General features: G+C 37.5%; 49 protein-coding genes and 1 pseudogene (1 of these 50 cut by a window edge). 30 read left to right on the top strand and 20 right to left on the bottom strand.

Features of this window, described 5'->3' with window-relative positions; all coding sequences use genetic code 11:
- Nucleotides 1-258: the 3' portion of a 50S ribosomal protein L9 gene (gene rplI, locus CYTFE_RS0109785; RefSeq protein WP_027471638.1), read on the top strand. The gene continues 189 nt to the left of window position 1, outside the view; the window shows 258 of its 447 coding nt (coding positions 190-447); its start codon lies off the left edge, out of view; its stop codon occupies nucleotides 256-258.
- A 795-nt stretch (nucleotides 259-1053) separates the two neighbouring features.
- Here the strand turns inward: rplI and CYTFE_RS0109780 are convergent.
- Entirely contained in the window at nucleotides 1054-1455 is a 402-nt protein-coding gene (locus CYTFE_RS0109780) for a response regulator (protein ID WP_044214126.1), read from the bottom strand.
- 199 nt (nucleotides 1456-1654) lie between these two features.
- On the opposite strand from CYTFE_RS0109780, the gene CYTFE_RS28685 reads away from it, so the two are divergent.
- The gene (locus CYTFE_RS28685) at nucleotides 1655-3214 is read left to right on the top strand and encodes a hypothetical protein (RefSeq protein WP_027471636.1); all 1560 of its coding nucleotides are present in this window, start codon (nucleotides 1655-1657) and stop codon (nucleotides 3212-3214) included.
- Nucleotides 3177-4337, top strand: coding sequence for a serine hydrolase domain-containing protein (locus CYTFE_RS26000; protein WP_052522342.1), 1161 nt, complete (start codon nucleotides 3177-3179; stop codon nucleotides 4335-4337). Before CYTFE_RS28685 ends, CYTFE_RS26000 begins: the two co-directional genes overlap by 38 nt.
- 162 nt (nucleotides 4338-4499) lie before the next feature.
- Here CYTFE_RS26000 and CYTFE_RS0109765 read toward each other — a convergent pair whose 3' ends face one another.
- A complete protein-coding gene (locus tag CYTFE_RS0109765; RefSeq protein WP_027471634.1) occupies nucleotides 4500-5807 on the bottom strand; it encodes a M18 family aminopeptidase in 1308 nt (435 codons plus the stop codon).
- Between the two features lie 360 nt (nucleotides 5808-6167).
- On the opposite strand from CYTFE_RS0109765, the gene CYTFE_RS0109755 reads away from it, so the two are divergent.
- Together CYTFE_RS0109755 and CYTFE_RS0109750 are read left to right on the top strand one after the other, a co-directional pair.
- On the top strand, nucleotides 6168-6569 hold the full coding sequence (locus CYTFE_RS0109755) for a hypothetical protein (RefSeq protein ID WP_027471633.1): 402 nt from the start codon (nucleotides 6168-6170) through the stop codon (nucleotides 6567-6569).
- 117 nt (nucleotides 6570-6686) lie between these two features.
- Nucleotides 6687-9056, top strand: coding sequence for a type IA DNA topoisomerase (locus CYTFE_RS0109750; protein WP_027471632.1), 2370 nt, complete (start codon nucleotides 6687-6689; stop codon nucleotides 9054-9056).
- A 311-nt stretch (nucleotides 9057-9367) separates the two neighbouring features.
- Here CYTFE_RS0109750 and CYTFE_RS0109745 read toward each other — a convergent pair whose 3' ends face one another.
- Nucleotides 9368-12274: a PD-(D/E)XK nuclease family protein gene (locus CYTFE_RS0109745; protein WP_081735962.1), complete on the bottom strand. Its 2907-nt coding sequence runs from the start codon at nucleotides 12272-12274 to the stop codon at nucleotides 9368-9370.
- Nucleotides 12275-12655: 381 nt separating this feature from the next.
- On the opposite strand from CYTFE_RS0109745, the gene CYTFE_RS0109740 reads away from it, so the two are divergent.
- The 3 genes from CYTFE_RS0109740 (at nucleotide 12656) to CYTFE_RS0109730 (ending at nucleotide 20475) form a co-directional block, all read left to right on the top strand.
- Entirely contained in the window at nucleotides 12656-15478 is a 2823-nt protein-coding gene (locus CYTFE_RS0109740; protein WP_027471630.1) for a 2-oxoglutarate dehydrogenase E1 component, read from the top strand.
- Nucleotides 15479-15567: 89 nt separating this feature from the next.
- Nucleotides 15568-16827, top strand: coding sequence for a 2-oxoglutarate dehydrogenase complex dihydrolipoyllysine-residue succinyltransferase (gene odhB / locus CYTFE_RS0109735; protein ID WP_027471629.1), 1260 nt, complete (start codon nucleotides 15568-15570; stop codon nucleotides 16825-16827).
- Nucleotides 16828-17166: 339 nt separating this feature from the next.
- Nucleotides 17167-20475: a S41 family peptidase gene (locus CYTFE_RS0109730; RefSeq protein ID WP_027471628.1), complete on the top strand. Its 3309-nt coding sequence runs from the start codon at nucleotides 17167-17169 to the stop codon at nucleotides 20473-20475.
- Nucleotides 20476-20540: 65 nt separating this feature from the next.
- On the opposite strand, the gene CYTFE_RS25995 is transcribed toward CYTFE_RS0109730, so the two are convergent.
- Entirely contained in the window at nucleotides 20541-21080 is a 540-nt protein-coding gene (locus tag CYTFE_RS25995) for a DUF4395 domain-containing protein (protein ID WP_052343127.1), read from the bottom strand.
- Nucleotides 21081-21190: 110 nt separating this feature from the next.
- Nucleotides 21191-21460, bottom strand: a complete 270-nt coding sequence (locus CYTFE_RS0109720) for a CPCC family cysteine-rich protein (protein ID WP_027471627.1) — start codon at nucleotides 21458-21460, stop codon at nucleotides 21191-21193.
- Between the two features lie 156 nt (nucleotides 21461-21616).
- Between CYTFE_RS0109720 and CYTFE_RS0109715 the strand changes: the two genes are divergently transcribed.
- A complete protein-coding gene (locus tag CYTFE_RS0109715; protein WP_052343126.1) occupies nucleotides 21617-23095 on the top strand; it encodes a sulfatase family protein in 1479 nt (492 codons plus the stop codon).
- A gap of 282 nt (nucleotides 23096-23377) precedes the next feature.
- Here CYTFE_RS0109715 and CYTFE_RS0109705 read toward each other — a convergent pair whose 3' ends face one another.
- The gene (locus CYTFE_RS0109705; protein ID WP_052343125.1) at nucleotides 23378-24523 is read right to left on the bottom strand and encodes a hypothetical protein; all 1146 of its coding nucleotides are present in this window, start codon (nucleotides 24521-24523) and stop codon (nucleotides 23378-23380) included.
- Between the two features lie 191 nt (nucleotides 24524-24714).
- Between CYTFE_RS0109705 and CYTFE_RS28680 the strand changes: the two genes are divergently transcribed.
- The 4 genes from CYTFE_RS28680 (at nucleotide 24715) to CYTFE_RS0109685 (ending at nucleotide 30879) form a co-directional block, all read left to right on the top strand.
- On the top strand, nucleotides 24715-27135 hold the full coding sequence (locus CYTFE_RS28680; RefSeq protein ID WP_081735961.1) for a glycoside hydrolase family 88 protein: 2421 nt from the start codon (nucleotides 24715-24717) through the stop codon (nucleotides 27133-27135).
- 413 nt (nucleotides 27136-27548) lie between these two features.
- Nucleotides 27549-28988, top strand: coding sequence for an arylsulfatase (locus CYTFE_RS25980; protein WP_044214074.1), 1440 nt, complete (start codon nucleotides 27549-27551; stop codon nucleotides 28986-28988).
- A 113-nt stretch (nucleotides 28989-29101) separates the two neighbouring features.
- Nucleotides 29102-30067: an SGNH/GDSL hydrolase family protein gene (locus CYTFE_RS0109690; RefSeq protein ID WP_044262722.1), complete on the top strand. Its 966-nt coding sequence runs from the start codon at nucleotides 29102-29104 to the stop codon at nucleotides 30065-30067.
- 83 nt (nucleotides 30068-30150) lie between these two features.
- On the top strand, nucleotides 30151-30879 hold the full coding sequence (locus CYTFE_RS0109685; protein ID WP_027471622.1) for an NYN domain-containing protein: 729 nt from the start codon (nucleotides 30151-30153) through the stop codon (nucleotides 30877-30879).
- A 260-nt stretch (nucleotides 30880-31139) separates the two neighbouring features.
- Here CYTFE_RS0109685 and arfB read toward each other — a convergent pair whose 3' ends face one another.
- The 3 genes from arfB to CYTFE_RS0109670 all read right to left on the bottom strand — a co-directional run bounded on the left by arfB (nucleotide 31140) and on the right by CYTFE_RS0109670 (nucleotide 34292).
- Entirely contained in the window at nucleotides 31140-31532 is a 393-nt protein-coding gene (gene arfB / locus CYTFE_RS0109680) for an alternative ribosome rescue aminoacyl-tRNA hydrolase ArfB (RefSeq protein WP_044214076.1), read from the bottom strand.
- Nucleotides 31533-31542: 10 nt separating this feature from the next.
- Entirely contained in the window at nucleotides 31543-32217 is a 675-nt protein-coding gene (locus CYTFE_RS0109675; protein WP_027471620.1) for a PrsW family glutamic-type intramembrane protease, read from the bottom strand.
- A gap of 191 nt (nucleotides 32218-32408) precedes the next feature.
- Nucleotides 32409-34292, bottom strand: a complete 1884-nt coding sequence (locus CYTFE_RS0109670; protein WP_027471619.1) for a methyl-accepting chemotaxis protein — start codon at nucleotides 34290-34292, stop codon at nucleotides 32409-32411.
- A 120-nt stretch (nucleotides 34293-34412) separates the two neighbouring features.
- Between CYTFE_RS0109670 and CYTFE_RS0109665 the strand changes: the two genes are divergently transcribed.
- Nucleotides 34413-35138: an SIR2 family NAD-dependent protein deacylase gene (locus tag CYTFE_RS0109665; protein WP_027471618.1), complete on the top strand. Its 726-nt coding sequence runs from the start codon at nucleotides 34413-34415 to the stop codon at nucleotides 35136-35138.
- Between the two features lie 126 nt (nucleotides 35139-35264).
- The gene (gene fabG / locus CYTFE_RS0109660) at nucleotides 35265-36011 is read left to right on the top strand and encodes a 3-oxoacyl-[acyl-carrier-protein] reductase (RefSeq protein WP_027471617.1); all 747 of its coding nucleotides are present in this window, start codon (nucleotides 35265-35267) and stop codon (nucleotides 36009-36011) included.
- A 118-nt stretch (nucleotides 36012-36129) separates the two neighbouring features.
- On the opposite strand, the gene CYTFE_RS0109655 is transcribed toward fabG, so the two are convergent.
- The 10 genes and pseudogenes from CYTFE_RS0109655 to CYTFE_RS31915 all read right to left on the bottom strand — a co-directional run.
- Nucleotides 36130-37704: an OstA-like protein gene (locus CYTFE_RS0109655; protein WP_027471616.1), complete on the bottom strand. Its 1575-nt coding sequence runs from the start codon at nucleotides 37702-37704 to the stop codon at nucleotides 36130-36132.
- A 105-nt stretch (nucleotides 37705-37809) separates the two neighbouring features.
- Nucleotides 37810-38223: a hypothetical protein gene (locus CYTFE_RS0109650; RefSeq protein ID WP_027471615.1), complete on the bottom strand. Its 414-nt coding sequence runs from the start codon at nucleotides 38221-38223 to the stop codon at nucleotides 37810-37812.
- 41 nt (nucleotides 38224-38264) lie between these two features.
- Nucleotides 38265-39623, bottom strand: coding sequence for a peptidylprolyl isomerase (locus CYTFE_RS0109645; protein ID WP_152541859.1), 1359 nt, complete (start codon nucleotides 39621-39623; stop codon nucleotides 38265-38267).
- A gap of 186 nt (nucleotides 39624-39809) precedes the next feature.
- Nucleotides 39810-40661 (bottom strand): hypothetical protein, encoded by an 852-nt coding sequence (locus CYTFE_RS0109640; protein WP_027471613.1) that lies wholly within the window; start codon nucleotides 40659-40661, stop codon nucleotides 39810-39812.
- Between the two features lie 89 nt (nucleotides 40662-40750).
- Nucleotides 40751-42688: a peptidylprolyl isomerase gene (locus CYTFE_RS25975; protein ID WP_052343122.1), complete on the bottom strand. Its 1938-nt coding sequence runs from the start codon at nucleotides 42686-42688 to the stop codon at nucleotides 40751-40753.
- 357 nt (nucleotides 42689-43045) lie between these two features.
- On the bottom strand, nucleotides 43046-45343 hold the full coding sequence (locus CYTFE_RS25970; RefSeq protein WP_044214077.1) for a multiheme c-type cytochrome: 2298 nt from the start codon (nucleotides 45341-45343) through the stop codon (nucleotides 43046-43048).
- Nucleotides 45343-45765 carry a QcrA and Rieske domain-containing protein gene (locus CYTFE_RS25965; protein WP_161636314.1) on the bottom strand — a complete coding sequence of 141 codons (423 nt, stop codon included), beginning with the start codon at nucleotides 45763-45765 and terminating at the stop codon, nucleotides 45343-45345. Before CYTFE_RS25965 ends, CYTFE_RS25970 begins: the two co-directional genes overlap by 1 nt.
- A 55-nt stretch (nucleotides 45766-45820) precedes the next feature.
- Nucleotides 45821-47107, bottom strand: a complete 1287-nt coding sequence (locus CYTFE_RS28675; RefSeq protein ID WP_052343121.1) for a cytochrome b N-terminal domain-containing protein — start codon at nucleotides 47105-47107, stop codon at nucleotides 45821-45823.
- Between the two features lie 103 nt (nucleotides 47108-47210).
- Complete coding sequence (locus CYTFE_RS28670) at nucleotides 47211-48467, bottom strand: PAS domain-containing sensor histidine kinase (RefSeq protein WP_162150085.1); 1257 nt, start codon at nucleotides 48465-48467, stop codon at nucleotides 47211-47213.
- Between the two features lie 6 nt (nucleotides 48468-48473).
- Nucleotides 48474-48668 (bottom strand): annotated as a pseudogene (locus tag CYTFE_RS31915) (LytS/YhcK type 5TM receptor domain-containing protein); the annotation flags it as partial.
- A gap of 301 nt (nucleotides 48669-48969) precedes the next feature.
- Here CYTFE_RS31915 and CYTFE_RS0109605 point away from each other — a divergent pair.
- Entirely contained in the window at nucleotides 48970-49203 is a 234-nt protein-coding gene (locus tag CYTFE_RS0109605; RefSeq protein WP_027471611.1) for a hypothetical protein, read from the top strand.
- A gap of 11 nt (nucleotides 49204-49214) precedes the next feature.
- Here the strand turns inward: CYTFE_RS0109605 and CYTFE_RS0109600 are convergent, their stop codons facing one another.
- Nucleotides 49215-49907 (bottom strand): S24 family peptidase, encoded by a 693-nt coding sequence (locus CYTFE_RS0109600; RefSeq protein ID WP_027471610.1) that lies wholly within the window; start codon nucleotides 49905-49907, stop codon nucleotides 49215-49217.
- 94 nt (nucleotides 49908-50001) lie between these two features.
- Here CYTFE_RS0109600 and CYTFE_RS0109595 point away from each other — a divergent pair, with 94 nt between their 5' ends.
- The 14 genes from CYTFE_RS0109595 to CYTFE_RS30365 all read left to right on the top strand — a co-directional run.
- Nucleotides 50002-50217 (top strand): hypothetical protein, encoded by a 216-nt coding sequence (locus tag CYTFE_RS0109595; RefSeq protein WP_027471609.1) that lies wholly within the window; start codon nucleotides 50002-50004, stop codon nucleotides 50215-50217.
- A gap of 12 nt (nucleotides 50218-50229) precedes the next feature.
- On the top strand, nucleotides 50230-52275 hold the full coding sequence (locus tag CYTFE_RS25950; RefSeq protein ID WP_052343119.1) for a hypothetical protein: 2046 nt from the start codon (nucleotides 50230-50232) through the stop codon (nucleotides 52273-52275).
- A gap of 6 nt (nucleotides 52276-52281) precedes the next feature.
- Nucleotides 52282-53157: an ATP-binding protein gene (locus CYTFE_RS0109585; RefSeq protein WP_027471608.1), complete on the top strand. Its 876-nt coding sequence runs from the start codon at nucleotides 52282-52284 to the stop codon at nucleotides 53155-53157.
- 4 nt (nucleotides 53158-53161) lie between these two features.
- Entirely contained in the window at nucleotides 53162-53842 is a 681-nt protein-coding gene (locus tag CYTFE_RS0109580) for a hypothetical protein (protein ID WP_027471607.1), read from the top strand.
- Nucleotides 53799-54098, top strand: a complete 300-nt coding sequence (locus CYTFE_RS0109575; RefSeq protein ID WP_027471606.1) for a hypothetical protein — start codon at nucleotides 53799-53801, stop codon at nucleotides 54096-54098. Before CYTFE_RS0109580 ends, CYTFE_RS0109575 begins: the two co-directional genes overlap by 44 nt.
- Entirely contained in the window at nucleotides 54095-54544 is a 450-nt protein-coding gene (locus CYTFE_RS0109570; protein ID WP_027471605.1) for a hypothetical protein, read from the top strand. Before CYTFE_RS0109575 ends, CYTFE_RS0109570 begins: the two co-directional genes overlap by 4 nt.
- A 4-nt stretch (nucleotides 54545-54548) precedes the next feature.
- Nucleotides 54549-54776: a hypothetical protein gene (locus CYTFE_RS0109565; RefSeq protein ID WP_027471604.1), complete on the top strand. Its 228-nt coding sequence runs from the start codon at nucleotides 54549-54551 to the stop codon at nucleotides 54774-54776.
- Between the two features lie 12 nt (nucleotides 54777-54788).
- Nucleotides 54789-55472, top strand: coding sequence for a DUF3164 family protein (locus CYTFE_RS0109560; RefSeq protein ID WP_052343118.1), 684 nt, complete (start codon nucleotides 54789-54791; stop codon nucleotides 55470-55472).
- A gap of 152 nt (nucleotides 55473-55624) precedes the next feature.
- Nucleotides 55625-55969 carry a DUF4494 domain-containing protein gene (locus CYTFE_RS25945; protein ID WP_244880318.1) on the top strand — a complete coding sequence of 115 codons (345 nt, stop codon included), beginning with the start codon at nucleotides 55625-55627 and terminating at the stop codon, nucleotides 55967-55969.
- Between the two features lie 152 nt (nucleotides 55970-56121).
- Nucleotides 56122-56286, top strand: a complete 165-nt coding sequence (locus CYTFE_RS29935) for a hypothetical protein (RefSeq protein ID WP_154665594.1) — start codon at nucleotides 56122-56124, stop codon at nucleotides 56284-56286.
- The gene (locus CYTFE_RS30370; protein ID WP_027471602.1) at nucleotides 56287-56478 is read left to right on the top strand and encodes a hypothetical protein; all 192 of its coding nucleotides are present in this window, start codon (nucleotides 56287-56289) and stop codon (nucleotides 56476-56478) included.
- The gene (locus tag CYTFE_RS0109540) at nucleotides 56468-56851 is read left to right on the top strand and encodes a hypothetical protein (protein ID WP_027471601.1); all 384 of its coding nucleotides are present in this window, start codon (nucleotides 56468-56470) and stop codon (nucleotides 56849-56851) included. The genes CYTFE_RS30370 and CYTFE_RS0109540 overlap by 11 nt, the downstream gene beginning before the upstream one ends.
- 5 nt (nucleotides 56852-56856) lie before the next feature.
- The gene (locus tag CYTFE_RS28665; RefSeq protein ID WP_052343117.1) at nucleotides 56857-57375 is read left to right on the top strand and encodes a hypothetical protein; all 519 of its coding nucleotides are present in this window, start codon (nucleotides 56857-56859) and stop codon (nucleotides 57373-57375) included.
- Nucleotides 57308-57671 (top strand): hypothetical protein (locus tag CYTFE_RS30365; RefSeq protein WP_162150084.1); only part of this gene is annotated, 364 nt, incomplete at its 3' end. The genes CYTFE_RS28665 and CYTFE_RS30365, both read left to right, overlap by 68 nt.

The raw sequence follows: 57671 nt of genomic DNA, 5'->3' as shown, positions 1-57671 counted from the left end.
GATGCGCTTGAGGTAGCCAAAAAAATGGAAGGTCTTTCATTGACTCTTGGTGCCAAAACAAGTACAACCGGAAAAATATTTGGTTCTGTAAATACTATTCAAATTGCAGAGGCATTAGAGAAAGAAGGTTATACTGTTGAGCGTAAGAATATTTCTATTAAAGAAGACCAAGTGAAAGAAATTGGTAAATATGTGGCGACTATCAAACTTCATCGTGAGGTGAAAGTTGAGGTTAACTTCGATGTAGTTGCCGAATAATATAGTATAAACTTATACGAGATACATTTTCAAACAAACAGGGAAAGCCATTTTGCATTGCAGAATGGCTTTTTTCATTTTTGTTATTGAGAATTATGAAATATGGTTATGGAAAAATTGCAACCCTCTATGTTTTTACTTGAATATGTTTTCAAGATTAGAAAGGTCTAAGGCAGCGGTAACGAGAGGATGCACAACTGATACAGAAATAGTACAATACCTCATCCCCTTCAGCTAGCCAACTTTACGACTACAACAACTCTTCCACTTAATATCCCTTCTGGTAAAAATAGAGCCGCCGGTAGCTCCGATGATAGTACTTCTTTCACAATTTATTTTATCCGTTTCTATTTAGTGGCTGCAAGAAAACGACTGTTTTTTCTGTCTTTGATAAGAAACGAACATGAATTTTAGCATTCTAAAATACACACAGAAGAATGATTAAAATTCATCGGGAGTTCCATATGACCATTGAAAGACAAATTATAATCATATGAAAGCTTCAAAGACAAGGCTTTCGATATTTTTGAAACCAAGGAGTTTGCTGATTGTAAATGACTGTTTAATACCTAAATAAATACTTATTTTTCAACAGATCCAACATTTGTGCGTGATCCCTTTGTGGGGCATTGGGGATGGGTGAGTACCGGACGAAATAAGAGTAGATTTTGATTATATACCGGAAGTGATTTTATTCATGATCCAGAAAGTTTCGGTCAAAGGATAATAGCAATGATTTTTTGCAAAAAAAAAGGCCTCAACAAAAATAGAGGCCTCTGAATCTTTTTTTCGAATTTACTTGTTTAAGTATTTCGATAATGTTTCCATTAAAATTTGTAGTCTGATTGGTTTAGCCAGATAATCGTCGCAACCAGCTTCCAGGCATTTTTCTCTTTCGCCCGACATCACGTGTGCAGTTTGTGCAATGATAGGTACATTTTCATCTACTTTTTTGATTTCTCTAGTAGCTGTGTATCCATCCATGATGGGGAGTTGAAGATCCATTAGAACTAAGTCAATGTCGTTTTCTTTGTACATATCAACGGCTTCTTGGCCGTCTTTTGCCCAAAGTATTTTGGCATTTGTTTTTCTAAGGGCGGCATCAAAAAAGATTTTATTGGTATCCACGTCTTCAACCACAAGGATTACTTTATCTCCCCAATTTTGATTAAGGGAACTGCTTATATTTTCACTCATAATGCGTCAGAAATCTAGCAAATGAAATTTTTCGTACGGCTAAAATAATCTTTGTTACGGGAATAACCAAATAAAACAAAAATAAAAGGTTACAATTTTATTGCATTTTTTTTAAAATCTGTATGAATATTATCACATAAATTGATTCATTACATTAATTTTGGTACCTATTAAATCATTGTACAAAAGGCGCGATCAGGTGACTAAATATATATATATCATTTTATTGGTGGGTGTTTGTAGTTTAAGACTTGATGCTCAGCATCCTATAGGAGAGGCGAAGATTGATTCCATATACCATACTTTATCTTTAGAAGAGAAGGTGCGTTCATTGTTGGTTCGGCCTATGATTGAGCCATGGACCGAAGAACCTGACTCTATACCTAAGTGGGTGAATATGGAAAAACTTTTGATTTCGGAGGGGAAAAGACCTCTCATGTTGTCTGATATGATGATAAGGTCGGCTCTTTTGCGTGGAAACAATAGAGATGTGCGTGATCGCTTTATTAATTTGTTGTTACGTAAGAGACTGGACGGTGCATATTTTCCCATGCAATCACCCTATACCTTGTTGTTTCAGGATGTGGATTCTCAACCCATTGATTTATTCTTGAATCCCATTGGTCGATTAGTGGTACCTTATGTGGATGAAGGTGCGGGAAACAGGGTGTTTATGACCAATCTCTATAAATTACCTAAGGATATACTGTCGCAGCAGCAACTGTTGTTAAAAGAGAGAAGTCTGTCGTCTTCGACGCAGCATTTTATAAAAGGTGCTGGCTGGAGAGGTGTTGCAGATGTAAAAGGACTATCGGAAGAGCCTACGTTGGATATGCTTTTAAAACACGGAGGTTTGATTTATTCAGATGATGCAGAAAAGGATTTTAAGATTTTATTGCGGGTATTCGAGAATCGTGTTTTGCCGCAGCAATTGTTGGAACAAAGCTGTAAGAAGCGTTTGTTATTGGAGAGCTTGCTGAGCCATAAACCCAAGCCTATGGTCTATGGTGCGTTAAATGAAGAAATAGACAACCTTGTGCGACAGCTTTACGAGAAGGGGGCTGTATTACTGGAAAATAAAGGTGTGTTGCCTCTTCGGGAGTTAGAGAAGCGTTCGGTTGTGTCTATTCATATTGGAACTGATAAGGAATCTGTGTTTCAGCAGACATTAAGTAAGTATTGTTCTGTGAATCATTATGATATTGAAGGAGTTCCAGATGTGGCGCACGTTGCCAAATTGCGAAAAAGTATTGCTGGGTTTAATACTGTGATTGTGGGCGTTAATGGAGATTGGTTTGAGGATGCTATGAATGCGTCTTTATATTCTTTTCTTCATCAGATTTCGTCATCGGCCGAGTTGATACTGGTTCATTTTGGTTCGGGTAATCGACTGAAAGACTTGCCTGTTGGTCACCCTTTTAAGGCCATATTACTGTCTTATGATATGAATAGTACAGCACAAGAGATTGCTGCTCAAATAATATTTGGAGGAGTGGGAGCCCAGGGGATATTGGCCCGTAATATTGATAAGCGTTTTGCCTTTGGATGTGGGGAATTGACCCATAAAAGTCGTCTTGGGTTTGCACCAAGTTATAGTGTGGCAATGTCGGATACGCTAAAGCTAATTGACCAGGAGGTGTATAAAGCAATTCGGGAAAGAGCTATTCCAGGATGTCAGGTTTTGGTGGCTAAAGACGGGGATGTGATCTATAATAAGGCCTTTGGTTATCATACTTATAACAAAAAAACGTCATGTTGAAACAAGTGACCTTTACGATATTGCCTCTGTAACTAAAATAGTTTCCTCGATACCGGCTATTATGAAGATGTACGACGAAGGCCGGATAGAGTTGGATGATTCCTTGTCGCATCTGATACCTCGTTTGAAAGGGAGTAATAAAGCAGGGTTGAAATTAGATGATATAATGATTCACCAAGCAGGACTGCAGTCGTGGATTCCCTTTTATCTGCGCGCCATCGATAAGGAAAGACTCAAGGGGGATATATACAGTCGCCGATACTCGAGCTTATATAATATTAAGGTGGATAAGAGTTTGTATATGAATAGAACAGTGCGGTATAGAACAGATGTTTTTAGGCATTCATCCAATGATGACTTTAATATTCAGGTTAGTGCCGGGTTGTATATGAATAAGGGCTATTTGGATTCCATGCGAATGGGTATTGATACTTCGCAAGTACAAGCTAATCCTACTTATAGATATAGCGATCTGGGTTATTATTATTTAAAGGAGATTATTGAAAATAAATATAATAAGAGCCAGGATGTGGTTGTGGAAAATACCTTTTATAAGCCTTTGGGTGCGGAGAGACTGATGTATTTACCCTTGAGGAAATTTAATAAGAGAGAAATAGTTCCCACCGAAAATGATGTTTCTTTTCGCAAAGAATTGATTCATGGATATGTTCATGATCCTGGAGCTGCTATGTTAGGAGGTGTTGGTGGTCATGCAGGCGTATTTGCATCGGCAGAAGATTTGGCTAAGATGTTACAGATGTATTTGAATAATGGTTATTATGGCGGTGAGCGATATATCGATTCGAGCACCATAAATATTTTTACCTCTGTTGTTAAAGAAGGCAATAGGAGAGGATTGGGTTTTGATAAACCGATTCTTGATCCTAAAGTGTCTGGTCCTACTTGTCGTGAGGTATCTCCTTCTTCTTATGGACATTCTGGTTTTACTGGTACATTGGTTTGGATGGATCCTGAATATGATTTAATGTATATCTTTTTGTCCAATAGAATTCATCCCAATCAATATAATAAAAAGTTGATTAGTGGTGATGTACGAACCAATATCCAATCGGCTATTTATCGTTCCTTGCCTGAATATTGGGAGAAAACCAAAAGAAAGTAATCTGTCTGTTTTGGGGTGTTTGGAATCCTTGTGTTCAATCCTTCCCTATTGATGGTGAACAGGGAAGGATGATCTTGGTCTGAATGCTCAGTATAGTGTTTTGAAGCCGGTTTGTTGAAGCGAGAAGGGCTTGTACAACATATACTAAATTTTTCTTAAATGCTAAGTGAGTTTATAAAAGGTGGAGAAAGCTTTTACTGCATATGTTTGATCCAGTACTCCGCCAAGCTCGCGCACTGAGTGCATTGCCAACATCGGATTTCCCATATCAACGGTACGAATATCCAGCTGTCCAGTGGAAACATTACCTAAGGTTGAACCGCCAGCCATATCGGAGCGGTTGGCAAACTTTTGATAGGGTACGCCCGCTTTTTTACAAATAGTTTCAAATACGGCTCCAGAATCTCCATCGGTGGTGTATTTTTGATTGGCGTGAATCTTAATGACAGGTCCGCCATTGATCACCGGGTGTAAAACGGGGTCATGTTTTTCTACCAGATTAGGATGAATAGAATGAGCCATATCGGCCGATATCATAAATGAATGATAAATGGTGCGGTAGAAGTCGTCCTGCTCATATCCTAATGCGGTGTTGATGCGATGTAGTATATTGTTGAGTACAGGAGAACCTGCTCCTTGTTTGGTCACACTGCCCACTTCTTCGTTGTCGAAAATGCAAAGCATTTGAGTGGTTTCTGTGTTGTTAGCGTCCAGTAATGCTTTGAGACCTGCGTGAGCCATGGCTAGGTCGTCCAGTTTAGGTGAGCTGATCATTTCGTTATTCATACCCACGAGGCACCCTTTTTCAAATTCGTAAAGGCTTAAATCAAAATCAATAATATCGTCCTGATTTACATCAAGTTCTTGGGCTAGTAGGCCCAGTAAATAATTGTCTTTTTCGAAGGTGTCATTTACAATGCCCATCAAAGGGAGCATGTCTTTTTGCCTGTTTAATATGATTCCTTTTTCATTGATTTCGCGATTTAGATGGATTGCCAGGTTGGGAATGATCAATAGAGGTTTATTAAAGTGAACAAAGGCTGATTGGGGAAAGAGAGGGTGGTCACCCTTAAGGCTAACTCTGCCAGAAATGGAGAGTGGGCGATCGAGCCAGGTCATTAGAATAGGACCTCCATATACCTCAGTATTTAATTTGAGTAGCTTTTTTTCTACCAATATCTCCGGTTGTGGCTTTATTTTAAATCCAGGGGAGTCACTGTGGGCACATATCATTTTGATTCCTGTATCCGGAAGTTCTTTTTTTCCGATGGAAAAAGCAAAGATGGCTGAATCATTTTTGGTTGTGAAATATTTTTTTTCTTTTTTCAATTTCCAAGAGTCTGTCATAAGAAGCTCTTGGTAACCATTTTCCAATAACTCTTTTTTTATGTTAGAAACCGCGTGATAGGGAGACGGACTTTGGTAAATAAAATCAATCAGTTCTTGTGCCAATGTTATTTCGTTGCTCATATTCTTATTTTTTTTATCGCAATTTATAAATTCAATCGATATTTGTACTAACATTAAAGTATGAGTTTTGTTATGTACCGAAATATCATATTGCTTTTTTATCATTCCTTGTCCCCTTATAGTGTGACGGAAAAAATAGCAAGCTTTCATTCATGTGAGAAGTGATTTGATGAAGATTTGTTAGATCCTGAAAATGTAGAACTGTAAATGATGTGCATTTGCTAAATAATGTTTCTGAATTTTATATACTGAAAAATAATTTGAATATTCGCAGGTTTGTTATGGGTGTTATGGAGTATGCTAGATTAAGAGAGGGAAATGATTGCCATAACAAGAACTCAATAAAAATAATATTTGAATATGAATGATTCAAGACAAACGTTCTCTAAGCAATGGATGTGGATTAGCTTTGGGGTCTTTATTGTAACCGAATTAGTTCTGGGAGCTCTAGTTGGAGGTTTGGTAGTGGGTAAATTTATGTCGCTAAGTCTGCGATTTATGCTGCAAGGGTTGTTGAATTTGTTGGCTTATCTTATTGGAGGGTTCATCATTGGGTTAATATCGCCCGGAATTAGAATTTACGAACCGGCAGCCGGTGCTTTTCTTTCGGTTTTGGTGATGTTGGTGTTGACCCTGTTTACGCCTTTCTCATTTATTCATTTTAGTCTTACTAAGGTGCTGATAGGTGGAGGGATCGCTTTTTTCTTGGCGTTGACTGGTGCTAAGATAGGCGAGCGAATGGCCGGTAATAAGGTAGGTTAAACGACAAGTTGTTACATGGGGCAGCAGTAATAGCAATGCATAAGCCTACGGTTAAAAGCTAAATATTGAGCGCTATTTTTACTATATTCGTGCTTCCATAAAAATGTACAGTTAAGAATGCGTGTTTGTATTGCAGAGAAACCTAGTGTGGCAGGAGAAATAGCCAAAGTAGTAGGTGCCACCAATAGAAAGGATGGCTATTATGAAGGTAATAACTATCAGGTAACATGGACTTTTGGTCATTTGTGTACACTTAAAGAACCGCATGATTATTTGCCTGAATGGAAACGATGGAGCCTGGGCACCCTACCGGTAATTCCTTCTCAATTTGGAATTAAGTTAATCGGAAATAAAGGTGTTGAGAAGCAATTTGAGGTGATTAAAAAATTGGTTCAGTCGGCAACGGAGGTCATTAACTGTGGTGATGCCGGACAGGAGGGAGAAGTGATTCAACGATGGGTACTTCAAAAAGCAGGGTGTAATGTTCCGCTTAAGCGTTTGTGGATTTCATCATTGACAGAGGAAGCTATTCGAGAAGGGTTCGAAAAACTATATGATAACGATAAGTTTAATCTTTTGTATGCCGCCGGTAGTTCCAGAGCTATTGGGGATTGGCTGTTAGGTATCAATGCCACCCGTTTGTACACTATCAAATACAGTCAGCCGGGCACAGTTCTTTCCATTGGTCGGGTTCAAACACCTACTCTTGCTTTAATTGTAAACCGCTACCTCGAAATTGAAAATTTTGTTCCACAGCCTTATTGGGAGTTGAAGACTGTTTATAAGGATGTTACCTTTAATTCAACGCAGGGGAAATTTTCGAGTAAAGAGGAGGGAAGTACTGCCTTGGAAAAAATAAAAGACAAACCTTTTGAAATTACTGATTTTAGTCGTAAGCCGGGGAAAGAAGCTCCACCTCGCCTATTTGATTTAACTTCGTTACAGGTAGAATGCAATAAAAAGTTTGGTCTTTCGGCCGATGAAACCTTAAAAGGTATTCAGTCTTTGTATGAAAAAAAACTGACTACTTATCCTCGTGTGGATACCACCTATTTGAGTAATGATATTTACCCGAAAATAGAAGGTACTTTAAAGGGGTTAAAACAGTACAGTGAACTTATAGCGCCCTTGTTGGGGAAGAAAATTAGGAAATCAAAGAAGGTATTTGACGATAAAAAGGTGACTGATCACCATGCCATTATTCCAACTGGAATGACAGCGCCCGAAAGTCTTTCGAGGGATGAGAAGATTATTTATGATACCGTTACGCGCAGGTTTATTGCCAATTTTTATCCCGATTGTGAGATATCTACGACTACCATCCTGGGAAAAGTAGAAGATGTGAATTTTAAGACATCGGGGAAACAAGTATTAAAGGATAATTGGCGGGTTGTTTATAAAACGGTGGCAGGTAAAAAGGATACAGAGGATAAGATTTTGCCTGAATTTGTGAAAGGGGAGAGTGGTCCGCATGAGCCTGATTTTCAAGAAAAAGAAACCCAGCCACCTAAATATTATACAGAAGCTACTTTATTGCGTGCCATGGAGATGGCAGGAAAACAGGTGGATGATGAAGAACTGCGCGAATTAATGAAGGAGAATGGTATCGGGCGCCCTTCTACACGTGCTAATATCATTGAAACACTTTTTAAACGTAAGTATATTTATAAGGTGCGTAAAAACGTGTTGCCTACTGCTATGGGGGTAAAACTGATGGAATTTATTTCCAACGATCTATTAAAATCAGCTGAACTTACTGGAATGTGGGAACAAAAATTGAGGCAGATAGAGACTGGTGAATATCAGGTGGCAGATTTTATGGCGGAGTTGAAACAGATGGTATCAGATATTGTTTTTCAAGTGAAGAATGATTATTCCAAAGGAAAAATTATTATTGAAGAGAATGACGATAAGGAGATTACATCTAAACCTAAAGCTAAGACCGCCGCAAAAAAAGAATTGAAATGTCCAAGATGTAAAAGCGGAACCATGCTCAAAGGTAAGTCGGCTTGGGGCTGTTCGGATTATGCATCGGGGTGTAAGACTTTGATTCCCTTCGAATTTATGGGTAAGAAGTTCACCGATAGGCAGGTGGAAGCTTTGATACGAAAAGGGAGAACTCCCACTATCAAAGGGTTTACACAAGAAGGTAAGAAGATAAATGGACAGGTGTGTTTTGATGATAATTATGGACTGCGATTGGAAGGGGAAGCGCCTAAGGAATTGCTTTGCCCGAAGTGTAAAACAGGACACATGCTGGAGGGTAAATCAGCCTGGGGATGCTCTAATTATACAAATGGCTGTCGGGTGTTGATACCCTTTGAGTTCTTGAAAAAGAAATTGAGCAAAGCCAATATGGAGGCACTTGTTTTTAAAGGAAAAACAGGGAAGTTGAAAGGTTTTAGCCTCTCAGAAGAAGAGAAGAATGTGGCTGGTTTTATTGATTGGGATGAAAATTATCACCTTAGATTTAATAAGTCGGAGTAGCTTAGATTCACCATTCTTATGCGACAGGTGAATCCTATTTCTCACTAAGGAGATAATATCATATCGATAGAAGGATTTCTCTCGACTCGTAAACCATCTTTTTAAGCTTGAGAACGTTTTCAACGTAAATCAAAAGAAGTTACATTTTAGTAAATATAGCATTTGGCATCTCTTGGTAATGTGATGATTTACATGGGGATGCCCAATTGTAAGCAAGCAAAAAAACGCCACAAAGGTATGAGAATGTCACTGTGTATTCTGGTAGTGCATTCAATAAGCCGTGTAGGTTTGTGTACAGGCTTAGGTGTTATTTATTTACCACATATACCTCTGTAACTACACGCAATGCAGCTGTCGGTATGATTGGTCTGTGAAAAGGCAATGTCTTTGTTAAACAGATCGTCCAGATGTTGCTTCAGGAGTTCAATAAACTCTTTTTCAACAGCCTGTAAAGTGAGTTTTTCGTTACGGGTTTGTGTTCCTATCTTCAAGGAATAGTCCGGTGACGTGAAAATCTTCTTAATCCACACTACACCTGGTAAATAAGCAGGAAGTTGCGAATCGCTTTTTTGAAGGATATAACTGTACAGTAAAGTTTGAAAAATCGCTTTTTTGGATTTGTGTTTAGATTGTAAAAATAGCTCTTCCACTTTGTTAAAATATTCATCACCGGCTCCGGTTTTATAATCTATGACCCTAACTGCACCATCTTTTTCATCTAAACGGTCAATAGTACCTCCCAGGCAAATATTTTTTTCATGAACAGAAATTTCGGTGTGTACCACTTTTTCAAGCCCTTTCAGAAAGAAAGGTGCATGTTGTTTTTCAACTTTTAAAAATTGAAAGATATATTTTTTAATGATGTCGAACACTAAAATATTTTTGCCTTGAATATCCTTAAAATCATTTTGATTTAAATCTTGATTAAAATATTTATTGAAGCTTGCTTGCAATGCCCGGTTGATGGTTGCTTTATCCTTTTCTAGGGCCTCAATGTCCTGTGCCTGCACCTCTTTACCAACCAAATGTTTGTATATCTCCTCTACTGTTTCGTGAAATAGGGTTCCAAAAATACGGGGGTCAATTTCTTCTGTAATTTCATCTGGTTCTGAGGCCTTCAGTATGTATTTATAGTAAAAGCGGATAGGGCATTCGAAGTAGGTGCTCAATGCGCTGGGTGAGAGCTTCCTGGTTCCGCCCTGAAGAAATTGGTTTAGTATGGTCATTGTTTGGGCATCCTTATTCACATAAAAATCTCTGGAAGGAGAAATGGTGATATTGTCCACGGCGGTTGAAAAACTCAGTTTTTCGGGTGGGTATTCATATTTTAATTGAAAGAGAAAGCGGCTCATCTCGCCAGTCTGCATCCCTTGTGCGGAAGAGTTGTATAACAGCTGAACTTTCTTTGCCCGATGGATCAAACGATAAAAATAATAGGCAAATATGGCATCCTGATGCTCAATGGTTGGTAAGTTAAAAGCTTTGCGCAGACTGTATGGAATAAGAGAGTTAGTGGCTCCTGTTTGCGGAAATATGCCTTCATTCATATTCAGAATAATCAGATTCTCAAAATCCAATGCTCGGGTTTCTAATATTCCCATTACTTGTAGTCCTTTGAGTGGCTCTCCACTGAATGGAATACTCTTAAGGTCGGCAGTTCTTTTAAAAAGCTTGATCCATGTGTCTGGGCTTATTTCTACCTGTAGCTTTTTTATCAAATCAGCCAATTGTGTTATCGTCAGGTGTAGTTGATATATAAACTCCTTTTCTATTCCTTGACTGTGATTGCTGTTTTGAAGTCCGGCATAAACCTGTTGAAGTAGGTCAATCAGGTAGGAGGAAAAGTTCTCGCTCTTTTCAACCACTCTGAAGATAGAAGCCAGTAATTTGTTTTTATTTAATTCATTACCTTCTATGTAAATTTTGTTTTGGCGTGTGAAGGAATAAGCCATTTCTTTGTGTAATTCAGGATTTAAAGGCTCAATATATTGGTGGGTAAGTATCGGAATCACATTTCTATAATAAAACCATGTTTTTCCAGCCTTTGTTTTCCGACCATTTTTTTGTAAGTCAAACACCAATTCCAGTAAGCCATAAGCGGGTGTGTTTTTGATGGGATAACCCATGGTAATATTTACCTTTTCAATTTCATCGGGTATACTGTGTAAAATTGGTAATAGTATGGTTTCGTCCGTTAAAATAACAGCAGTTTGCAAGGCTGAGTCCAACCCTGTGTTTTTTTCGTTATTAGGATGAGCTTGTAAAAATTGGTGTACCACCTGAGTTTGAGCTGTATCTGTAGCTACTGAGGTGATTTTTATGTCGGGCATTTCTTTAGCACAAGGAAAATGCCAATCAGAAGGGGCTGGATAATCAAGAAGGTTAAGCTCAATAAAACGGATGGCTTCATGCGCTTTTATTTTTTCATGTGGATGGGTAGGAGCCATCTTATCCGGCAAGAGCCATGGGGTGTAGTCCCAAATAAAGTCCGCTTTATTTCCTATTTGTAAATGATGAAATAGCTTTTTCTCGCAGCTGTTCAGTGCATTGAAAGCTACAAATATCACTTTGGGATATTGAATTCCCAGGGGTTCTTTTTGGTCAATTTTATCTGCTATGGTGCGGTACACAGCACCTTCGTAGGTCATGTTTTTATCGTGTAAGCGCTGATTGAAACGCTCGTACACTTCGTATAGTTTCTCCCATATTCTAATAAACTCGGTTTGGTGTTCTGAGAGTTTGTGAGGATTAAATGTATGCCAAAAACTGGTGATTGTTTCGATTTGTGCTTCGGTCAAAAAACTATAATCAGCCTCAATCTCTTTAATGGACATTAGATTTGAGAATACCTGTTGTGGATTGGCTCTGTATTTATCTATATCATCAAAATCGTTAAGTATGATTTCTCCCCAAGGTAAAAATTCATCAAAACTAGTGCCTGTGTGGTAAATTTCTTCATATACTTGATATAATTCAAAAACCAAGGTAATTTTGTCAGCTATTTGATAAGACGTAAATTCCTGAATAAACTCGTTAATGGTAATTGTTTTGGGAGACCAGAGTGGTTTCGATATCAACAGACTTAAGTGTTGTTGAAAAAAAAGTCCAGCTCTTCGTCCCGGAAAAACAAAACAAAAGTCCGATATATTGGTTTGATACTTATTAAAATAGTATTCGGCAAGGTGTTTTATAAAATTGGTCATGACTAATGATTTCATTTTTAGTGGATGCAAAATGAATAAAAATAATCAGTTTTTAAATATATTTTTAAAAGATTTCACCCCTTAATGCGAATAATGAATATTTAAAATACATATCTTGCATTTTATATTGATTTTGTTTTCTTGATTAAAGATATGTTAAACATGAAACAGACATGGCTGGTGCAAATTATTAGGTACACACGATCATGATCATAATTTGTATAGGTTATTCTGGTTTGGCTAATATAAACATGGAATTATTCATGATTTAGCTAGTAAAGTTAGGAATAACTCCGCAAGGAGAAATATAACGAACGACTTGATGAAGTCTGTTCGCCAATTAAAAGATTTGATTAATCCACAGGGATTAATATTACTCGGATAAGGAACTATTCTATGGAAGAATTTTCATTTGTGGGAAACAGCGAGATAGAGACAATAGAAGAGCTGTACCAAAATTATTTAAGCAACCCGGAGTCTGTGGACAAAAGTTTCAGGCTATTTTTTAAGGGCTTTGAATTTGCCCGAAAAAATTATGACTCACCATCTTCCGGAGGAATGGTTAGTAAAGAATTTAATGTGGCCAACCTCATTCATGGGTATAGGCAAAGAGGACATTTATTTACAAAAACAAATCCGGTTCGCGCACGGCGGCAGTATTTTCCTTCTCTGGATATCGAGAATTTTGGTTTGGAAAAAGCTGATCTGGAAAAGGAATTTGAGGCAGGTTCTAAATTGGGAATAGGGAAAGCAAAACTGAAGACCATTATTGAACACTTGCAAGCAACCTATTGCGAATCGATTGGTGTGGAGTATTTGTATATTCGTCATCCTGAGGTGATAGAGTGGTTGATGCATAAAATGGAATCAACCCGCAATACACCTCATTACTCCGTTGAAAAGAAAAAGAGTATTTATGACCAACTAAATGTTGCAGCTGGTTTTGAAGGTTTTATCCATAAAAAGTTTGTGGGGCAAAAAAGGTTTTCCATTGAAGGGAGTGAGGTGATTATTCCGGGATTACATGCCTTGATACGTAAAGGTGCTGAGCTGGGAGTGAAAGAAGTCATGATAGGTATGGCACATCGCGGACGACTCAGTGTCTTGGCGAATATCCTTAAAAAACCTTACGAAAATATTTTTAAAGAATTTGTGGGGGATGAATATGCCGAGGGAATCTCTTTGGGAGATGTGAAGTATCATTTGGGCTACCAAAATGATATTGTTACAGAGGATGGTAAAAAGGTAAGGGTGAATCTAGCTCCTAACCCTTCTCACCTGGAGGCAGTTGGTCCTGTTATTGAGGGTATTACACGTTCCATTATTAATAACAAATATAATAAGGACTTTAATAAAGCAATCCCAATTCTTATTCATGGTGATGCCGCCATTGCAGGTCAGGGTGTTGTTTATGAGGTGGTTCAGATGAGTCAGCTCAAAGGTTATAAAACCGGTGGAACCATTCACATTGTCATTAATAATCAGGTGGGATTTACCACCAATTATCTGGATGCACGTTCAAGTACCTATTGTACTGATGTGGGCAAGGTAACACGCAGTCCTGTTTTCCATGTAAATGGTGATGATGCCGAGGCCATGGTGTATGCGTTGGAGCTGGCTGTTGAATTTCGTCAGAAATTTAACGCAGATGTGTTTATTGATGTGTTGTCGTATCGTAAATACGGTCATAACGAGGGAGATGAACCTCGATTTACGCAGCCTACCTTGTATAAAGCTATCGCCAAACACCCTAACCCCAGAGATGTGTATGGAGAGAAATTGTTGAATCAGAAGGTGTATTCCACGAAGGAGTTAAAAGCTTTGCAAGATGGTTTTAATGTATATCTGGAAAAACAATTAGAGGACTCGCAACATATTGATAAGGTGGTTATACAGAGGTTTCTGGAGGACTATTGGAAGGGCTTTAGGTATGCTGAACCCAAGGACTTCGTTACAGCTATAGAAACGGGTGTTGAGAAAAGTAAATTATTGGAATTGAGTGAAAAATTAACCGATCTTCCTGATGATCTACCTTTTTTCAGGAAAGTGCGTAAGATTATGGACGACCGCAAAAAAATGGTGAAAGAAGATCGGTTGGATTGGGCCATGGGAGAACAGCTGGCTTATGCCACACTGGTTACCGAAGGGCATCAGGTGCGTTTAAGTGGCCAAGATTCTATTAGAGGTACTTTTGCACATAGACATGCCGGATTAACTGTTGAGGATTCAGAAAAGCTATATTTTCCATTAAAACACTTGTCTGAGAATCAGGCTCGTTTTAATGTGTATAACTCTCACCTTTCAGAGTATGGTGTGATGGGATTTGACTATGGTTATGCCTTGGCAACTCCCAATGGATTAACAATTTGGGAAGCTCAATTTGGAGATTTCTACAATGTGGCACAGGTTATTATAGATCAGTATATCAGCTCGGCAGAAGAGAAGTGGGGCTTGATGAATGGACTCGTCTTGTATCTACCTCATGGCTTTGAAGGACAAGGTCCAGAGCATTCCAGTGCCCGTATTGAACGTTTTTTATCTTTGGCTGCCAATAATAATATGCAGGTGGTTAACTGTACGACACCAGCTAACTTTTTTCATGTTTTACGACGTCAGGTTCTGAGGGATATTCGTTTGCCCTTGATTGTTTTTACACCGAAGAGTCTTTTGCGTCATTCAAAATGTGTTTCGAAGATGGACGAACTGGCTACGGGAAAATTTGAAGAGGTTATTGATGATCACAATGTTGATACGGAAAACGTTCGTAGGGTTGTTTTTTGTACTGGAAAAATTTATTACGATTTATTAGCACGTAAAGAAGAACTTGATGCAACTGATGTTGCGATCGTTCGGATTGAACAAATGCACCCCTTCCCGGCTGATCAACTGCAAATTGTTTTGGACAGGTATCAGAATGCGCTCTTGCACCTCTGGGTGCAGGAAGAACCTGAAAATATGGGCGCATGGAAGTATATCCGAGGTATGTTTAAGGGGGTTAGTCTGGTGCCGGTTGCTCGTTTGGCAAGTGGTAGTCCTGCTACCGGACTGAATGGCTTACATATGGTTGGACAGAAGGAAATAATTGATAAGATATTTAAAAAGTGCCACTGCGATCTTAAAAATAAATACTGCGGATTACAGTGTGTAGAAGGTAAAGACCGGAAAGAAATATTGAAACAGCATAAGTATTTTTCTGAAAAACCTAGATTTTCAATTTAAAAAGATAGGAGTTGTAAGTATCAGAGGTTGATGATGTTTTTGTATTGTCGGCTGTTTGATACAGTGCGCTTCGTATAAAAACAATAGTTATGATTATCGAAATAAAAGTCCCTTCTCCGGGGGAATCTATTACCGAAGTAGAAATAGCCAGTTGGTTGGTGAGTGATGGCGATGTGGTAAGTAAAGACCAGGAATTGGCAGAAATAGAATCAGATAAAGCTACACTTACTTTAAATGCAGATAAGGGTGGTAAAATTAAAATATTGGTAGACGCTGAGCAAACAGTGGCTGTAGGAGAGATTGCTTGTACCATAGACACCTCCGTTGCTCCTGTTGAAAGCGCCGAAACCTCGGCAGCTTCAGCTGAGCCAGTGCCTGCTGTAGAAGCAAAGGCTCCAGAATCGAAAATAGAGGAGAAGAAAGCTGTCTCAGAAGCGTATTCAAAAGTTAAAATAAGCCCTGTGGCACAAAAGCTCATGGAAGAAGAAGGGTGGACAGTGGAGGATGTGATCAAGGGATTACATCGTATATCTAAAAAGGAAATAGGAGTACTAAAAGAGCACGGGTTGGCTGAGGACTCGTCTTCTGTGCCCCAAGGGTTGGCTATGCAGCCCAAGGAGCGAGAGCTGGATCGTAAAAAGATGAGTTCCTTACGTAAAAAACTGAGTGCTCGTTTGGTAGCTGTTAAGCAAGATACAGCTATGCTTACTACTTTTAATGAGGTGGATATGAGCCATATTATGGCTATACGTAAAAAGTATCAGAGCCTGTTTGTGGAGAAGCATGGGGTGAAACTTGGGTTTATGTCGTTTTTTATTAAAGCTTCTGCCTTGGCCATGCAAAAGCATCCTATGGTGAATGCCATGATTGATGGAGATGAGATTGTAACGCCTAACTATGTGGATGTTTCCGTAGCAGTGCAAACACCCAAAGGGTTGATGGTGCCAGTTATCAGAAACACAGAATCTTTGAGCCTGGCGCAAATAGAAGAAACATTAAAGCAGCTGGCAGTTAAGGCTAGAACGGGAAAAATAAGTTTGGGAGAAATGACCGGAGGTACCTTTACAGTGACCAACGGAGGAGTGTTTGGCTCTATGCTTTCTACTCCTTTGATTAACCCGCCACAATCGGCCATATTGGGAATGCATAATATTGTTGAACGTCCTATGGCAGTGAATGGAAAGGTAGAAATAAGACCCATCATGTATACTGCCCTGTCCTATGATCATCGTATTATTGATGGTAAAGATTCCGTAGGATTTTTAGTGACTTTAAAGAAAATGCTTGAGAATCCTGAACTCATGTTGTCAGGAGGTAATGAGTTGGAAAAGATGGTGTTAGACTTGTGATCGTAACTTGTTTAGTGTAATCATATATAGTTCTTAGTATCTTAAGAGATACCATGTGCTATGACAATATACAGATAATCCCGTAGATATTCCCCTTGGAATGTTCTATGGGATTTTTTTTTGTAAATGCTTCGGGATGAAGTATATTCCTTTTATTGACCCATAAACATGGGATAGGTTGAAAATATTTGCTTAACTTAAGGAAGTGTTGAACCCAGATGATGCATTTGAACTTTATAATAGATTTTTAATGCATCATCCGGGTTGAATAGAATTTTATTCTTTGTCTTGTCTTTTTATGTTTATAATCAAATCATTTTTTCACTAATTTTTAATCGAATGAAAAATATTGTATTGTTAGGTGTGTTGTTATTTTTTACAGTAGCAGCAACAGGCCAGATTAATGCTAAGCTGATGCGTTATATGGATGTGTCAGATACGCAGATTGTTTTTGTTTATGGAGGTGATATTTGGATTGTGGATAAAGAAGGCGGCACGGCCAATCAGATTACCCATTCTCCCGGGGAAGAATCCTGGCCAAAATTTTCTCCCAATGGACAAGAAATTGCGTATACGGCGATGTATAATGGTAATGCTGATGTTTTTGTAGTATCCGTAAAAGGAGGTATTCCTACCAGAGTAACCTATAACTCTTTTTCTGATAGACTGGTGGATTGGCATCCCAATGGAAGAGAACTGCTGTTTGCCTCGGGCAGACATTCGGGTATTGGAAGACTTCATAAGTTTTTTTTGGTTGGTAAAAATGGAGGAATGGCCAAAGAGTTAAAAATACCTTACGGAGAACTGGCGACTTTTTCGGCGGATGGGAAGAAGCTGGCTTATATTACTAAAATAACAGAAAATTATCCTTTCAAACGATATCGGGGGGGACTCACTTCTGACATTATTGTTTATGATTTTAATACTAATCAAACACAACGAGTTACTACTGATGAGGCCAATGATGGTAAACCCGCTTGGGTGGGGGATAAAATCTACTTTTTGTCAGATAGGGGAGCGCATATGCGTTTGAATATTTGGGAATATAATCCCATCACAAAAACAAAGACGCAGGTGACCGATTACCAGGATTTTGATATCTCCTTTTTGTCAGGTAATACAACAGAATTAGTATATGAAATGGGAGGTGATCTTTTTGTAATGAATACAAATAGCAAAAAAACTACAAAAGTAGATGTGAATGTGGTGAGCGATTTGTCTGTTGAAATTCCTAAGATAAAAAATGTGGGAGGTAGTATAAGCGACGCATCTCCATCGCCTCAGGGTAATAGAGTTGTGTTTGAAGCCAGAGGTGAACTATTTAATGTTCCCGTAAAAGAAGGATTTACCCTTAACTTAACCCAGTCCAGTGGAGCTTTCGATCAAAGTCCGTCGTGGTCACCTGATGGAACTACTATTGCTTATTGGAGTGATAAGTCTGGCGAATATGAAATTTGGCTGCAGGACAGCCAAAGTCAAAAGCAAGCCACAAAACTTAGCAAAAGAGGAAAGGGGTTTGGGTATCAGCTAAATTGGTCCCCAGATAGTAAAAAGATCGCCTTTATGGATGAGACGAATACTATTTATTTAGTTGAGGTTGCCACTGGTGAAATAAAAACCCTGACTAAGTCTTTGTGGAATATAGGACATGGATCACGGTTTTATTATCCAATATCATGGTCGCCAGATTCTCAATGGCTTACTTATAGTATAGATCAGGAGAATGCCAATGGTGCGATCATGGTTTATAATGTAAACACACAGATGCAGTATCAGCTAACAGGAGGTTTTTACAACGATGGTTATCCTGTTTTTAGTGATGATGGAAAATATATTTTTTATCTGACTAATCGACATATGAGTGCGGCTTACTCTTCTTTGGGAGATGGGACTTGGATTTATCCCAATTCAACACAAATAGCAGCGATTGCTTTAACAGCGGATACACCGGTGTTGTTTGAAACAAAGAATGATACCATCGTAGTGAAAAAGGAAGCAGGAGATCAAAAGAAGGATGCAAAGGCTCAGAAAGCAGGAGATAAACAAAAGAAGAAAGCAGATAAGAAAACCACCAAAGATAAAGTTGTAAAGGTAGATATTGACTTTACTTATATTGAGTCGCGTGCTCAGATTCTTTCGCCAAAAGCTGGTAATATTGTAGGTTTAATACCGTTGAAGGATCAGCTGGTTTATATGCGAAGACCCAATACCGGGTCGGGAGATAAGGGTAACTCGCTTTATGTGCTGGACTTGAAAAAAGACGAAGAGAAAAAGATAATGGATAATGTGAGTTTTGTGGAGCCAACAACGGATGGTAAATCTTTATTGGTAAAAGTGAAGGGTAAGTATGGTTTGATAAAGCCTGCAGCCGGGCAAAAATTAGAAAAGCCGATACCTACTGCTGATATGACCATGAATTGGGTTCCTAAGGAGGAATGGAAACAAATATTTATGGATACATGGCGTCGGCACAGAGACTTTTTTTATGATCCTAATATGCAAGGTGTAAATTGGAATGCCATGCGCGACCGTTATTTTAAGATGGTTGAAGATGCTCGTACTCGCTGGGATATCAATAATATACAGTCTAGCTTGGTGTCTGAGCTTAGCGCTGGTCATACCTATTCCAGTGGTGGAGAAATGGAGAGAGCTCCTTCTTTAGGAGGCGGTTTTTTAGGTATCGATTGGGAGCAGGAAGGAAAACTATTTAAGATAAAACGGATTGTGAAACCCGCAGATTGGGATACTCAGGTTCGTTCTCCCTTCGATAAGCCTGGTGTTGAGGTGAAAAGTGGTGATTATATTCATGCTGTTAATGGTATAACCTTACAGCCTGTGCTAGATCCCTATGCAGCCTTTGAAGGTTTGAGTGGAAAAACGGTCTTGTTGAAGATCTTATCCAATGGTAAAATGGATGAGGCAAAGGATGTGGTTGTTAAATGTTTGTCCGCGGCACAGGAGCGTACTTTGCGTTATTTAGAGTGGATAGAGAATAATCGAAAAATGGTAGATAAGTTATCCGATGGACAATTGGGCTATATTTATATGTCTAATACCTCAAGTCAGGGACAGATGGAATTGGTGCGTATGTATTATGGTCAGCTCGATAAAAAAGGATTTATCATTGATGAGCGTTTTAATGGAGGAGGCCAGTTGGCAGATCGTTTTCTGGAGCTATTACAACGTCCTGTTAATTGCCACCTTCATTGGCGACATGGTAAAGATCACCGAAGCCCTGTTAAAACCAATACAGGCCCTATGGGAATGTTAATTAATGGATGGGCTGGGTCTGGAGGAGATGGACTTCCTTGGGCTTTTCAAGAGTTAAAGGCTGGGCCTATCGTTGGAGAACGTACTTTGGGTATATTGGTAGGACCAGCCACCGGACATCGATTAATAGATGGTGGTTCAATTACCGTTCCGGGTGCCAGACTTTATGATAATGATGGGCATTGGTTTTGGGAAGGGGAAGGCGTAAGGCCCGACTTTAAAATATGGGATGACCCAAACATTTTGATGCAAGGGCGTGATCCACAGATGGAAAAGGTCGTGGAAGAGGTGCTGAAAGAGGTGAAACAAAATAAACATCTGATTACGCCAGCTCCTCCATTAGAGGACAGAAGTGCTAAAGGTTTGCAGTATCAATAATGATTAGGCAGGAGGCAGAGTTGGCCTGTGGTGCATGGCACAGCAGGCCAATTGTCGCCGGCCGATTACTCACCAATGCTGCAGGAATCACCTATGCAGTTAGGTTTTTCTTCCGGAGTTTTTAATAAACCCGTTTTAAGAGTGAGATAGTATAATTTACAACCAATACAAATACCAAATGCCGTTTCTAAAAACATAAGTGCCAAACAAATCAAGCACATGATACAAATGGGTTGAAAGTATTGTACGTCGTGTAGTAAGTAAAAAGAAAGGATAAATATAGCACCAGATAAGGCACTTCCTAAACTCCAGGCAAAACGCTTTTGTACAGCTCCAATATATAGGGGGCTTTGTTTACGGACTAAAAGCCATGATATAAATACAGTAGGTGCAAATTTAGGGTTAATCAATATGGCTACTAAAAAATTAAATAGTAAGAAACCTGATATATAGGGAAGAACAGTATAGTTTTTAATCACGAAAGCGTTAACGAATGCAAAAAATCCTAGCAAAAGCATGATGCCGGAGTTGCCTCGTACTACTCTTTCATTTAATACTTTAAAACTTCTTCCTTCAATATATTCCCCAAAACTAAATATAGACATAGTTGTGATTTATTAATTTTATTTGAGTAATTATATACTGAAAAAAGGGATATAGGTTACAATAAATATGATTTGTGATGGATGGAATAGCTTCAATAAATGATATGAGTTTACCACGCTGGATTTCTTTTATCTTCCTTTGTGATTTTTCGACAATACATTTTCATATCATGAAAGCTAACACCAATTTCGTCAAAATTTTTTTGAGCTTGCTCCAGTGACACTAAATTGCAACTGTATTCTAGTTTTGGATCGTTAAATTGCAAGGGATCATCTTCCCAGTAGCATATTTGACATATCTCTAATTCTAGTCTTTTTTCCGGATCAAAAGAATTATATCCGCAGCATGGGCAATATTCGTTGAGTGCTATCTTTTTCATTGAATGCAAATATAGTAAAGGCGCGCCGAAAAAACATATATTGTCTGAGATACTATACAATAATTACGCATAAATCATCCAGATATATGCATAAATACATTGGGCTTCTATAGATGGATTATATTTGGTATCAAAAATATTTCAAAACTTAGATTTATGAGTAAAGTAATAATTCTACTATCCATTGTTGGCTTACTAATACCAGATTTATTTTTATCTTCTTGTATACATGTCGATAAAAAGCAGGGAAAAGATATTCAATTAAAGGCAAAACCCAATGTGATACTGTTTGTATCTGATGATCACGGAAAGGATGCTTTAGGGTGTTATGGAAATTCTGTGATCCAAACACCCAATCTTGACCAGTTGGCTTCTGAGGGTATGTTGTTTAATAATGCTTATTGTACGAGTGCTAGTTGTGCTGCCAGTCGTTCTGTTATATTAACAGGGAAATATGGGCATGCGACGGGTTCGTATGGTCATGTGCATGATTATCATCATTTTAGTACTTTTGGTGACGTAAAGTCGTTGCCTGTATTAATGGAAAATGAGGGCTACCATACAGCCAGGATAGGAAAGTATCATGTGGCGCCGGAATCGGTCTATCATTTTCAGGAGGTATTAGAAGCAGATCCTCGTAATACAGTTCAAATGGCTGAGCAATGTGAGAAGGTTTTAAATGCAGATAGTCCCTTCTTTCTATATTTTTGTACGGATGATCCACATCGAGGATATCCCTTTAAGCCGGAAAGATGGGACTTACCGAATAGTTTTGGAAATAAAGAAGAAGGTTATGCTGGTGTTGAAACGAAAGTATACGATCCTAAAGATGTAATTGTACCTGAATTCTTGCCGGATACAAAACAGAGTAGAGAAGAGATAGCACAGTATTACCAAAGTATTTCCCGTATTGACCAGGGCTTTGGTAAGTTGATGTCTATGTTGAAAGAAGCCGGTAAGTGGGATAATACGATTGTAATTTATATTTCAGATAACGGCATGGCCTTTCCCGGAGCTAAAACAACCGTATATGAGCCAGGTATTCAGTTGCCATGCATTATAAAGGATCCATTTAGCAAGTTAGTAGGAGGGGAGAATGATGCAATGATATCATGGGTAGATTTAGCGCCTTCTATTTTAGATATGGTAGGAATCACCTATAATATAGAGGATTTTCATGGGAAATCATTTAAAAATGTAGTTGAAAAGGGTGAAACCGAAGGATGGAACCAAATTTTTGCTTCTCATACTTTTCATGAAATTACGATGTATTACCCAATGCGTGTGGTTAGATTCAATAATTATAAATTGATCTGGAATATAGCAAGCCGCATAGAGTATCCCTTTGCTTCAGATCTCTGGGCTTCTTCAACATGGCAAGGGGTTTATCGAAGTAAAAGTGAATATTATGGAAATAGAAAGATGAAAGATTATTTGTATCGCCCGGAATTTGAACTCTATGATTTGTCGGTAGATCCTTGGGAAGTTGATAATTTAGCTACAAAAAGAAAATGCCATGATATATTGGCGTCGATGAAGTATAAGTTAAAGGCCTTTCAGCGAGAGACCAATGATCCTTGGATAATTATGTGGGATCACGACAGCTCTATGCAAGGAACTGGTGTTAATCTGTAAAACGTTTTTTACTGATAAATCTTAGTTAGTGGCTGCAAGAAAAGGACTGTTTTTTCTGTCTTTGATAAGAAACGAGCATGAATTTTAGCATTCTAAAATACACACAGAAGAATGATTAAAATTCATCGGGAGTTCCATATGACCATTGAAAGACAAATTGATAATCATATGAAAGCTTCAAAGACAAGGCTTTCGATATTTTTGAAACCAAGGAGTTTACTGATTGTAAATGACTGTTTCAAAAATGAGAATAACGCAGTATTTGGAGTTTTCTTGCAAAGACTAGTTAAATGGAAAGACCCAAAGTAGTTGTAAATTTAAACTTGTTCTTTCTCTGCCATGTGCTTTAAACAAAGCGGTAAAGTATTTGTGATGATTGAGATGTTGCTTGGAGAAATTTTTAAGTGAATCTTTTTGTGTGAAGTACTCAATAGTGGCAGAGACTCCCATGTCATGATTAGAGAAAAAGACAAAATGTTCAGTGCCCATAGGACCCGGGTATTTCGATACAATAGCGTAGTCTGTTTCTTTTCCTGCCGTAGAAATATCAATGGATGTGTCTTTTATCCCTGGAATGTTTCTTATTTCAAGCATGTATTTGCTTACTTTAAAGTGGTTGTTGGCATCGTTAAATAATGAAATAAACTTAGGGTTGGTTAGCAGTGGGCCTGCGTATATTGCATTTCCACTTTTAATATCGTCTAGTGAGGTATTGGAGTCAAATTTCACATCGAACCGTCGATTGTAGGGTGATAGCAATAAGGCGATGTCGCGTGCGGCATAGGCACCCATTCCTGTAAAATATTGATAATAGGCCGGATGTAAATGTTCCTTTAATTCGGGCTTTGTTTCTATTAACTGATAGTATTCTTCAATGCTGTTAATATTATAATCTCGTGTAAATCCAGTCTGGCCTGTTATGGTTTTTCCTTGCATTCCGAAAGCATCACCAATAAATAATGTAGTTTCTTCATTGATAAATCTTTTCCATATCTGTGGTTTGGATGGTGGTAATTGCATGATGATTAGAGAGGATGAGATTGCTATTAGGAGGCTGTACCCAACTATATGCTTATTAAATAACTTAATTTTATTTTTGAATTTTTTTTGTCTTTTTTCAAATCTAAGCTCATATTGACCTTTATCTATCCATACTCTCCAGTTCTCTTCTTTACCTTCGTTGTCATAAAAAATATCTAGTTTTTTTCTTAGGTTATACATGCTAACCCTAACTCTAGTGGTTGATTTATCTGTTTTAGCTTTTGTTCCAAAAAATTCCAGATCAATAATGTCTTCTTTTAGATAAGAGCCATTGAGGTGTGCCTTTAAAAGATATTTAAGTAGAGCTGAACTTGTGCTCGCTTTCCTAAAAGATTTACTATTGATTATTTGTTGAATCAGACGCGTTTTGTCGTTTATAGAAAGCACTGTTATGGGTTTTCGTTGTGCAGATTTTAAATTAGTGTGGCTATAGTTGTTGTGTTGTAAATGACATGTTTCTAGAATGTAATGCCATGTTGTAACGGTTACAAGTACCGTTACAACATGGTTAAAGATAGGATATTTTAGCAAAAATTGCGAGGTTTAACCAACTTCAAATCAGTAATTAATTTATTTAAATGAAAGTTCTAAACATGAAAAAGTTGATTCCTCTTTTACTAATGATGGTATGGGTGTCGTGCACCCAAAAACAACCGATACCAAATGCTTCTGATGTATTTGAGATTACACAACGAGTGGCCGATTGGCAGTTAAACACCTGGGATGAGCAGGGTAAGTATCGCGCGTTGCCTCCAGATGAAAATCGTAAAAAGTGGCATCACCGAAAGCCTTACCATGATTTAGAATGGTTGCCAGCTACATTTTATACAGGTCTGTTCCAGTTTTCTGAAATAGCAGGTGACAATAAATATGAAGATTGGTTAATTGAGATGGGAAACAAGCACCAATGGAAGTTGCATAAGCGTATGTATCATGCTGATGATCAAGCGGTGGGACAGTTTTACTTGAATATGTATCGTTTAACTGCCAAAGAGTATATGCTCCAACCTACGATGAAACAGTTTAATGCAATGATGGAGAGTGAGAGGCGTGATGAATGGCATTGGCACTGGTGTGATGCTTTGTTTATGGCTCCTCCTGTATGGGCTCGTTTATCTAAGGTGACCAGTTTGAAAAAGTATTTGGACTATATGGATCAACAATACCATATGACCTACGATATACTCTGGGATGAGGAGGTGCAATTATTTTTCCGCGATAAGAGTTTTTTGGATAAAAAAGAAAAAAATGGACATAAGGTTTTTTGGTCGCGTGGAAATGGTTGGGTTTATGGGGGATTGGCCCTAATGATTCCTGACTTGCCAGCCAGCTGGGATGGTCGCCATTTTTACATTGACCTTTTTAAAAAGATGTCGGAAACAATAAAAAAGACACAGCGCAATGATGGCACTTGGTCGTCTGGTTTATTGGGAGATGAGAATGACTATCCTAATATAGAAACTAGTGGAACTTCTTTTTTTGTGTTTGGTTTGGCTTGGGGCATTGAAAATGGAATATTGGATAAGGACGTTTATGAACCTGTTTTATTGAGTGCATGGAGTGCATTGAAAAATGCAGTAACTGACCAAGGTATGGTGGGGTACGTGCAGCCGGTAGGAGCTGCTCCTGGATGTAGCTATCCTGAATATACAGAATTGTATGGTAGTGGAGCTTTTTTGGCGGCAGGAACCGAAATGTATAAATATGTGCGTAAATTTTATCCTTTGCCCAATGATGAAAAAAAGAAATCACAATTTACAACCTTTATGTATAATGGAGGTTGGTGCTGGTATCAGGGTCCCAGAGCTGTTATTAATGATGGAAAACTGGTTATTGGTGGTGTGGATGGACAGCAAGGAGATGTGAATGTAGGGGTTTATGATTTGGATGTTGATTCTATTTGGGGTAAGGTGACGCTTCATGAAAAGATGCAAGCTGACGACCATGATGTCCCAGCATTGTATGTTCGTCCGGATGGACGTATATTAGCAGTATGGGCAAAGCATGGCAATGAAAAGGTTCATTATTATAATATTTCCGCACCTAATAATTATATGAATTGGGGTGAAAGGATGGAATATAAGCATGTATATGATGATAAAAGAGGAGTTACTTATATGAATCTTTATTATTTAAAAAATGAAGAACGCTTGTATAATCTGTATCGTGATGGAGAAACCTTTAATCCCGCTTTTATCGTTTCGAATGATCACGGTCAAACATGGAGCAATAGAACCCATTTTATCGCTAATGATGTAAAAGGTCGGCAACGACCTTACTGTTGTTATGTGCAGTTAGATGAAAATACGATTGGTATCGCTTACACGGATGCGCATCCCCGCATGTATGGGAACAGCGTTTATTATGCACAGTATAAAGAAGGAGCTTTTTATAGAGTAGATGGGACAAAAATTAAAGATTTAAAAGAAGGTCCTTTGTATACTTCTGAAGGAGAAAAGATTTATACGGGTAGCGAATCGAAGGAAAAACCTATAGGTTATGAGAGTGTGCCTAATAGTGGTTGGACGTGTGCGATGGGGCAAGATGAAAATGGTTATCCTTATATCGGGTATTCTCTGTATTTAAGCAATTCGGATCATAGGTATCGTATGGCATCTTGGGATGGTAAGCAATGGAATGATCGTGAAATAGCGTATGCCGGTAAATGTTTGTATTATGTTGAAAGTTCTTATACTGGTTTGATGACGTTTGATCCTACTAACCCCAAGAAAGTATATATTTCAACCGATGTTAACCCTAGTACTGGTGAGGATTTAGGGGGGAGACATGAGATTTATGAGGCTACGATTGGTTCTAAAGATGATGTGTCTACAATAAAATGGAAAGCAATTACCTCGGATTCTAACTATCGAAATATACGCCCGATAGTTGTGGCGAACCAAGGGTATAAAGTTCTACTTTGGCTTCACGGGGCATGGAATACTTATGTGAATTACGATGTTTGTGTGAAGGGAATGATTTTGGAAAGGCCGGAGTAACTTTATGTATTCAAATACCATTAGACGACAATGGTAGATAAAGGCTCTTAGTTGATAATATTTATTGGTGCCGCTGGATTGTATTTGTTTTATAGTTGTTTTTTACTTAGCTTATTTTGAGCAAGCAAGAAGACGGGGGTATTGACCCGCAGCTACATTATTTTGACAGAGAAGTACAACTATAATTGTTATAAAGGGCAACTTTGTTAGGATACAAATATATGATGATAATTAACTTGTTATCTTGTTTTTTGCCGATCTATCATGCTTGTTAGTGGGGGTTATTTGAATTAGTCCGTATTTTTCAGATAGGATGAGATTCTGTAATTTACGCATGAGTTTTATTATGTATTATTTGTACATCGCATTTTACCAACAATTGATCCGATCGGGTCAAGTAACTTCTTTTATTTATGATACACATAAAAATACAAATTGTTTTTGTTCTATTGATGACTTTAGGTGCGATAAGTTGTACAAGTGCCAAAGAAAAATCAAAACCTAAACCTAATATCATTTATATTCTCGCTGATGACCTGGGATATGGTGAATTAGGATGTTATGGACAGGAGAAGATTCAAACACCTTGTCTGGATAAAATGGCTTCCGAAGGAATCCGGTTTACGAATCATTATTCGGGTCAAACAGTATGTTCGCCATCTCGTTGCTCACTAATGACAGGGATGCATATGGGACATGCTTCTGTAAAGAAAAATGGTGTCTTATTGGATGCATCGGATGTTACTGTTTCTGAATTGCTTAAGTCGGAAGGATACGCAACTTGTGCTATCGGTAAATGGGGCCTGGCTGAAGGTCCTTTAGCAGCTAATAGCCCAAATCAAAAAGGATTTGATCATTGGTTTGGTTTTGATAACCAAGGTTTTGCTCATTTTTATTATCCGGAGTTTATGTGGCGTAATCATGATAAAGTTTTTTATAACGAAAACTTAAATATTCGCGACGAAAATGGATATTATATTCCGGGTAAAGGAACCTATAATCATGATGAATTTACCAAGGAGGCCCTGGGTTTTATTCAAGAAAATAAGAATAAGCCTTTCTTTTTATATCTGCCTTATGCTATACCACATGCTGAGTTAACAGTTCCTGAAGATTCTAAAGAACCATATCGTAAATATCAATGGCCTGAAACACCTAAAACAAAACCTGGATATGTTAATAGTAATGTTAAGGATCAAGGTTATGGCAGTCAGTATGTTGAGGGATATTGTTGTCAGGATGAACCAAATATTACATATGCTGCAATGGTTTCGAGAATGGATCGTGATATTGGCAGAATAATGGATTTGCTAAAAAAATTGGATATTGATGAGAATACTATTATTATGTTTGGGAGTGATAATGGGCCTAGTAATGAAGGAGGACAGAGTATGGAATTTTTCAATAGTTCAGGTGGTTTAAGAGGGGCTAAGCGAGATCTTTATGAAGGAGGTATTCGTGTTCCTTTTATTGCCCGTTGGCCAGGGAAAATAAAGGCAGGTGTTACAACTAATCACATAAGTGCCTTCTGGGATTTTCTTCCAACGGTTTGTGAGCTAGTAGGTATTTCTATACCAGATCATGTTGATGGAATGAGTCTGTTACCCACACTGTTAGGGAATGATGCCCAACAAAAACAACATAAATATTTGTATTGGGAATGGAGGAATATGCAGGTGCTACGTGTGGGTAAGTGGAAGTTTTTTTATATGAATTCCAACAAACCCGATCAAGACCCTATTTATGCACTGTATGATTTAGAGCGCGATATTAGGGAGCAAAACAATGTGGCTCAACAGTACCCAGAATTAATTAAAACATTTTTACCATACCTTCAGGCTGCCAGAAAGTAAATTTTTTGGTATAAGTTGATATATTGACCATATCCCCATATTAATAATTGAAAACTTATTATTAATATTGGGGATCAATAGTGATTAACCAACTTAAAAATGCCTTATTTCAAATGAAATTTATATCCTTCGCTTTTTCAATATTCTTGATTGTTTCATGTACGCCTTCTCTCAAAGAGCTTAAAGTTCTGCATAATAAAAGAGTACTCGTTTTAGGTAACAGTATTACTCAAAATGGAGCTTACGTTACTTATATAGAATATTATTTGCGAAAAAGTTTCCCCAATGAAAAGTTGGATATCATCAGTATTGGATTATCTAGTGAAACAGTAAATGGAGCATCAGAAGCTGAGCATCCTTTTCCAAGACCATGCATACATCAACGCTTAGATAGTGCTTTGTCCATGGTAAAGCCCGACTTGGTAATGACTTGCTATGGAATGAATGATGGAATATTCTCAAACCCGGATGAGGAACGTTTAGAAGCATATAAAAAGGGTATCTACCGACTAAGTGAAAAAGTGAAAGGTGTAGGGGCGGAGCTTATTTTGATGACACCTACTTTGTTTGATCCGGATCCTAAAAAGGAGGACTTAACTAAGGAAGGCGAAGCCCATTCTTTCCGTCATCCATATTATAAATATAATGAGGTGTTGGATACTTATGCAGATTGGATATTGTCACTAAGAGAGGAAGGCTTTCTGGTGATAGATTGGCATAATTATTTAAAGTCCATCTTGGCAAAGGCAAAAACACTTCAAGGAGATTCTACTTTTATGCCAGATGGTGTACACCCCAATTATGCAGGCCATTTTCTGATGGCGAAGAAGGTGTTGTTAGATTTATATCCTCAAATAGAAATGGGAGAACCTTATCCTACAGTCGATGAATTGCAAGATGACTCGTTGTTTGTGTGGATTCAAAAAAGAAGAAGGCTTAGGTCAAATGCTTGGCTTAAATATGTAGGGTATGTGCGTAAAGATACAGTGAAAGTAGATGGTATGGTCGAAATGGAATTAAAGGTGAAAGAGTTGGATCAGAAGATTGCTCTATCCATTGGAGCTAAAAAAGATATCTAAATAAAATTGAGACATCTTTTACTCTTGTTTTCTATGTTACATATGAATAAGCCAGTAATGAATAATTATAATATTATAATAAAATGAATATCAATTTAGCAGTACTGATAGACGGAGATAATATTCCATCGGCATACATAAAAGAAATGATGGAAGAAATTGCCAAATACGGAAATCCTACTATTAAAAGGATTTATGGAGATTGGACAAAACCAAATTTGTCGAAATGGAAAAACCTGCTGCTTGAAAATGCGATTACACCTATTCAGCAATATGGTTATACAACAGGTAAGAATGCCACTGATTCAGCCATGATTATTGATGCGATGGATATTTTATATTCGGAAAAAGTAAATGGTTTTTGCTTGGTATCCAGTGATAGTGATTTTACCCGACTAGCTACTCGATTGCGTGAAGCTGGGATGCAGGTGATTGGTATTGGTGAGAAGAAAACACCTAATCCTTTCATTGTGGCCTGTGATAAGTTTATTTATCTTGAGATATTAAAGAATGAAACCAAGCCTAAGGAATCAGAGAATGAGAAGGATGGAGAAAAGGTTACGGTGGATAAAATTACGGCAAAGGAAATTAAATTGATTGCCACCACGATAACTGATCTGTCTGATGATGATGGTTGGGCATTTTTGGGTGATGTGGGTAGTTTATTGCAGAAAAAGCAAACGAATTTTGACCCTAGAAATTATGGTTTCCAAAAATTGACACCTTTAATAAAATCAACAGGTAAATTTGAAATAGAACAAAGGGAAAAAATGAAGAGTCGTTCTAAATTAATTTTTGTGAGGAACAAATAGAAAGATAAGGTTCATATTTAGTGGCTGCAAGAAAACTATTGTTTTCCTTCGCAAGGTAGAATAGATATCACCTTAGCTCGCTTTTTTATGGAGCATATGGAACTCGCAGAACAGACAGTTAACCGGCAAGTATAAATTCTGGAGGTATTTTACGCCTCATTTATTAGGTGTAATGGATTTTTTAATGTAAAGTGTGAAAAACACTATATCATGGCTTTATTTATCTTTTTTGTAAAGATGTTGGGGTGCTGTGTGGTTAATTAATAATCGGGTTTTCGACGGTTTACCTTTTTGTTGGCGTGGTTCTTTTTGTCTTTAAGTCTTTTTAATTTCGAAGAATGCGTTGGCTTGGTGGCTTTTCGTTTGATAATCGGCTTTAATGCCTGGTTAATTAACTGGTGGAGTAATTCAATGGCAAGTTCTTTGTTTCGTAATTGCGATCGGGTCTCTTCACATGCAATAACCAATTGGCCTTCTTTATTAATTCTATTTTGTAGTTTATCTAATATAACTTGTTTTTGGTGTGAGTTCAGAATCAAAGAATTCATTACGTCAAAGTGAAGGGTAATACGTGTATTTACCTTGTTTACATTCTGACCTCCCGGCCCTGAACTTCTGGAAGCAGTATATGATAATTCAGTTTCTAAATTCATTGTGGATGTATTATTGATATTTAAATATTGAATTTTGTTCGTGTTCTTTCATTCTTTTTTGGGTTCTTAATAACAAAAAAATCAGGTACGGAAAAAACAAGAATAGGAGCCATTGAATTTTCACCATTAAGATAAAGTCATAGAAACCATGAAATAAGAAAGGTGTGAAAAAGGCCAATGTAAAATATTTGATTCTTTGGGCGGGTATGAATTTGGCTAATCCTAGGTAATATCCCATTATAATACCGAACATGGCATGTGCAGGAACCGCAGTTAGTGCCCTTGAGATGCCAACGTGAAATCCGTTGGAAAATACATACATAATGTTCTCTATCAGGGCAAATCCAAGGGAAACAAATACTGCATAAACAATGCCGTCGAAACGTTCGTTAAAGTTTGGATTTTTCCAAATAAGTATATAAACAGCTATTAATTTAAATGTTTCTTCGCATAGGCCAGCTACTAGAAAAGCGTTTCCAAAAGCCATTCCTATATTTTCTGAAAAAAGAACGGGTAATAATGAAGAAACTATTTGTTCGGTCAAAATAACGGGGAATACACATAGAATCCCTGCTAGCAATCCTTTCATTAAAAGGGCAATCGGTTCTTTCTCATATTTGTCGCGATAATAAATATATACCAGAATGATGAATACTGGAGCAACAGAAATTAAGAGTAGGTTCATGATAAAATCGTTTTGTTTGCCTCGAAGATAAAAAAAAGATCTTTAATCGATATCTCACCTATGGTACTTATGTTGGATTGTCAATAAAGGTTGAACCAGTGAAAAGCATGTGTTCTTTTTACGGTCAAAAGGAAATAGCCCCATCAATTATATGATTAGAGGCTGTAAAGAAGCGATTGTTTATACTATTTTTATACTTGAAAGTAATCCACAGTATTTTTCATTTTTTTCGATTCTTGGGTTAGTTTTTCAATATACTGTTGCATAATTTCTGCTTGAGTAGCATTTTGCGAAGTGATTTGGTTTAATTGCGAAAGTGCCGAATTAATCTGGTTAACGGCGATGCTTTGATTTTCTGAATCTTCGGAGATGAGTTGGACTAATTCGGCTGTTTTAATGATCTCAGGTGCTATAGCTTCTAATTTTTCAGTGGCTTCATTGGAGTTGTTTTTACCTACCTCGGTTAATACTTCAATTTCTTCGGTTAGTGTTTTTATGCGTTCAGCTAATTTTCTTACTTCACTGGCTACGACTGCAAATCCTTTTCCGCTTTCGCCAGCGCGAGCCGCTTCTACGGCTGCGTTTAGGGCTAAAATATTGGTTTGAGCGGCAATATCTTTTACTTCGTTTACCTTGTTTGTTACTTCCAGCATCGATTGGTTTGCTTTTTTTACTGTCCCCAGACTGTTGGTAATTTCTTTTGCAGCTTCGTTTGATATTTGACCGGTTCTAACAGCATTATCAGTGTTGGCATGAACGCTATCCATAACTTCGGCCATGGATGATGTAATTTCTTCCATGCCAGAAGCCTGCTCCGAGGCCCCTTCTGCTAATTTCGTTGTTTCAGTATCAATATGTTTTGAAGTGCGATCAATGGTTTCTGAAATACGATCGATGTTGTGGATGACTTCATTAAACCGTTGTCCCATTGATTGTAGTGATCGAACCATTTTCCCTATTTCATCTTCCTTTTGATAGTGCATCGTGGTATTTAAGTTGCCTGATTCTATTTGTGCGGCAAAGCTAGATGCTGCATTGATGGGAGTAAGGATGCTATTTATTAATCTTCGTAATAAAAATATGATCATTACTATTGAAATAAGTAATACTATCAATAGTATATACTTTAAGCGGTTGGCCTGTTGCATCACAACTTTTGTAGGAGTGCTGTAAGCCAGTCCCCATGAGGTGGGGCTATTGCCTAAAGTAATTTTTGAATAGGAGAAGTATTCTTTTCCATGCATACTATCGTACTCCTGTGTAAATGATGCTGTATCCTCCATTCTTTTGAAAAGTTCCTGAGGGGTGGCAAAACCATGTTTTAGATCTATGATGTTTTTGCCTAACCATTCGTTGTTTTTTGATGCGATGATATCTCCGTTGTTTGAGAATAAAATCGCATTTCCTCCTTCATGAGTTTCTAATTCCTGAAATAGCTTTTGATAACTTGTTAATTCTAGATCAAAGCCTGCTAAACCTACGAAAATACCATTGTGTTTCATAGGTATGCAAACACTTGTTTCCATAATTGGCTCTTTTAATTTACCTTCGTAGTCTTCGTAATATGGATTAGTGACATATTCCGTATTGAGCATGTGTATGGTATGATAAAGCCCTTGAGGATCTTCTCCTTTCATATCCAGAGTATCCATTTGTTGGGATATGATACCATTATGGTTAAAGTAAGTATTTCTCAGTCTACCATATTGCGCTGTTCTGCCTTTGTCCATGGTAAATAATTGCCAGTTATACCAAGTGCCTTTATAACTGGGATTATTGCTTGTCAGGGAATGAATAATCTTATTGGATGTTTTGATTCTTTCTTCTGGAGCAAGTTGATGTAAGGATTGTAAGGATTGTGCCAAAGATCGAGCCATAAATAAATCTTTATTTAAGCTTTCTGATACACGAGAAGAGTAGAGCTGCGCCATCTTTTGGGTGTTATTGATGGCATTTTCTTGGGTGTATTCATTAAACTGGATACCCATAAAAAAGAAAGCCGATAATAATATGACTAAAAGAGGCAAGATAACATTCAGAATGATTCTGAACTTTAGGTTGGTTTTGTTTGACATAAATTACATATTTGAACGTGTTGGAATTCAAAAACAAATATGGGACTCTGTGTGCTTTATACGGAAACATAGAGGAAAAGATTCAAAAAGTAGAATTAAATTTTTTAGTTTTGTTATGTTATGATTGAAAAAGTTGTAGATTTATTAAAAGGGGCTTCTTATGCCATTGCATTCACAGGAGCCGGTATTTCTGTAGAAAGCGGGATACCTCCCTTTAGGGGGGAGTCTGGTATATGGAATAGATATAACCCCCAATTATTGGAGCTGGATTATTTTTTAAGTAATCCTACGTCATCGTGGAATGCGATACGAGAAATATTTTACGATTTTTTTACCGATGCAAAACCTAATCAGGCGCATATTGTGTTGGCTCAGTTGGAGGCTTTGGGGGTTATAAAATGTGTTGTTACACAGAATATTGATGATCTGCATTTTAAGGCAGGGAGTCAAGAGGTGTATGAGTTTCATGGTAATTCACAGCAGTTAAAATGTACTCAATGTGGATACACGGAGACTGCTTCTGCAGCGAATCTTAAAGAAAACCCTCCTGCTTGTAAAAAGTGTGGTGGACTTTTAAAGCCTGATTTTGTTTTCTTTGGTGAAGGAATACCAACTGTTGCTTATGAAAAAAGTTTTGAGGCAGCTCGCAAGGCAGATGTGGTTTTGGTAATTGGTTCAACCGGTGAGGTAATGCCGGCCTGTAATGTACCATACGAAGCCAAAAGGAATGGGGCAACAATTATTGAAATTAATCCTACAGAATCTAATTTCACCCAACAAATTACAGATATTCATGTGAAGATGAAAGCTGGGGAGGCAATGGATTTAATTGGTAAAAAGTTCTAATGCATCTCTAATTGGCGTGTTTATTACTTCCATGGCTTTCATGGCTGTAAATTCTACGATAAATTATTACATTTGTCCGTCATTTATTAATAATGAGAACTAATTTCTAATATAAAAACTTTAATAATGAAATTATTAGAAGGAAAAACTGCCATTATTACCGGTGCAGCTAGAGGTATCGGTAAAGCCATTGCAATAGCTTATGCTAAAAATGGTTGTAATGTAGCTTTTACTGATTTAGCAATTAATGAAGCTGCCGAAGAAACCGAGAAAGAGCTGAATGCCATGGGTGTTAAAGCAAAAGGATATGCTTCGGATGCGAGCAATTATGAAGATACACAACGTGTGGTTAAAGAGATTCATGCGGATTTTGGGCGTATTGATATTTTAGTTAATAATGCAGGTATTACCAAAGATGGTGCATTAAAAAGGATGACGGAAGCGCAGTGGGATATGGTGATTAATGTGAACTTAAAGTCTGTTTTTAACTTTACCAAAGCGGTTCAGCCTATTATGTGGAAACAAGCTGGAGGTAGTGTGATTAATATGAGCTCTGTGGTTGGTGTTTCGGGTAATGCGAATCAATGTAATTACTCTGCTTCAAAGGCGGGTATTATTGGTTTTACTAAATCTGCTGCCAAGGAAATGGGTGCCAGGGGTATTCGACATAATGCAATTGCTCCAGGTTTTATTATCACCGAGATGACAGGTGTGTTACCTGAAGATGTGAAAAAATCATGGGAAGCACGTATTCCGCTTAAAAGAGGAGGTACACCTGAAGATGTGGCGAATACTTGTGTTTACTTAGGTTCGGATCTTTCTTCTTATGTAAGTGGACAAACAATACATGTTTGTGGTGGTATGAATATGTAAGCAATAGCGACTAAGTCGAATAAAATAATTAGAAAAAGGTTTGTACGTGGTACAGACCTTTTTTTTTGGAGCTGATTATATTGCGCACTTAGTGACGTTTGTTACTATAGGCTTCACGCTATTCCTCATAGGTGTCGTCCAGATTGTATTCTGATCTATTTTCGCCCCGGTCAAAAGTGGGCAACTCTTCCCAGATGAAAATTTCCTCTTTGCTTTTGGGTCTAAATGCATCTAGCCAATAGAATCCCTCTAGTCTTAAATTTTCATCGGGTACAAGAAATGGAGGATTCATGCTTCCGTTGGGAGAAACACGCATGGTAATTTGATCTACCATGCGCTGGTTCAAATACAAAGTCATATTACTGCATTCTGCCTTGTTTACTCCAATAACATGCTCCCTGTCTTTGGGGAAGTAAATGGACTGTGCATTCCCATTTACATCTATTTTATAGATTTCATTATTTCTGATGTAACCAGTCATTAGTTTACCTTTTACCTGGTTGAATCGTCCTGTATCTTCCTCTGAAATAATAAAAGACCTGTCGATCAAATCCACCTTATCTAATACTTCGTTTTTGGTATACATTTTAATGACGTCAGCTGTTAGCTGATTGCCCATGGACCACATGATAGGGTCGTAATAAAAAGTATTGGTGGTGTCTCTGGAGTCAAATACCATAGAATCGCAACGTCCCTGCATATCTTTTCTAAAATACTTTACCTTACGGTAAGCCTTAATCAGTTTTTCTTCACCATTATTTAATGGCACCGCCTGTAGCGTGTCGGCATGTAAATATAGTGTGTCTTTGCTGTAAATTTGCAAGAGTTGAGCATCTAAGGTTGCCAGGGCATCCTGTGTTATCTCGTTGTAAAAGCCATAATTTCCCTTGATGATCACATTATTAGTGGTATCGTGCAGCTCCATGCTGTTGAAAATCTCTCCGTATCCACTTGCTCTATTGTAATAGATGGTATCTCCCTTTAATAGCTGTTCTCCATCTATATAGGCATTTTCTTTTAAAAGCGCAATGTCATGTAGCATGTCGTAATATCCTGCTTCGGCATAGATGGTGTTACTGTCGCTAATGATAAAAGTAGGTCCCTCAATGTTAGAAACTTTTGTTTCTGTATGATAAATGAGGGTGTCAGAATAAATGGTGTATTTGGGATTGTTAACTACTACACTGTCTTTGTAAAAAACTTGATTGGTATTGGGGTAATAATATCCTTTTTTACTGGTAAGTATATTTTCTTTGTTAACAATTTTTCCAAAATTAAAATAGTAGGCAAAATTATTGGCTCTATCATAATCTAGGTAGTCTGTGGTTAACACCACATCTTTATTGACCAGTTTAACATCTTTACGCACCTGGGCTAAACCCGTATTTCCATCGTAATTTAATTTTTTGCCATAAAGGTGTAGGGTATCGTTTTGGATGATATGGATATTGCCACTTGCTTTTATTTTATTATCTACGATATATCGATATGCGGTGTCGCAATACATGACGGCTGTTTCGTGGGTAAACTTTACGTTACCAATTAACACTTGAACGTCTTTGCCATAAACAGCCTCGTTGTGATTTAAACTATCTGCATTGTTGACAATCACCATTCTTTGCGCAGTGGTGGTCACTGAGCAGAATAAGGTAGCTAAAAATAAGGCTGTAAAAATGCTCTTTGATATTTGCATCAGAATTATGGAGGTATAAAATTTATTAATGGGTCAAAAGTAGTAGTAATACCCAAAATAAGAAAATATTACGATCTCTAAATTATTCGTTAGCCTAAGAAATACCTACTCTGGACTGGCTTCGTCTACCCTTATGGGAGCAGTTGAAGTTTGATACACATGTTTCCGTTTTAAATAAATGGTATCCGGTTTCTGGCTGTTGTAGGGTTTGAATTGCAGAAATTTATTCTCATAATCGCTGGCTTCGACTGTCATACTAACACGATATCCCTTGTCGAACTTAATATGAAACTGCCCCAAACTATCGGAAAGAGTACTTACTTTTTGACTCGCTGATTCATCTATGTTTTGTTGATATAAACAAAATGACTGTATGGAAGAAAGAGGTACGGGGCAATTGGTTTCTTCGTCCACAATTACCCCGTTAAATGATATATTATATGCCTCTCTGGCGCAGGAAGCACATATAATAAGCGATAAAATTAGAAGTTTTATTTTTCTTTCCCCAAGTATTCTCATCTACCTTCTTTTAAATCTGCAAAACAAAGTAGGAAAAATTTTTATTTTATCCAATTTTTAAACTCAAAATCACAATCTCTCCAATCGTCATGGATAGTAATATAGGTGTCTTGTTGCTTTTCTCGAATCCATTCATTAACGGCATCTTGACGTCTTTTTTCTGTCATGATGTTCTGTACCAACTGATAATCGTCCTTTAAATTGGCACGGTGTGGATCAATTTTTCTTTTTTGCTTGATGATGACATATACGTTGTGTCCTTTGTCATCTTTAATGCCAAATGGTTTAGAAATTTCGCCTTCTTTAAGTTTTTGAAGTTCCTTTGCCAGTTGAGGTTGTTGTATGGACGAGAGTTCAAAGTTAGAGGATTGGGTGCGCATATTGACCATGAGTCCACCGTTGTTACGCGTATCTTTATCCATGGAGTAATATAAGGCAGCCTCTTCAAAACTCAGTTCTTCCTTGTGGATTAAATCAGATATTGAATCGAGTTTAGAGATGGCGTTTTTGTTTGCATCGGCCGATACCTTTGGTTTAAGCAGGATGTGTCTCACGTGTATTCGTTCACCTTTTCTATCCAACATTTGAATGATATGATAGCCAAATTCTGTTTGTACAATTTTAGATACCTTATTTTTTTCCTGCATGTTAAATGCTACATTGGCAAACTCAGGTACAAAGGTACCTCTGGTACTCCATCCCAAGTCACCACCACTTGTTGCACTACCGGGGTCTTCGGAGTACAATACCGCAAGGGTTGCAAAGTCTCTTCCTTCGGCTACTTGCTTTTGGAAGTCTCTTAACTTGCTTTTTACACGGTCAATTTCTTTTTGCTCAATTTTAGGGTATATGGCAATTTTTTGAATTTCATATTGTACGGGAATCATCGGTAAACTATCCTGAGGTGTTTTTCGGTAGTATGCTCTCACCTGTGAAGGTGTAGGTTCAATATTTTCTGTGATGGTGCGTTGCATGCTTTCTGTAAGCATCTGATCTCTAACAACAGTCATCTGCTCCTTTTTTATCTGTAGCACTGATTTGTTGAACCACTCTTCTAATTTTTCACGTCCCCCGGCTCTATTGATAAACTCGTTCATTCTTCGGTCAACCTCATTGATTACGTTGTTTTCGCTGATCTCAACACTGTCAAGTATTGCTTGGTTCAACATTAGTTTTTGAATGAGTTGCTGTTCAAAAAGCTTGCATTTTAAATTACCTTTGGCCGAAATCCCTTGCATCACTGCTTGTTGGTATTGGTATTCAACGTCGGATTTTAAAATGGCGTTGTCGCCCACAACTGCAATTACTTCATCAATTACATTTTTCTGACTTAGCAGGGGAGTACTAAAGGATAATATGGTAGATATGGTGGTAATAAGTAAGATAGTTGTCTTGTGCATTATTTCTTTTTTAATCTCCAATTTTTATGAATTTTAAGTAAATAAAAGGTTATTGCCCAAGGCTCAATAATTTTATTCTAACAAAAAAATTATTGCTCTTTAAACAGCACCTGCAAATATATATTATTCAACGCTAAGTATGATGGTTTAAGTTAAAGATTTTGAAAAAAGCATTTATTATCTTTTTTAATAAAACTTTACTACTTTTTGTTCAAGACCCTCATTATATAGTTCCTCCTCGAGGTTTTGAATAAATTCTATTCTTTTTTTATTGAGGAGTATGGCCTTGATTTTATCTTCCACAAAAGTGACGGGCGCAATTTCATCTACTTTATGAAAGTCTCTGATCGATAACAAATAATGTGATGTGCTGTCGCTTGTTTCGTAGAATTTGTTATAGTCCAAAAACATGGGGTGCTTGGGTAGTGGTTTGGGAAGTAACTTATTGATTTCATCCAAAGTAACCCAGCGATCCATGAAGTTATCGAACTTTTGGGCATTCTGAAAGCAATATTCTTCTAGTTTGATGTAATCTTCAGGCTCATCGGATCGATACCACTTTTTGAGCTTTTTTAAATTGGGCGCATTGAGCGGAACCTGTATGAATATACCTACTATAATATCTTTGTCGAGTTTAAAGTTCTCGCTCATTTGATTGTAATATTCTTCAATCTCGTTTGAGGTTATTAAGGGTACATACTTTTGAAGTAAAAGTTTTTGCTGATAGCGATGAATCAATAAAGATGCTCTATAATCATCTAGCAATTGAGTAACATCTTTTTCTTTAGGTGTTAAATTTAGCTCTGCCTTACGCAGCAGCAGGCTAGATTTAACCCAGCGGTTGATATAGTTTTGTGAAAATGCAACACTATCGTTTTCGCTCAGATTATCAGGTATTGCTTTTTGCAGGTCTTTCACCGTTAATACCTGACGATCTACTTTGGCTAAAGGAACCGAATCTTCCTCTAATGATACATTTTTGCAAGAATGCAAAAACAATGCAAAAACTAAAGTATATAGGATAATGGAGTTTTTCATATGTTTAAATTTATCTTTCAAAGGCCATATGGAACTCGCCAGAATTAATCATTCCCCTGTGTGTGAATTCATTCCTATGGCTCGTTTCATTATTTCTTTGCTGCTTTTTTGCTGAATTTTAATGCTTTCTTATTCACCGTAGGCGCAAATTTGTTTCTTAGTCTGCTTAACCATTCTTTTTCAATTTGGTTTTGGTAGTCAGCAATCACCTGACCCCTGGTTTCTTCCAATTCTTTAGGTATACGAGCTGTTTTTTTTCCTGCTCCCCAAAGATATTTGTAATGGGGATCTACTTTTCCTGTTGATTTTTTCTCGTTCCACAGTTGTTTGTCCAGTGCTTTGTATTCTCCTTTTGCGAAGCTTCCTTCTATTATCTTAGCATGCGGATACAGTTGCTTTAATGAATCTGCGGAAATAGAATGGGAGGCCATGCTTTTTTTTGCGGCTTTCCATATTTTTTTATCATTTGTTAAGAGGAGGATGCCTTTCATTGTTTCTGGATGAAAGTAGTTGGATTTGTGGGCTGCATAGTAGGCTTCTATTCCTGTGCTATCCCTGATTGCTTTGTTCCAGATTTCCCTTTGACTGATTTCAAAAATCAGGAGGCCATCATGGTATTCGTTTACTAAATACCTATACGCTGGATATTTATCTTCGAGTCTCGATTTTTCAAAGCTAATAATCTCATCCTCTATAATTGATTGGGATAGTTTATCGAAGAGTCGATTTCTTTGGCTTTGTGTAAATTGTTTGTTTTCTTTTAGTTTTTCTATCAGATCTGAGGCCTTGAATGTCCAACCTTTCATGGATGCAATATTATTGTTGGAATTTTCAAATTCATAGAAGAAGTCATCATTGCTCAGTTGTTGGTTGCTTGCCTTTTGTTTAATCTGACGCAATAGGGCATCGTTTTGTTGATAATTGTACTCCTTTTTTAAACGGTTTATAACGGCCTTTTTACCTTGGTATGCTCTTTCGTCTTTTGCTATTTTTTGGCGTATTTTCTCTTCTTCCTTTTCAAAAGGTTGCAGGCCTCTTTTTTCTAAGAGCTTGATGATATGAAAGCCATAGGGAGATTGAATCACCTTTGAAATACTGCCGATGGAATCGAGTTGAAAAGCCGGTTCGCTAAATTCGGGTATCATCCTGCCGGTACCAAACCAAGGAAGCTCACCATTATTATTGGCACTGTTTTTATCTTCGGAGAACTGCCTGGCCAAAGTCCCAAAATCAGCTCCTTTTTGTAGTAGTTGGTAGATGGAATCAATTTTTGCTTTTTTTTCTGCTATCACATCCTGTGGGGCGTTGGAAGGAAAAATCTGCATGATGTGTGCGGTTCTTAGTTCTCCTCGGTTTGCCCTTTTATCATGAACTTTTATAATGTGATAGCCAAATGCTGTTCTGACGATGGGAGATATTTCTCCAACGGCGGTATTGTACGCTGCCGATTCAAAAGGGTATACCATCATAAAGCCATTGAAATAGCCTAGCTTACCTTCATTTTGATAGGCAGAAGGATCTTCGGAATATTGCCTGGCTAATTGGTTAAAGTCTTCTCCTGCCTTGTATTTTTTGACGATGGAGCTTATCTTTTGATAGGCTTTTAAAGTGTCTTCCGGTGAAGGCGAAGATGGTAGTTTAACTAAAATGTGACTGGCATTTACCTCTGTTTTTAATCGCTGGTAGGCCTCTTTAACGAGTTGGTCTGTAATGTTTTTGTCGGTTAAATATGGCTTGGCCAGTTCATCTTTATAGTAATTAAATTCTTTGGTGAATGAAGGTAATGTATCAAGGCCTTGATCGCAGGCTTCTAGTACTTTAAGTTTATAGTTGACAAAGAGATCGAGATATTCCTTTGGGGATATAGGCTTATGGGAAAAGCTGTTATTTTTGTTATAGATAAAGTCAAACTCCTCAATGGAATAATGATGATCACCAATATTTACCAAAGGATGGGTAGATTGTGCAAAAGTATTTGCGGATATAAGTATGCTGCTTATAAGCAATATCAGATTGGTTCGTATCATAGTTGTTTTTATTGTATTACTTTAACTAAACCCTTAGGACTAAAAAATATTGCGCTCATTTCCTTCAATTTAATTGATCTGTGTTTTTTATTGGTATTTATACTAAAAATCAGTTATGGAGAAAGTCTCTCTTCTAACTGGAAATGAATTTACTGGCTCGTTTATGAAGGTGTTTTAATTTTCTTTAAAAACATATGAACTAATATCTTTTTTTTTGTGATCCATTACCTTTGGTTATGTGAGTTAAAGAAAACAAAAAAGCCCGAAAAACAAAAGTTAACGGACTGTTAAAAAATATGTAAAATAAGCCTTTTTTTAAACTAATTTAATATGATGGGTTGATTGTTGTGGGCTTGTTTATTGCTTTAATATAGCTTCAATATGCTCTTTGTCAGGTATGTTGGGGAATTTTTCCAAGATTTCTTTTGCCGTATTTTTGGTTTTGTCAGTTTGTTGATATTTAATATACAGGTTAAGCATTCCCATGTAATAACTTATATCAGCAGGATTGATCTCAACCGCTTTTTGTAAATAGGTCTCCGCATCTTTCATATTATTTCTAAAATCATACATCATGGCAATATTATAAAAGATGCGTGGATTATTCGGAGAATATTTCGATGCCTTTAGGAGCCATGTCATGGATTCGTCATACCTTTTTTGTTCCGATAAAAATAGTGCATAGGTAAACATGGTATTTCCATCTTCAGGCATGTGTTTTAGATAGTCTTTTAATAGTAACTCCGCCTTCTTAGGTTCTCCTTTGCTATTATATAACAGAGCCAAGTTTATCTTTATGGTGTGCAACTTATTATCTTGTTCTAAGGCTTTTTTGTAAAATTTCTCTGCCTTGTCAATTTCTTGGTTGTTGTAGTAATAGTTAGCCAGGTTAAATTTGCCTGTTGGGAAATCAGCACTGTATTTTAGTGCCTCCAGGTATTCTTTCTTAGCTTTATCTAAACTTTTTTTATACTTGGCTGGTATCTGGTCTTTGGGTAATCCGCTTAGTTTAGAGGCGCATTCTATTCTGATGGCTTTGGTCTGATCGTTTAATAGATCAAATACAGCATTCAACGATTTTTGGTCGTCAACCATCAGGTTTTGTAGCGCATTAAAGCGGATGTGTCCGTTGAAACTATGTAAGGCTTCTATGAGTATATTCTTGGCCTTACTTTGATAGTTTGACCCTAGCATTTGTATGGCAATGGCTCGTACTATTTCTGGATAGACTTCATCGTTGTATATATGCACCAGGCCGTCGAATCCTTCCTGACTTCCAGATTGTGCTTCTTTAAAGACTGTACCATATTGTGAAGGTCTGCCTTCGCCATGCCATTTGTTTACATACTTGATAGCCCAATCGGTGGATTTATCTGCATGGCATTGATTACATGCATTGGGTGTGCCTATTTCTTTGGTTAAATCGGGTCTTGGAATACGTATGCTATGATCGTTTCTGTAATCTACACCCATATAAAACTGAGCTGGCATATGGCAGTTGATACATCTGGTTCCATCTCCTACCTCAAATTTAACACCATCATCTGCTATTACGGCCTCTCCATCTTCTCCATATCCTTTATGGAAGTGATGGTTATAGGTGTCATAATCATCAGCACGGTGACATTGAGTACAGAGCCTGTTGTCTTCAAATAGTCGTTTGGTGCTATGTACATTATGGCAATCATTACATTTGACATCTCGCATGTACATTTTGCTTTGTGTAAATGAGCCATACACATAATCCTCACTTAAAATCTGACCGTCGATATGATAATTTTCTCCAGTAGGGAGGTTCGGTATGGTATGGTTATATATATCCGGACTGTGCTCAAAGTCAGAAATGGAGCCTCGTCGGGTGTGACATCTTACACATAAATCTACATATTGTTTGTTGTCTATCCCGCTGGTCTGTACTACCAGACCGTAGTTGTCGTTATCACTACGAGCATATTCGGCTTTGGCAGCCCATTTGAGGTGTTCAGATGCCGGACCATGACAGGCTTCGCAGCTTACATCAATCTCGCTCCAGGTAGTGTGGTATGAATCGGTCTCAACATCATACCCTTTTACTAAATTGGTGGAATGACAGTCGGCACACATACCGTTCCAATTTTGTGCCTGATTGGTCCAGTGTAACCAGTTATCGCTTTCTATCATCTCGTCCTTGTATATTTCGTCGGCCATATGGTACCAAACACTGTCTTTAGAATTCCATGTGAGTGGTAGGGTTTGGAGTCTGCCCTTGTCAAATTCCACCAGATATTGTTGGAGAGGATAATAGCCAAAAGTGTATTTGATTTCAAACTCTTCTAGTTGACCCGATTCCCCGTCTGTCTCCACGAAGAAACGACCATCGCGTTTATAGAACCGATGGGTCATACCGTTGTATTCTATGGACTTATTATTAAAGTCGCCTAGCACAGTTGAGTCATTGGCATGATCCATGGCTTTATCGTGATCGGATCCTAACCATTCGTTATATTCATTCATGTGACATTCGATACAAGTCTCCCTACCTACATAATGAGCCTTATTCGCAGTTTCTGTTTCGTTTTGACTATAAGTGCGGATGACTGTATATGTGGGGACAGATACGATTGCCACAATAATGGCGATAAGGCTTATACGTTCTATTTTAGTGCGATTCTCCATTATGCGTATGTTAACTGTGATTTTTCAAATGAGGTACGCTTGACTGCTTTATTGGTGTCTATTAGTATTTCGCCGTTTTTAATAACAATAGGAAAAATATCCAGTGGGCGTGTTGCCGGGGCAGCCAACACTTCTCCAAAACGATTAAATTGCGATCTGTGGCATGGACAGTTAAAGCCTCCTGTTTCTAGGTTGGAGTTAACTACGCAGCCTAGGTGCGTACATTTAACAGACATGGCCAAGAAACCTCCGTCTTCAAATCTCCGTAGAAAAAAATGCCCTGTGCTAAAAGGATAAGTTTTGTTTTTATGAAAAGAATCCACTTTTCCCGCATTGAATAGTTCTTTTTTAGCATTGGCTTGCTCTACTTTACTTACACCTCCTTTGATGATAAAAAAGGCTTCTACTGATGCAATTGCCACTAGCAGGCGTTTTATAAATTTTCTTCTATTGAATTTCATTTTTGTGAATCAGATTTTAGATGATCATCAACATTCCCTTGCCTCTAAGTAAAAGTGAGATCAATAACATGGTGATATAAGACGACATCAATATGGTGGTGATGGTCATTACCAGTTCTTCGGTTTTTGCTCCGTGTTTCTTTTTCCAATAAAATAAATAACCACTGACAGGAATGACGTATATCGCGAAAGGAACAAGTCCGGTGGCAAACCAGCTACCTACACTGGCAAACCAAATATCAAAATGGAGAAAGTGTTCCAATAAATAAATCAGGATGAATGTGAAAACGAAAGCAAAGATACTGGCATGGATGGTCATTTTCTTACCCAGCGGAGAGTTAAACCAGACCCCAATATTTAGGTTGTCATATTTAAAATATGGGAGATAGAAAAAGAAAACCCCCACTACTAGAGGCAATATAACTGCACTAAAAAAGGGATGTAAATGAAGCAATAGTTCCTGTGCGCCTAAAAAGTACCATGGAGCCTTACTTGGGTTGGGGCTGTTCATGGGGTTGGCTTGTTCTTGCAGCGGAGCATGGTAAAAAACGGAGGCTACAAAGATGCCTGCAATCAATAAGGCAGCTACCATTATTTCCAGCCATATTAAGTTTGGTATCACATTCACCTTCTCTGTGTTGTCTTGTTTGGGCAGCGCAACACCACCTGCTTTACGTATCAGCCAAAAGTGCATACTCATTAAAAATAGGAATGTCATGGGTATGATGCCAGTGTGTAGCGTGTAGAAATTTAACAGGGTATTTCCGTCAACCACATCGCTGCCTCGAACCATATTGGCCAACGAATGACCGATAAATGGTATGTATTCTATAATTTGTGTAATCACAGTGACAGCCCAATATGCCAATTGATCCCATGGTAATAGATAGCCTGTAAACGAAGAAGCAATGATCATGAACATCATTATCAAACCGTAGATCCAGTTTTCAGCCCTTTTTTTGAAGATGGCTTGTGAATAATAAGTACGTATTAAATGGAGAAAAGCTACCACCATCATCAACATAGCTGAAATGTGATGCAAGTTGCGAATAAACTGACCAAATACAGTGTCTCTTTGTAAAGACACTACAGAGTCGTAAGCATGATCAATGGTTGGGATATACGAAAAACGAAGGATTAGTCCTGTAACCCCCAATATTATAAATAACAAAGCCAGTATTCCACCTAGGCCAAATGTACGGTTGAATTTTAAAGCTCTTTTGTCAATTCTGGCAGGGTGAAGATGAAGAATAAATTTTTCTATGGACGACGGTGTTTTCTTTTCCGTTTTTTCTTTAGTCATTATATCAATGTGTGGTTCAAACGTCCACAAAGAAAGCTAAAAAGCTTTGATTTTGAAAATGAATTTACAAGAGAAATGAAAGGATGGATCTTTATTTAAACTGCTATTGCGCATGGTTTGTTTTATTAGTTAGTGCTTCTTGCTTGGGTAAAGTGAAACGAAATATGGAACCAATACTTTCTTCACTATCTACCCATATATGTCCACCCATCATTTCTACATACGATTTGGTAATGGACAGACCTAGTCCGGCTCCCTGAAGTGCCATTCCATCAGTGCCTTCGGCCTGTATGAATCGTTCAAATATTGTTTTTTGACTTTTGGGAGAGATGCCTATTCCCGTGTCTTTCACATATGCGACGATCGCTTCCTCTCCCTTGTATATAATAGGTTCATAGCCTATTTCTATATTTCCTTGATCGGTGTATTTTATGGCATTTTTTACCAAGTTGGTAAGGATGGCATAAAGTTTTTCGCAGTCGGTTTTTACCATTGTTCTGTGACCTGATAGTGAGCTTTTAAAATAAAAGCTTAGCCCTTTTGCTTCTACTTCAGGTTTGAAAAAGGTATATATGTAATTCATCTGTTGGTTTAAATCACATTCTTTTATATCTACTTGCATTAGGCCTGACTCTATTTTTGAGATATCAATGATATCATTAATAATGCTTAGCAGGCGTTTGCCACTGTTTTCGATTATCTGAATATATTGAGATTGAACTTCGCTTGTTAAATCGGGTTCTTGTAAAAGCTCCGCAAATCCTAGAATTCCATTCATTGGAGTACGTATCTCATGACTCATATTCGAGAGAAATGCAGATTTTAATCGTTCACTTTCTTCTGCTTTTTCTTTGGCTTCTGATAGTTTTTCATTGATTAACTTATATTCCAGATTTTGTATTTCTATCTCTTGGTTCTTTTCTTTTAAGCGGTTCTCATACTTTTTGTTATTGGTAATGTTTACACCGATACTTGCAATGCCAACAATTTGATTCGATTCTGATTTGAACTGTGTGTTATGCCATGATACAAATATTGGTTGTCCAGTTTTTGTAAGTATTTTGTTTTCAAAATTTTCAACTAAGTTGTAAGGCGTAATACTGTTATAAAAGATATGTTGAACTTGCTTTTTTTCTTTCTCTGGAATAAATAGATCAAACCAATTCTGACCTATGATTTCTTCTTTGCTATACCCCGTAATTTGGGTCAGATAGTTGTTGCAATATATGATCTTTCCTTGGGTGTCGAGTTGTATAGAAACAATATTCCCACTTTCTAATATCTTAAATAAACGATTTTCTGATTCAACTAACTTTGTTTGGGCCAGTCTGTTTTGCCAATTTTTATATTGTTTAAGCATTAATAAACCGAGTAATAGCGTGCCGGGCGTATATATAAAAATAAGAGGTAGTGCTATGGTTTGCAGAGTAGTTATTACTTTTTCCTTGGGGAGCAATAATGTGCAAATGGCCATAGCTATGTGCACGACCGTACCCATGGTTAATAATTCACAAATGTATTTGTTGTTTTTCCAGTTAGGTCTGTATTTCCTCCAAAGTATGGGTATAAAAACGAAAAGTACTTTTGTGAAAAATGCACTTTACAATGAATCAATTACTTAGATGTTTTTTAGAAAAAACGGAATGACCCTAAACTTTAATTTTACTTTAAACAGACTTTAATTTTTTAAACCATTTCTTTAAATTAGATATCACTACATTTAATAAGGGCTTTTAAAAGACTAGTTTTCTTTAATTACAGGGCTTATAATAGGATTAAAACACTTAGGAGGTTGTTATATACACCTCCTTTTTTTGTGCCAATATTTTGCCTCAAAATGAAGGTCCAAAAATGGTGGTTTTTTGTTTGGGGTTACAGTTGGGGTTACAGTTGGGGTTATATTTACAGTTGAAAATTATCACCTAGAAGAGTTAAAAAATGCCATAAATATATTGGATATAGGTGATAATTTGCAACTCGGAGCATATAATGCAAATATTAAAAATGTAAAACCGTGGTGTAAAAGCAATGTAATCAGTGTGTTATGGTTTTTTGAATCTTTTATTGGTGCGCTAATCGTGTGTGAGAAGTTATAATTTGGGTGCATTTAGTTCATGGAGTTGATGCGTATACTTGCTTTGACAAAAGCTAAGGCTCTTACTTTTGAAAGAGGGATGTCGCGTTCTGCGTGGTATTGATTATAGCTAACTAGTTTAATATGGTCCTTAAGTTCGCTTTTGTTAATATACTTAACAGCGACATACTCCTCTCCATCCATATCTACACTAATTAAATACATCTCCCCGAAAAAAATATTGTCTTTAATGTTATTAATCTTCTTGTATAGTACTATGTCTCCGCTTTTTAGTAGTGGATACATGCTGTCCCCAGTAACATGAACAGCACCGTCGCATTTTGGAATACCAGGAATACTTATATGCTCTAAAGGCTTCTCGACCCCATTCTTAAATAGTGGTACTAACCCCGCATATGCCTCTATGTCGTAGAGTGGCACTGTTTGATACTCGACTTTAGAGTCGGTAGCTAAGCTAAAGTTATTCGTTGGCTCTTTGTATGGTTTTTCTTTATGTAACATCTCCCCATTCCCTGTTAAAAGCCAATGTGCATTGTATTTGGGATATTTTTCAACTATAGAAGTTATCCATTTGCTCTGTATGTCAGTATTATTTTTAGCAGCTCGACTTAAGACACCTTTGCTTGCGCCTATTATCTTCTCAAAGGATGTTATTCTAACCCCTTCATTCTCTGCTATTAATAGTATTCTTGATATGATGCTCATATTTGTTGTGTTGAAAATATTCACTTAAATATTTTGATAGTTGAAAATTATCCCCTTAATTTGTTCCGTGTCTAGAACAAAAGTAAATAAAAAAATGACTGACGAACAAATTTTTAAAAAAAAGAGGGCAGGTGATTACGATGAAGTTGCAAAAATATTGGGACTTACTCGTGATAATGTGAGGATGACGTTGAAAAGGCCAAACGCAAAGAAGTACAATCGAGTAATGGGTGTACTTAGGAGAATAGTTGAGTTACGAGAAACAATGCAAGAACAATTAAGAGCTGAAACGGAAATATTTCAGCAATAAAAACGAGATTTTATGCCTCATATGTGGTTAAATAATAAAGTGGCTGTTCCTTTTGATGAATTGGTACCTGATTGGTGGAGTACATATAATTCATTGAAACAGGAATTGTGGCGCTATAAAAACAAACCGTACGGAATAAAACGTCTACAAAAGGGAGGCAATGGGCGTAAGTTGTTGATTGACTTTGATAGCTTAGACAGGGAGATACAGGAGGCGATTGGTGATCCGCGCAAATGCGATCATATTTTGGAGCGATATTATAAGGTATTGCCACAAACAGTTGAATATTTTCAAAACTTTAAACGGGGCGATAATTATCTACATGCCCACGAACAGGAGCAGTACATTGTTAACGCTAGCGTAATGTTAGGCCTTATTGATCTTGAAAAAGACAGAATGCAGGCACGTATTGTTGCTAAAGGAAGCACAAGGGGAATTGGGAAAACATTGTGGGTTGACGCACTTTCGTTTAACGATACGCTAAAAGCAAAATATAATGTAACGCACAACTTGCCAAGCAACGAAAAGCGCTTTAGAGAGGCTTACAAGGCTTATAAAGGATTTGGTAATTATACAATAATAAAGGATCCTGAAGGTCGCGCTAGAAAAAACGCTAGTAAAGTTGATGCCATGGTTCTAGAGGTGCTGAATGGCTTATTCGTTAACAAACATAAGCCAACAGCGAGCGAAATTGCACGCACATACGAGAGTTTCCTAATGGGATATGCAGAGGTGTATAATACAAACACTGGAGAGTTATACGATCCAAAACAGTTCCCTCGTTTAAGCGAAGGAACAATACGACGTTGGTTGGCAAAATGGGAGAATAAAATAGCTACTCACAAAAAACGATCAGGTAATAGGCAACAATATATTGCCCAATTTAACCCATACGGGCAAATGGATTTACCTAAAAAAGCGGGTTCTATTATTTCTATCGATGACCGTAACCCACCCTTCTGGTATGCCCCACAAAAGAGAATGTGGTTTTACATAGGGATTGATGTTGCATCTGGCTGCATAACAACATTTGTATACGGAAAAACAAAAGAGGGAATTATACAAGACTTTTATCGACAAATGGTTCGTTTTCACGCGCACTATAATGTTGGTATGCCGATAGAACTTGAGTGCGAAAGCTCATTGAACAGCTCGTTTAAAGATACTTTTTTACGTGAGGGGCAAATGTTTAGGCATGTAAATATACATGCTAACAGTGCGCAGTCTAAAATTATTGAGCGCCGATTTGGTGCAATGCGTTACGAGGTAGAAAAGAAAGCTCCGGGCTGGATTGCGCGTCCGTTTGCCAAATCAGAATCTAACCAAGCCGGTCCTGGTAAAACTAAGATAATTCCTTACGAAGAATTAGTGGCAGCAAGACTTTCGGAAATCGAAGATTGGAATAATGCTCCGCATCACGATGAACCGGGAATGAGTAGGTTCGAGTATTGGCTAGAAAATCAGCATGAAGATACTAACCCTATAAATTACAAGGCTATACTTCCTCATTTAGGCTACAAAACGGCAACGAGCTGTAGCCGTGGTTACATTACACTACAAGGTAGACGTAGGGCAATTGCTGAAAATGGCAAAATACTTACTGGGGATGCTCTGATAGAAAAAATGCGACAAATAGAAGGGAAAAAGGTTGATGTGTATTGGTTGGATGATATGCAAGGTGGTGTTTTAAAGGCCATGGCCTATATAGGCGACCGATTTATTTGCGAAGTGATGGAAATGCCTCGCTTTAATCGTGCTAAAGCAGAACAAACACCAGATCAAAAAGCAGCTATTGAGTTGCAAAGTCGTTACGCAAAAACAGTAATTGGGTATGCGCAAAAAACAGCAAAAAGCATTGAAACTATTGGCTTTACAGACTTGACGCCCAAACCATCTCGCAAGTTTAAAATAGATGGATTAAAAAGGTACGAGGCGAACGAAGATTTTACAGAAGTAGAGGTGCTTGGTGATATACACGAAGATGATCAGGAAATAATTTACAACCAAGAGGATGATAGTGCTGGCGCACGAAACTGGCAAGATTCATTCCTAAAATAAATTACTATGAATATTTCAAAAGAGTTTAAAACAAAGGTACGTGAGGCCGTATTAGCTAATCGCGAAAACTACGGAGGCTCAGACTCAGATTACGCTAAAACATTAGGTATTAACAATTCTGTTTACTCGCGAATTAAAAAAGGCGAGGTTGAGAGGGTTCTTTCTGATACTACTTGGATAACAATTGGTAGAGAGTTAGATGTAAAGCTTCATGAAAGCCAATGGAAAGTGGCTCGAACATCGGTTTACGATAATATTGAAAGTTCACTTTCGTTTTGTAAGGAATTAAGTAAGAGTATGATACTCGCTGATGATTGTGGAATAGGAAAAACATTTTGTGCAAGGCATGTCGTGCGAAAAATGAAAAATGCGTTTTACGTTGATTGCTCTCAAGCGAAAACGAAACAACAGTTTATTCGTTTGCTTGCCAAAACAGTTGGAGTTGATTCTCGTGGTTTGTATCGCGAAGTAAAAGGTAATCTTAAATACTATTTAAACTTATTGGTTAAGCCTGTGGTGGTGCTGGATGAAGCTGGTGATTTAGACTACAATGCTTTTCTAGAATTAAAGGAATTGTGGAATAGTACAGAGGGATCATGCGGGTGGTATATGATTGGTGCCGATGGCTTACGAGCCAAAATAAACCGGGGTATAAATAATAAAAAGGTCGGGTACGCCGAAATTTTTTCACGTTTTTCAGATGAATTTGTTCAGCTTGTTCCTGCTTCTATTGCTGATAAAAAGGCCTTTTATAGCAACTTAATAGGCGCTGTGGCTGCCGCTAATACAAACGATAAGGCTAAAGTAAATAAGCTTATTAAACGCTGTCTCGACAAAGAGGCTACCCTTCGCTATTTAGAAACACTAATAAAATTAGGATAAGAGTATGAATGCACCAAATGTAGATAACACCACCAATCCGCCTATGGGTACAAAAGTATCTAGGCCAAAAGGCAAGTACATCAATCAGGTACGAACAAAAAAGTTTAAAACATTTGAATTTGATGGGGTGTATCGCGATGTGATGGGAATGCCAGAAACAAACGGAATTTGGTTGGTTTACGGTAAAGAGAAGAATGGTAAAACAACCTTATCGCTCATGTTAGCTGAATACTTAAGTACTTTCGGTAGAACGATGTATATAAGCGCCGAGGAGGGGATTGGTAAAACGTTTGTAGATGCTACCGAACGCGCTAAACTTAGGCCAAATAATCGAAGTCTTATTTTTTACGAATACGTGAGCGTAGAGGAGTTGATTAGCATACTTTCTCGACGTCAGTCTCCGCATGTGGCTTTCCTAGATAACATGACAATTTACAATGACGAACTAAAAGCTGGAGGGCTGAAAAATCTTGTGCAAAAATTTCCAAATAAACTTTTTGTAATAATTGCACATGAGGAACGAAACGAGCCCTACACAGCAACCGCTAAACTAGCCAGAAAACTAGCTTCTATCATTTTTCAGGTTAAAGGTCTCGCTTGTTTTGTAAGTGGGCGATGCCCTGGCGGAAACTTAGTAATTAATGAAGAAAAAGCAACGCTTTTTCATGGTACAGATATTAAATAATTTACAAATGGAGTTTACACAATTAACGGAAAGAAGAGAGTGCATATTTATTCCAGTGGTTTGGAAAGATAAAACGTCGAACCCACAAAAGTTTTTTGATAAAGACGGAAAGGTTATAAGCTTTATTGAGCATAAAGAAATGGTTGCATTTCTTAAAAAAAACAGGCCTTTTCTGTGTACGGTTGGTATTAAACGATTTCCTCGAGTAGGATATGTAAAAGCAATAAGTAAAACAGAATATAAAGTACTGAAATGACAACAAAAAGTAAATACGCTCACTTTTATGCGCTACTGCATAAAATGGGATTAAGTGCTGAAGATCGAAGAGACTTCCTTATGGATTACACTAACGGTTTATACGCAAGTTTAAGTGAAATGCACGACAGGACTCCAAATTTTTATTATCAAATGTTACGTGATATGCAATCTGCAATTGATAATCAAAAGAAAGATGTGGCAGACATGTGGAGAAAGCGTGTAATTGCTGCCATAATTGGCTTTCATAAGCAAATAGGGCGCAGTACTGATATTGATTATATAAAGGCTACTGCGTGCAGAGCTACTTCGTATACGGCGTTTAATAGCATTCCTGTTTCGCGTTTGCAAAACATATACAGCATGTATGTAAACAAACAAAACGACTTTAAGCGGATGAGTAAAGAAATGCGAAACGAACTAGCTAATTCAACCTTTTTAAACTAAGGATATGACTGATAAACAGAAGGTAGAACAAAAGCTTTGTAGCGTTAATCTTGCGATTAGCGAGATTAACAAACGTATTAAAGACGAAACGATTGGGAAAGCAATTCAGCTTATAAAAAAGAGAAGCATGCTAATGCTTAAACAAGAGGTGTATAAGAATTGGCTTTCTAATTCTTTTGCATCAAAAAAGTTAACCTACAACATTACAGAAGTTGTTAATAATAACAAATAAAAACAAAAACAGATGATTGACGTGTCAAAAATGAGCCAGCATGAAAAGGAGGAGCTGTTTAAACAGCTCAAAGAAGAGGAGGCTAAAAAAATGGAAGCTCGCGAACGCGAACTGGAGTTGTACAAAGAAACCAAAAACAAATTGGTGACTGAAACGGTGAAGAAAATGGAAAACCTGAGTAGTCTAATATCACGTGCAAAGGCTGAGGTTTATAATGATTTTTCAACGCTATTACGACTTAAAAAAGAGCTATACGGCTATAGGGACTCACAAAAGAGTCACTCTTTTAGCAATGAGCTTGGACAAACGATCGAAATAGGCTTTAGAGAAGTCGACGGCTGGGATGATACAGTAGATGCCGGGGTTGCGAAGATTAAAGAGTATTTACGTTCTCTTAGTACAAATGAAGAAACGGCAAAGCTGGTATCTATCATTGGGGATCTACTAAAAAAAGATTCTAAGGGTAATCTACAGGCGAAGCGTATGATACAGCTAAAAAACAAAGAGCGTGAGATCAACAATCCTATTTTTTCTGAGGGTATTAATATCATTTTGTCTGCCCATAAGCCGCAACGTTCGGCTTGGTTTGTTGAAGCTTCTACAAAAGGAAAAACAAACGAAAAAACGGGCGTTCCTCTTTCCATTTCGGCTTGTGAATTCCCAGATGGTACTAACGTTGATTTAAGCGGCTTTTAACATGGGACTATTAATATTGGCTGCGTGCGCGGTTGCTGTGCTCTACTACGACAACCGCGACACTAATCAGCACTGTGATAATACCACGGACAAACATCGCAAAATGGAGCCGTGGGATAAAAGATTAGAATAACCTTTAAAACAAAATTACAATGAATACTTGGTTTGAGTGCAAAGTTCGTTACGAAAAGATTGACGAACATACAGGTAAGAGCATAAAAGTAAATGCTCCATATTTAATTGATGCAGTTAGCTACACCGAAGCTGAAAAACGCATCCACGAAGAAATGCAGAAATACATTAGCGGCGAATTTTCGGTTAAAGGGATTAAGCCGGTCAATTATTCAGAATTGTTTTTTTACGATTATGGGCAATACTGGTACAAATGTAAAGTAATGTATGTAAGTATTGATAAAGAAGCCGGACGTGAAAAGAAAGTAGCCAATTGGATGTTGGTTATGGCCGATAATGTAAAAGAAGCCTACGACCGCATTTAGGAGAGCATGAAAGGCATGACCGTTGACTACACTATACATTCAGTTATTGAAAGTAATATACTTGATGTATTTCCTTTCTTCAATGTTGAAATGAGTGACGACAATGTGCCTCCAGTGGATTACAAATCTAAAGCTATAAAGGAGGATTAGTCATGGAAGATACTTATATCCAAATAACATACAATGAAGATGCCGATCAATTTGAAGCATATAAACATTCTGGCCATGGACAGGACTTGATTTATTTTGATGATGACCCTGAAGAGTTGGCAAAAATGATAACCGATGATATTGAAGAATTAAAAGCATCTTGTTAAATGGAAGTATTCAACGGCTTAAATGTTCCTCCCACATCGATTGATTGGGAGGAACTACAGGAAAAATATTGTGAGTTTGCGCATAAATGTACAATAGGTAGTTGTAAAGGCTGTCTATACTTCAAAGAACATTTAAACGAGTTTAAAACGTGGTATAAAAGTAATTTAAAGAACATTAAAAATGATAATTAAGTATTCAATTATAGTTTTGGTAACGCAGCTCATTTTTATAGGCTGCCGTACTTGGAATGTGAAGGCTATTTCACAAAACAACATACCGAAGGTGTTAATAAGCGGCGCCTTTGTAAACCTTTCTTGGCTGGTTAGTATTGCTATTGGTTCAGTTAGTATGTATGAGCTAATTAACGATTTCAGTTACGAGTATATTCCTGTTGTTATATGCTCAGTTTTAGGCGGAACAATTGGCAGCTTTTTAGCCTTAACCAAGCGCAGAATAACGCTACCTAAAATGATGCGACCCGACTGGGAAGTTATTTTTTATTTACTAATGGTTATTATGGCCTTTGGTTTGCTAGCATTCGGTTTTTTTAGATTAATAAAATAAAGGACATGACAGAGTATATTTTGAAAGAAAAAAAATTCGAGATAGTGGCTGTTTATAGCAAAAGTGGAGGATTAAAAAAGCTGATTGCAAAAAAAGGTTTTTTGTCTGACGCAACAAAAATGGGACATGAGTTTGCTTTTGATGAGCAATCAATAGAACATGAGTATTGGAAAAAGATTATTAAAGAGAATGATCCTTTTTTTACGAATGCTCAGCGAGAATGGTTCGATTTTTATACTAAAAACACAGGGCTTACATATAGGTTTACGCCTGCAGATGGAAAAGCGTTGAAGGAAATTGGCAAATATTTAGTGGCTTTAAGTTCATCAACAGAAGCTATTGACATATGGAAACAGATGCTCCATAACTGGAATACTCTCGACGTATTTTACAGGCATAAAATGCAACTCACATTTATTAATTCGAATTTAAATACGATTATAAATCTGTTAAAAAATGGAAAACAAACCAGCGCAGCGCAAAGAAGTGCTGCAGATGATCTCAGGAGGGGCTTCAAATCGTGAGCTGGTTAAGGCATTTGTTAAGCTTACCCCCGAAAAAGTTATCGGGGGTAACTTTCCAAGCATGGCCAAGCTCAAAAAAGAAGCCGGCGAAAAAAAACTCTCGGAAGCCCTGGCAATTCTTTTAATAGATGCCTCGTTATCTTTTGGCGATCCAATGAACAAAGAACAGGCCTTAGATTTGTCTACAGAAATACTTACCTATTACTATTATTTAAGCCTTGAAGAATGTATGTTAGTGCTGAATCGCCTAAAGCGTACAAAGGTGTTTAAGTTTACTATTAATGTAGTGCTTACTG

Origin of the sequence: Saccharicrinis fermentans DSM 9555 = JCM 21142 (genome assembly GCF_000517085.1) — a bacterium.
GTDB classification, from domain to species: Bacteria; Bacteroidota; Bacteroidia; order Bacteroidales; family Marinilabiliaceae; genus Saccharicrinis; species Saccharicrinis fermentans.
Note: the sequence above shows the minus strand (reverse complement) of the source record. Positions and strands in the feature narration are given on the sequence as shown.

Excerpts from the sequence above, each read along its gene's own strand:
- CYTFE_RS0109780 (WP_044214126.1), bottom strand. The coding sequence starts at position 1,455 with ATGAGTGAAAATATAAGCAGTTCCCTTAATCAAAATTGGGGAGATAAA.
- CYTFE_RS0109765 (WP_027471634.1), bottom strand. The coding sequence starts at position 5,807 with ATGAGCAACGAAATAACATTGGCACAAGAACTGATTGATTTTATTTAC.
- CYTFE_RS0109755 (WP_027471633.1), top strand. The coding sequence starts at position 6,168 with ATGAATGATTCAAGACAAACGTTCTCTAAGCAATGGATGTGGATTAGC.
- CYTFE_RS0109750 (WP_027471632.1), top strand. The coding sequence starts at position 6,687 with ATGCGTGTTTGTATTGCAGAGAAACCTAGTGTGGCAGGAGAAATAGCC.
- CYTFE_RS0109745 (WP_081735962.1), bottom strand. The coding sequence starts at position 12,274 with ATGAAATCATTAGTCATGACCAATTTTATAAAACACCTTGCCGAATAC.
- CYTFE_RS0109740 (WP_027471630.1), top strand. The coding sequence starts at position 12,656 with ATGGAAGAATTTTCATTTGTGGGAAACAGCGAGATAGAGACAATAGAA.
- odhB (WP_027471629.1), top strand. The coding sequence starts at position 15,568 with ATGATTATCGAAATAAAAGTCCCTTCTCCGGGGGAATCTATTACCGAA.
- CYTFE_RS0109730 (WP_027471628.1), top strand. The coding sequence starts at position 17,167 with ATGAAAAATATTGTATTGTTAGGTGTGTTGTTATTTTTTACAGTAGCA.
- CYTFE_RS25995 (WP_052343127.1), bottom strand. The coding sequence starts at position 21,080 with ATGTCTATATTTAGTTTTGGGGAATATATTGAAGGAAGAAGTTTTAAA.
- CYTFE_RS0109720 (WP_027471627.1), bottom strand. The coding sequence starts at position 21,460 with ATGAAAAAGATAGCACTCAACGAATATTGCCCATGCTGCGGATATAAT.
- CYTFE_RS0109715 (WP_052343126.1), top strand. The coding sequence starts at position 21,617 with ATGAGTAAAGTAATAATTCTACTATCCATTGTTGGCTTACTAATACCA.
- CYTFE_RS28680 (WP_081735961.1), top strand. The coding sequence starts at position 24,715 with ATGAAAGTTCTAAACATGAAAAAGTTGATTCCTCTTTTACTAATGATG.
- CYTFE_RS25980 (WP_044214074.1), top strand. The coding sequence starts at position 27,549 with ATGATACACATAAAAATACAAATTGTTTTTGTTCTATTGATGACTTTA.
- CYTFE_RS0109690 (WP_044262722.1), top strand. The coding sequence starts at position 29,102 with ATGAAATTTATATCCTTCGCTTTTTCAATATTCTTGATTGTTTCATGT.
- CYTFE_RS0109685 (WP_027471622.1), top strand. The coding sequence starts at position 30,151 with ATGAATATCAATTTAGCAGTACTGATAGACGGAGATAATATTCCATCG.
- arfB (WP_044214076.1), bottom strand. The coding sequence starts at position 31,532 with ATGAATTTAGAAACTGAATTATCATATACTGCTTCCAGAAGTTCAGGG.
- CYTFE_RS0109675 (WP_027471620.1), bottom strand. The coding sequence starts at position 32,217 with ATGAACCTACTCTTAATTTCTGTTGCTCCAGTATTCATCATTCTGGTA.
- CYTFE_RS0109670 (WP_027471619.1), bottom strand. The coding sequence starts at position 34,292 with ATGTCAAACAAAACCAACCTAAAGTTCAGAATCATTCTGAATGTTATC.
- CYTFE_RS0109665 (WP_027471618.1), top strand. The coding sequence starts at position 34,413 with ATGATTGAAAAAGTTGTAGATTTATTAAAAGGGGCTTCTTATGCCATT.
- fabG (WP_027471617.1), top strand. The coding sequence starts at position 35,265 with ATGAAATTATTAGAAGGAAAAACTGCCATTATTACCGGTGCAGCTAGA.
- CYTFE_RS0109655 (WP_027471616.1), bottom strand. The coding sequence starts at position 37,704 with ATGCAAATATCAAAGAGCATTTTTACAGCCTTATTTTTAGCTACCTTA.
- CYTFE_RS0109650 (WP_027471615.1), bottom strand. The coding sequence starts at position 38,223 with ATGAGAATACTTGGGGAAAGAAAAATAAAACTTCTAATTTTATCGCTT.
- CYTFE_RS0109645 (WP_152541859.1), bottom strand. The coding sequence starts at position 39,623 with ATGCACAAGACAACTATCTTACTTATTACCACCATATCTACCATATTA.
- CYTFE_RS0109640 (WP_027471613.1), bottom strand. The coding sequence starts at position 40,661 with ATGAAAAACTCCATTATCCTATATACTTTAGTTTTTGCATTGTTTTTG.
- CYTFE_RS25975 (WP_052343122.1), bottom strand. The coding sequence starts at position 42,688 with ATGATACGAACCAATCTGATATTGCTTATAAGCAGCATACTTATATCC.
- CYTFE_RS25970 (WP_044214077.1), bottom strand. The coding sequence starts at position 45,343 with ATGGAGAATCGCACTAAAATAGAACGTATAAGCCTTATCGCCATTATT.
- CYTFE_RS28675 (WP_052343121.1), bottom strand. The coding sequence starts at position 47,107 with ATGACTAAAGAAAAAACGGAAAAGAAAACACCGTCGTCCATAGAAAAA.
- CYTFE_RS28670 (WP_162150085.1), bottom strand. The coding sequence starts at position 48,467 with ATGCTTAAACAATATAAAAATTGGCAAAACAGACTGGCCCAAACAAAG.
- CYTFE_RS0109600 (WP_027471610.1), bottom strand. The coding sequence starts at position 49,907 with ATGAGCATCATATCAAGAATACTATTAATAGCAGAGAATGAAGGGGTT.
- CYTFE_RS0109595 (WP_027471609.1), top strand. The coding sequence starts at position 50,002 with ATGACTGACGAACAAATTTTTAAAAAAAAGAGGGCAGGTGATTACGAT.
- CYTFE_RS25950 (WP_052343119.1), top strand. The coding sequence starts at position 50,230 with ATGCCTCATATGTGGTTAAATAATAAAGTGGCTGTTCCTTTTGATGAA.
- CYTFE_RS0109585 (WP_027471608.1), top strand. The coding sequence starts at position 52,282 with ATGAATATTTCAAAAGAGTTTAAAACAAAGGTACGTGAGGCCGTATTA.
- CYTFE_RS0109580 (WP_027471607.1), top strand. The coding sequence starts at position 53,162 with ATGAATGCACCAAATGTAGATAACACCACCAATCCGCCTATGGGTACA.
- CYTFE_RS0109575 (WP_027471606.1), top strand. The coding sequence starts at position 53,799 with ATGAAGAAAAAGCAACGCTTTTTCATGGTACAGATATTAAATAATTTA.
- CYTFE_RS0109570 (WP_027471605.1), top strand. The coding sequence starts at position 54,095 with ATGACAACAAAAAGTAAATACGCTCACTTTTATGCGCTACTGCATAAA.
- CYTFE_RS0109565 (WP_027471604.1), top strand. The coding sequence starts at position 54,549 with ATGACTGATAAACAGAAGGTAGAACAAAAGCTTTGTAGCGTTAATCTT.
- CYTFE_RS0109560 (WP_052343118.1), top strand. The coding sequence starts at position 54,789 with ATGATTGACGTGTCAAAAATGAGCCAGCATGAAAAGGAGGAGCTGTTT.
- CYTFE_RS25945 (WP_244880318.1), top strand. The coding sequence starts at position 55,625 with ATGAATACTTGGTTTGAGTGCAAAGTTCGTTACGAAAAGATTGACGAA.
- CYTFE_RS29935 (WP_154665594.1), top strand. The coding sequence starts at position 56,122 with ATGGAAGATACTTATATCCAAATAACATACAATGAAGATGCCGATCAA.
- CYTFE_RS30370 (WP_027471602.1), top strand. The coding sequence starts at position 56,287 with ATGGAAGTATTCAACGGCTTAAATGTTCCTCCCACATCGATTGATTGG.
- CYTFE_RS0109540 (WP_027471601.1), top strand. The coding sequence starts at position 56,468 with ATGATAATTAAGTATTCAATTATAGTTTTGGTAACGCAGCTCATTTTT.
- CYTFE_RS28665 (WP_052343117.1), top strand. The coding sequence starts at position 56,857 with ATGACAGAGTATATTTTGAAAGAAAAAAAATTCGAGATAGTGGCTGTT.